This is a genomic window from Lentzea sokolovensis (genome assembly GCF_033949975.1).
GTDB classification, from domain to species: domain Bacteria; phylum Actinomycetota; class Actinomycetes; order Mycobacteriales; family Pseudonocardiaceae; genus Lentzea; species Lentzea sokolovensis.
On the sequence record NZ_JAXAVU010000002.1, the window covers coordinates 55,584 to 111,842 of the forward strand.

57 protein-coding genes and 2 pseudogenes (2 of these 59 running past the window's edge) are annotated in these 56,259 nt (G+C 68.9%); 21 read left to right on the top strand and 38 right to left on the bottom strand.

Annotated elements, in window-relative coordinates; genetic code table 11:
* From SK854_RS04950 to SK854_RS04970, 5 genes are all read right to left on the bottom strand, one after another.
* Positions 1-158: the beginning of a DUF4389 domain-containing protein gene (locus tag SK854_RS04950; RefSeq protein WP_319973777.1), read on the bottom strand. It extends 1,228 nt beyond the left edge of the window; only the first 158 of its 1,386 coding nucleotides appear in the window; the start codon lies at positions 156-158; its stop codon lies off the left edge, out of view.
* A 10-nt stretch (positions 159-168) separates the two neighbouring features.
* The gene (locus SK854_RS04955) at positions 169-666 is read right to left on the bottom strand and encodes a universal stress protein (RefSeq protein ID WP_319973843.1); all 498 of its coding nucleotides are present in this window, start codon (positions 664-666) and stop codon (positions 169-171) included.
* Positions 667-710: 44 nt separating this feature from the next.
* Positions 711-1,145, bottom strand: coding sequence for a universal stress protein (locus SK854_RS04960; RefSeq protein ID WP_319973778.1), 435 nt, complete (start codon positions 1,143-1,145; stop codon positions 711-713).
* A gap of 73 nt (positions 1,146-1,218) precedes the next feature.
* The gene (locus SK854_RS04965) at positions 1,219-1,779 is read right to left on the bottom strand and encodes a CBS domain-containing protein (protein ID WP_319973779.1); all 561 of its coding nucleotides are present in this window, start codon (positions 1,777-1,779) and stop codon (positions 1,219-1,221) included.
* Positions 1,780-1,855: 76 nt separating this feature from the next.
* Positions 1,856-2,761: a universal stress protein gene (locus tag SK854_RS04970; protein ID WP_319973780.1), complete on the bottom strand. Its 906-nt coding sequence runs from the start codon at positions 2,759-2,761 to the stop codon at positions 1,856-1,858.
* A gap of 651 nt (positions 2,762-3,412) precedes the next feature.
* Between SK854_RS04970 and SK854_RS04975 the strand changes: the two genes are divergently transcribed.
* The 9 genes from SK854_RS04975 (at position 3,413) to SK854_RS05015 (ending at position 15,019) form a co-directional block, all read left to right on the top strand.
* A complete protein-coding gene (locus SK854_RS04975) occupies positions 3,413-4,624 on the top strand; it encodes an MFS transporter (protein WP_319973781.1) in 1,212 nt (403 codons plus the stop codon).
* Positions 4,624-8,202 (top strand): nitrate reductase subunit alpha, encoded by a 3,579-nt coding sequence (locus SK854_RS04980; RefSeq protein WP_319973782.1) that lies wholly within the window; start codon positions 4,624-4,626, stop codon positions 8,200-8,202. Before SK854_RS04975 ends, SK854_RS04980 begins: the two co-directional genes overlap by 1 nt.
* Positions 8,202-9,818, top strand: coding sequence for a nitrate reductase subunit beta (gene narH / locus SK854_RS04985; RefSeq protein ID WP_319973783.1), 1,617 nt, complete (start codon positions 8,202-8,204; stop codon positions 9,816-9,818). The genes SK854_RS04980 and narH overlap by 1 nt, the downstream gene beginning before the upstream one ends.
* Positions 9,819-9,850: 32 nt before the next feature.
* Positions 9,851-10,414 (top strand): nitrate reductase molybdenum cofactor assembly chaperone, encoded by a 564-nt coding sequence (gene narJ, locus SK854_RS04990; RefSeq protein ID WP_319973844.1) that lies wholly within the window; start codon positions 9,851-9,853, stop codon positions 10,412-10,414.
* Positions 10,411-11,127, top strand: a complete 717-nt coding sequence (narI, locus tag SK854_RS04995) for a respiratory nitrate reductase subunit gamma (RefSeq protein WP_319973784.1) — start codon at positions 10,411-10,413, stop codon at positions 11,125-11,127. Before narJ ends, narI begins: the two co-directional genes overlap by 4 nt.
* Positions 11,128-11,314: 187 nt before the next feature.
* Positions 11,315-12,478: a globin domain-containing protein gene (locus SK854_RS05000; protein ID WP_319973785.1), complete on the top strand. Its 1,164-nt coding sequence runs from the start codon at positions 11,315-11,317 to the stop codon at positions 12,476-12,478.
* 412 nt (positions 12,479-12,890) lie between these two features.
* Positions 12,891-13,094, top strand: coding sequence for an ABC transporter permease (locus tag SK854_RS05005; protein ID WP_319973786.1), 204 nt, complete (start codon positions 12,891-12,893; stop codon positions 13,092-13,094).
* 81 nt (positions 13,095-13,175) lie between these two features.
* The gene (locus SK854_RS05010) at positions 13,176-13,796 is read left to right on the top strand and encodes an SRPBCC family protein (protein WP_319973787.1); all 621 of its coding nucleotides are present in this window, start codon (positions 13,176-13,178) and stop codon (positions 13,794-13,796) included.
* Positions 13,796-15,019, top strand: a complete 1,224-nt coding sequence (locus SK854_RS05015) for a wax ester/triacylglycerol synthase domain-containing protein (RefSeq protein WP_319973788.1) — start codon at positions 13,796-13,798, stop codon at positions 15,017-15,019. Before SK854_RS05010 ends, SK854_RS05015 begins: the two co-directional genes overlap by 1 nt.
* Before the next feature lie 16 nt (positions 15,020-15,035).
* Here SK854_RS05015 and ctaD read toward each other — a convergent pair.
* Positions 15,036-16,750, bottom strand: a pseudogene (gene ctaD / locus SK854_RS05020) (aa3-type cytochrome oxidase subunit I).
* Positions 16,751-17,191: 441 nt separating this feature from the next.
* On the opposite strand from ctaD, the gene SK854_RS05025 reads away from it, so the two are divergent.
* Positions 17,192-17,470, top strand: coding sequence for a hypothetical protein (locus tag SK854_RS05025; protein WP_319973789.1), 279 nt, complete (start codon positions 17,192-17,194; stop codon positions 17,468-17,470).
* A 150-nt stretch (positions 17,471-17,620) separates the two neighbouring features.
* On the opposite strand, the gene SK854_RS05030 is transcribed toward SK854_RS05025, so the two are convergent.
* Positions 17,621-17,869 carry a hypothetical protein gene (locus tag SK854_RS05030; RefSeq protein WP_319973790.1) on the bottom strand — a complete coding sequence of 83 codons (249 nt, stop codon included), beginning with the start codon at positions 17,867-17,869 and terminating at the stop codon, positions 17,621-17,623.
* Between the two features lie 15 nt (positions 17,870-17,884).
* Here SK854_RS05030 and SK854_RS05035 point away from each other — a divergent pair, with 15 nt between their 5' ends.
* Complete coding sequence (locus SK854_RS05035) at positions 17,885-18,052, top strand: alcohol dehydrogenase catalytic domain-containing protein (RefSeq protein ID WP_406601733.1); 168 nt, start codon at positions 17,885-17,887, stop codon at positions 18,050-18,052.
* Positions 18,053-18,607: 555 nt separating this feature from the next.
* On the opposite strand, the gene SK854_RS05040 is transcribed toward SK854_RS05035, so the two are convergent.
* The 5 genes and pseudogenes from SK854_RS05040 to SK854_RS05060 all read right to left on the bottom strand — a co-directional run bounded on the left by SK854_RS05040 (position 18,608) and on the right by SK854_RS05060 (position 23,744).
* Entirely contained in the window at positions 18,608-19,093 is a 486-nt protein-coding gene (locus SK854_RS05040) for an RICIN domain-containing protein (RefSeq protein WP_319973792.1), read from the bottom strand.
* 93 nt (positions 19,094-19,186) lie between these two features.
* On the bottom strand, positions 19,187-19,702 hold the full coding sequence (locus SK854_RS05045; protein WP_319973793.1) for a DUF3455 domain-containing protein: 516 nt from the start codon (positions 19,700-19,702) through the stop codon (positions 19,187-19,189).
* 111 nt (positions 19,703-19,813) lie between these two features.
* Positions 19,814-22,600 carry an AfsR/SARP family transcriptional regulator gene (locus SK854_RS05050; protein ID WP_319973794.1) on the bottom strand — a complete coding sequence of 929 codons (2,787 nt, stop codon included), beginning with the start codon at positions 22,598-22,600 and terminating at the stop codon, positions 19,814-19,816.
* Between the two features lie 156 nt (positions 22,601-22,756).
* A pseudogene (locus SK854_RS05055) lies at positions 22,757-23,021 on the bottom strand (glutamate decarboxylase); the annotation flags it as partial.
* A 357-nt stretch (positions 23,022-23,378) separates the two neighbouring features.
* Positions 23,379-23,744: an ArsR/SmtB family transcription factor gene (locus SK854_RS05060; protein ID WP_319973795.1), complete on the bottom strand. Its 366-nt coding sequence runs from the start codon at positions 23,742-23,744 to the stop codon at positions 23,379-23,381.
* A gap of 155 nt (positions 23,745-23,899) precedes the next feature.
* Between SK854_RS05060 and SK854_RS05065 the strand changes: the two genes are divergently transcribed.
* Positions 23,900-24,562, top strand: coding sequence for a CBS domain-containing protein (locus SK854_RS05065; protein WP_319973796.1), 663 nt, complete (start codon positions 23,900-23,902; stop codon positions 24,560-24,562).
* A gap of 114 nt (positions 24,563-24,676) precedes the next feature.
* Here the strand turns inward: SK854_RS05065 and SK854_RS05070 are convergent, their stop codons facing one another.
* The 10 genes from SK854_RS05070 to SK854_RS05115 all read right to left on the bottom strand — a co-directional run bounded on the left by SK854_RS05070 (position 24,677) and on the right by SK854_RS05115 (position 35,018).
* On the bottom strand, positions 24,677-26,491 hold the full coding sequence (locus SK854_RS05070; protein WP_319973797.1) for a phosphoenolpyruvate carboxykinase (GTP): 1,815 nt from the start codon (positions 26,489-26,491) through the stop codon (positions 24,677-24,679).
* Complete coding sequence (locus tag SK854_RS05075) at positions 26,488-27,246, bottom strand: hypothetical protein (RefSeq protein ID WP_319973798.1); 759 nt, start codon at positions 27,244-27,246, stop codon at positions 26,488-26,490. Before SK854_RS05075 ends, SK854_RS05070 begins: the two co-directional genes overlap by 4 nt.
* Before the next feature lie 2 nt (positions 27,247-27,248).
* On the bottom strand, positions 27,249-27,455 hold the full coding sequence (locus SK854_RS05080; protein ID WP_319973799.1) for a hypothetical protein: 207 nt from the start codon (positions 27,453-27,455) through the stop codon (positions 27,249-27,251).
* 105 nt (positions 27,456-27,560) lie between these two features.
* A complete protein-coding gene (locus tag SK854_RS05085) occupies positions 27,561-29,030 on the bottom strand; it encodes a hydrogenase large subunit (RefSeq protein WP_319973800.1) in 1,470 nt (489 codons plus the stop codon).
* On the bottom strand, positions 29,027-30,484 hold the full coding sequence (locus tag SK854_RS05090; protein WP_319973801.1) for a proton-conducting transporter transmembrane domain-containing protein: 1,458 nt from the start codon (positions 30,482-30,484) through the stop codon (positions 29,027-29,029). The genes SK854_RS05085 and SK854_RS05090 overlap by 4 nt, the downstream gene beginning before the upstream one ends.
* The gene (locus SK854_RS05095) at positions 30,484-31,146 is read right to left on the bottom strand and encodes a hypothetical protein (protein WP_319973802.1); all 663 of its coding nucleotides are present in this window, start codon (positions 31,144-31,146) and stop codon (positions 30,484-30,486) included. Before SK854_RS05095 ends, SK854_RS05090 begins: the two co-directional genes overlap by 1 nt.
* A 12-nt stretch (positions 31,147-31,158) precedes the next feature.
* Positions 31,159-32,106, bottom strand: coding sequence for a respiratory chain complex I subunit 1 family protein (locus SK854_RS05100; RefSeq protein ID WP_319973803.1), 948 nt, complete (start codon positions 32,104-32,106; stop codon positions 31,159-31,161).
* Positions 32,103-34,100, bottom strand: coding sequence for a proton-conducting transporter transmembrane domain-containing protein (locus tag SK854_RS05105; RefSeq protein WP_319973804.1), 1,998 nt, complete (start codon positions 34,098-34,100; stop codon positions 32,103-32,105). Before SK854_RS05105 ends, SK854_RS05100 begins: the two co-directional genes overlap by 4 nt.
* Positions 34,097-34,582 carry an NADH-quinone oxidoreductase subunit B family protein gene (locus SK854_RS05110; protein WP_319973805.1) on the bottom strand — a complete coding sequence of 162 codons (486 nt, stop codon included), beginning with the start codon at positions 34,580-34,582 and terminating at the stop codon, positions 34,097-34,099. Before SK854_RS05110 ends, SK854_RS05105 begins: the two co-directional genes overlap by 4 nt.
* Before the next feature lie 85 nt (positions 34,583-34,667).
* Entirely contained in the window at positions 34,668-35,018 is a 351-nt protein-coding gene (locus SK854_RS05115; RefSeq protein WP_319973806.1) for an ArsR/SmtB family transcription factor, read from the bottom strand.
* Positions 35,019-35,124: 106 nt separating this feature from the next.
* Between SK854_RS05115 and SK854_RS05120 the strand changes: the two genes are divergently transcribed.
* Positions 35,125-35,517: a response regulator gene (locus SK854_RS05120; protein ID WP_319973807.1), complete on the top strand. Its 393-nt coding sequence runs from the start codon at positions 35,125-35,127 to the stop codon at positions 35,515-35,517.
* A complete protein-coding gene (locus tag SK854_RS05125; RefSeq protein ID WP_319973808.1) occupies positions 35,514-35,909 on the top strand; it encodes a DUF5313 domain-containing protein in 396 nt (131 codons plus the stop codon). Before SK854_RS05120 ends, SK854_RS05125 begins: the two co-directional genes overlap by 4 nt.
* A 19-nt stretch (positions 35,910-35,928) precedes the next feature.
* Here SK854_RS05125 and SK854_RS05130 read toward each other — a convergent pair whose 3' ends face one another.
* From SK854_RS05130 to SK854_RS05140, 3 genes are read right to left on the bottom strand one after another with little or no spacing between them, the layout of a single operon-like run.
* Positions 35,929-36,846 (bottom strand): hypothetical protein, encoded by a 918-nt coding sequence (locus SK854_RS05130; protein WP_319973809.1) that lies wholly within the window; start codon positions 36,844-36,846, stop codon positions 35,929-35,931.
* Entirely contained in the window at positions 36,836-37,084 is a 249-nt protein-coding gene (locus SK854_RS05135) for a hypothetical protein (protein WP_319973810.1), read from the bottom strand. The genes SK854_RS05130 and SK854_RS05135 overlap by 11 nt, the downstream gene beginning before the upstream one ends.
* Complete coding sequence (locus SK854_RS05140) at positions 37,084-38,292, bottom strand: cation:proton antiporter (protein ID WP_319973811.1); 1,209 nt, start codon at positions 38,290-38,292, stop codon at positions 37,084-37,086. Before SK854_RS05140 ends, SK854_RS05135 begins: the two co-directional genes overlap by 1 nt.
* 160 nt (positions 38,293-38,452) lie before the next feature.
* Here SK854_RS05140 and SK854_RS05145 point away from each other — a divergent pair, with 160 nt between their 5' ends.
* The 3 genes from SK854_RS05145 (at position 38,453) to SK854_RS05155 (ending at position 40,037) form a co-directional block, all read left to right on the top strand.
* Positions 38,453-39,061, top strand: coding sequence for a TetR/AcrR family transcriptional regulator (locus SK854_RS05145; RefSeq protein WP_319973812.1), 609 nt, complete (start codon positions 38,453-38,455; stop codon positions 39,059-39,061).
* Entirely contained in the window at positions 39,058-39,192 is a 135-nt protein-coding gene (locus SK854_RS05150) for a glycosyltransferase (RefSeq protein WP_319973813.1), read from the top strand. The genes SK854_RS05145 and SK854_RS05150 overlap by 4 nt, the downstream gene beginning before the upstream one ends.
* Positions 39,193-39,719: 527 nt before the next feature.
* Positions 39,720-40,037, top strand: a complete 318-nt coding sequence (locus SK854_RS05155; RefSeq protein ID WP_319973814.1) for an AbrB/MazE/SpoVT family DNA-binding domain-containing protein — start codon at positions 39,720-39,722, stop codon at positions 40,035-40,037.
* A gap of 40 nt (positions 40,038-40,077) precedes the next feature.
* Here SK854_RS05155 and SK854_RS05160 read toward each other — a convergent pair whose 3' ends face one another.
* On the bottom strand, positions 40,078-41,049 hold the full coding sequence (locus tag SK854_RS05160; protein WP_319973815.1) for an integrase core domain-containing protein: 972 nt from the start codon (positions 41,047-41,049) through the stop codon (positions 40,078-40,080).
* Positions 41,050-41,265: 216 nt separating this feature from the next.
* Here SK854_RS05160 and SK854_RS05165 point away from each other — a divergent pair, with 216 nt between their 5' ends.
* Positions 41,266-41,856, top strand: a complete 591-nt coding sequence (locus SK854_RS05165) for a DUF5753 domain-containing protein (protein ID WP_319973816.1) — start codon at positions 41,266-41,268, stop codon at positions 41,854-41,856.
* 86 nt (positions 41,857-41,942) lie between these two features.
* Here the strand turns inward: SK854_RS05165 and SK854_RS05170 are convergent, their stop codons facing one another.
* From SK854_RS05170 to SK854_RS05185, 4 genes are all read right to left on the bottom strand, one after another.
* Positions 41,943-42,353 carry a hypothetical protein gene (locus SK854_RS05170; RefSeq protein ID WP_319973817.1) on the bottom strand — a complete coding sequence of 137 codons (411 nt, stop codon included), beginning with the start codon at positions 42,351-42,353 and terminating at the stop codon, positions 41,943-41,945.
* Positions 42,354-42,361: 8 nt separating this feature from the next.
* The gene (locus tag SK854_RS05175; protein ID WP_319973818.1) at positions 42,362-43,243 is read right to left on the bottom strand and encodes a hypothetical protein; all 882 of its coding nucleotides are present in this window, start codon (positions 43,241-43,243) and stop codon (positions 42,362-42,364) included.
* 92 nt (positions 43,244-43,335) lie between these two features.
* On the bottom strand, positions 43,336-43,641 hold the full coding sequence (locus tag SK854_RS05180; protein ID WP_319973819.1) for a hypothetical protein: 306 nt from the start codon (positions 43,639-43,641) through the stop codon (positions 43,336-43,338).
* Positions 43,642-43,785: 144 nt separating this feature from the next.
* Positions 43,786-43,923, bottom strand: coding sequence for a hypothetical protein (locus tag SK854_RS05185; RefSeq protein ID WP_319973820.1), 138 nt, complete (start codon positions 43,921-43,923; stop codon positions 43,786-43,788).
* Between the two features lie 233 nt (positions 43,924-44,156).
* Between SK854_RS05185 and SK854_RS05190 the strand changes: the two genes are divergently transcribed.
* Together SK854_RS05190 and SK854_RS05195 are read left to right on the top strand one after the other, a co-directional pair.
* Positions 44,157-45,308 carry a helix-turn-helix domain-containing protein gene (locus SK854_RS05190; protein WP_319973821.1) on the top strand — a complete coding sequence of 384 codons (1,152 nt, stop codon included), beginning with the start codon at positions 44,157-44,159 and terminating at the stop codon, positions 45,306-45,308.
* 181 nt (positions 45,309-45,489) lie between these two features.
* Positions 45,490-45,750: a hypothetical protein gene (locus SK854_RS05195; RefSeq protein ID WP_319973822.1), complete on the top strand. Its 261-nt coding sequence runs from the start codon at positions 45,490-45,492 to the stop codon at positions 45,748-45,750.
* Between the two features lie 73 nt (positions 45,751-45,823).
* On the opposite strand, the gene SK854_RS05200 is transcribed toward SK854_RS05195, so the two are convergent.
* The 5 genes from SK854_RS05200 to SK854_RS05220 all read right to left on the bottom strand — a co-directional run bounded on the left by SK854_RS05200 (position 45,824) and on the right by SK854_RS05220 (position 50,246).
* The gene (locus SK854_RS05200) at positions 45,824-47,086 is read right to left on the bottom strand and encodes a glutamate synthase-related protein (RefSeq protein WP_319973823.1); all 1,263 of its coding nucleotides are present in this window, start codon (positions 47,084-47,086) and stop codon (positions 45,824-45,826) included.
* Complete coding sequence (locus SK854_RS05205) at positions 47,083-48,075, bottom strand: asparagine synthetase A (RefSeq protein ID WP_319973824.1); 993 nt, start codon at positions 48,073-48,075, stop codon at positions 47,083-47,085. The genes SK854_RS05200 and SK854_RS05205 overlap by 4 nt, the downstream gene beginning before the upstream one ends.
* Positions 48,076-48,108: 33 nt before the next feature.
* The gene (locus tag SK854_RS05210) at positions 48,109-49,344 is read right to left on the bottom strand and encodes a methylaspartate mutase (protein WP_319973825.1); all 1,236 of its coding nucleotides are present in this window, start codon (positions 49,342-49,344) and stop codon (positions 48,109-48,111) included.
* Complete coding sequence (locus tag SK854_RS05215; RefSeq protein WP_319973826.1) at positions 49,341-49,778, bottom strand: cobalamin B12-binding domain-containing protein; 438 nt, start codon at positions 49,776-49,778, stop codon at positions 49,341-49,343. Before SK854_RS05215 ends, SK854_RS05210 begins: the two co-directional genes overlap by 4 nt.
* Positions 49,779-49,880: 102 nt before the next feature.
* On the bottom strand, positions 49,881-50,246 hold the full coding sequence (locus tag SK854_RS05220; RefSeq protein ID WP_319973827.1) for a nuclear transport factor 2 family protein: 366 nt from the start codon (positions 50,244-50,246) through the stop codon (positions 49,881-49,883).
* Positions 50,247-50,384: 138 nt separating this feature from the next.
* On the opposite strand from SK854_RS05220, the gene SK854_RS05225 reads away from it, so the two are divergent.
* Entirely contained in the window at positions 50,385-53,231 is a 2,847-nt protein-coding gene (locus SK854_RS05225; RefSeq protein WP_319973828.1) for an AfsR/SARP family transcriptional regulator, read from the top strand.
* Positions 53,232-53,275: 44 nt separating this feature from the next.
* On the opposite strand, the gene SK854_RS05230 is transcribed toward SK854_RS05225, so the two are convergent.
* The 3 genes in view from SK854_RS05230 to SK854_RS05240 are tightly spaced (at most 8 nt apart) and all read right to left on the bottom strand, a layout consistent with a single transcriptional unit that may run on beyond the window.
* On the bottom strand, positions 53,276-54,040 hold the full coding sequence (locus SK854_RS05230; protein WP_319973829.1) for a thioesterase II family protein: 765 nt from the start codon (positions 54,038-54,040) through the stop codon (positions 53,276-53,278).
* A gap of 8 nt (positions 54,041-54,048) precedes the next feature.
* Complete coding sequence (locus SK854_RS05235; protein ID WP_319973830.1) at positions 54,049-55,719, bottom strand: non-ribosomal peptide synthetase; 1,671 nt, start codon at positions 55,717-55,719, stop codon at positions 54,049-54,051.
* Positions 55,716-56,259, bottom strand: partial view of a TauD/TfdA family dioxygenase gene (locus tag SK854_RS05240; RefSeq protein ID WP_319973831.1) — the 3' portion only. 497 nt of this gene lie beyond the right edge of the window; 544 of the gene's 1,041 nt are visible here — the last part of the coding sequence; its start codon lies beyond the right edge, outside the window; the stop codon is at positions 55,716-55,718. Before SK854_RS05240 ends, SK854_RS05235 begins: the two co-directional genes overlap by 4 nt.

Genomic DNA, 56,259 nt, shown 5'->3' on the forward strand with positions numbered 1-56,259 from the left:
GCCACCAGGCTGAACACCCCGAACCCGAGCCACAGGAACGCCAGCACCAGGTAGTGCGGTATAGCAAGGAACCACTTCACGATCCACAACCACCGGCTCAGTCCAGGGTCGAGCCGCGCATGCACGTGCACCGGATAGCCGGTGGCGGCAGTAGTCATCGTTGCCTCCCTACGTCTCGTTGCTCGCCGAGTGCTCGTTCACCGGGATCACGACCACCGGCACCGACGAGTGCCGCACGCAGTGCATGCTGGTCGAGCCCAACACGACCTGGCGCAGTCGATGTCCGGTGGGCGAGGCGACCACCAGCAGTGCCGCGTCCTTGGACGCCTCCTCCAGTACCTCGGCCGCGTCACCGCGCAGGCTGCGCGGCTCGATCTCCGGCGGCTGCACCCGGCCGATCAGCGCGGCCCGCACCGCAGCGTCCACCAGCGTTTCCGACAGGCTCAGCTCGTTCCGCGCGCTTGTCTCGTTCCAGTCGACCAGCGGTTCGGAGATCCACGCGTGCCCCACGTGCAGCCGGCAGTTCCGGAGGGTCGCCTCGTCCATCGCCCAGCGCAGGGCCTCGTCGGAGGCGGGCGTTCCGTTCACGCCGACGACGATCGGTGCGTTCCCGATGGTCGTGGTGGCTCCTCGTCTGCACAGATCTCGATCTCCAGTGGTTGCCAGAGCGTGTCCTCGAGTCGGGAACGGGTCGGCCGCGACAACGTCCGTTAGGACGCCTTGACCACCACGACGGGACAGCTCGCGTGATGCACGCAGTAGGCGCTCACCGAGCCCAGAAACAGCTCGGCCATCGCGCCGTGGCCGCGGTTGCCCACCACCAGCATCCGTGCGTCCTGGGACATCTCGACGAGCAGCTTCTTCACATCGCCCTCGATGAGAATCCGGCGCAGGTTCACATCACCGACGTCCGCCGTGGCCGCGTCGAGCACGGACCGGTTGGCTGCCTCGATGCTCGCTGCGTCCAGTCCGACAGCGGTCGCCTCAGGCGCCATCATCAGGCTGTAGTCCATGTGCCACACGGAGATGGCGTCGACAGGACAGTCGTGTTGACGCGCCTCCGTGACGGCCCATCGAAGTGCTGCCGCACCAGCCGCGGACCCGTCGACGCCGACCACGATCGGACGAGGTTCGTTGTCGCTCATGTACTTCAGCGTCACGGGATGAGCACGTAGTGGTCAGTGGCCGGAGGCCTGACCGCCTCAGGACCTTCGTCCTTCAGCAGACCACCTGAGTCCCTCTGACTCCGGGCACTGTGCGCACGAGGGCTTCGACCACCTTGCGTTCCGCCTGGTCGGAGAACGGTCCTGACACGCTCACTTCCCCGTCCAGCACCGAAACCGTCCAGCGCGGGCGGCCGCTGTACGCCCGCAGGGCCGTTTCCACCCGCGCCGCCAGCACAGCGTCCGCCGGCGTGAGAATGCGCAACAGATCGCTGCGGCTCACCACACCGACGAGCACCTGCCCGTCCGTCACGATCGGCAGGCATCGCAGCCGCTGCGACAACATGGTCGCGGTCAACTCCGCGGGCGAAGCTGTGACGGGTGCGCTGATCACGGATCTGCGCATCACTCGCGCGACCGGCGAATTGGCGGTCTCCGGTGACATTCCGGCCAGCAACAGGTCGGCACCGGAGACGACGCCCACCAGCCTGCCCTCGTCGTCCACCACCGGCAGAGCGGCAAACCCGTGGTCGCCCAGCACCGCGCCCGCCGCGCGGACCGTGGTGACCGGGTTCACCGACACCGCCGGACTGGACATCACATCTGCTGCGTTCATAGTGCTGAGCGTCTGCCTCGCGGTGGTGCTTCGGCAGTGCGGTAGGCCACGCCTGCGAAGTGACGTTGGTCCTGAGTCACTTCGGTGTGCGGACGATCGCCAGCGGGCACGGGGCGTGGTGCACGAGAGCCTGACTGGTCGAACCGATCAGCATGCCCGCGAAGCCGCCGTGTCCGTGACTGCCCACGACCAGCAACTGCGCCTCGGCTCCGTAGCGCATCAGGACCCGCGCCGGCCGATCACGCAGCACCACCCGGCGCACCTCGATGTCGGGGAGCTTCTCCTGCCACCCGGCGAGCCGTTGCGCGAGCAGCCTGCGTTCGTCCTCCTCGACCTGGCCCCAGTCGATCGCGATGCGCGAGACGTTGTAGGCGCTGTCGACGGTGAAGTCCTGCGAGGTCATGAGCGCGATCAGAACCGCGCCGCGCACCGAGGCCGCTTCGAACGCGAACGCCAGCGCGGCCTCGCTCGTCGGTGAACCGTCCACGCCCACCACGACGGGGCCGCCGGGTACCGCCGTGCCACGCACCACGACCACCGGACTGTGGCCGTGGGCAGCGAGCGCGACCGCCGTCGAGCCGACGAGCAGGCCGGTGACCGTGCCGAGCCCGCGCGAGCCGACCACGACGAGCCGCGCCTTCTTCGACTCCTCGATGAGCAGACCCGCCGCGCCGCAACACAACACCTCGGTCGAGATCTCCACGTCCGGCGCCGTCGCACGGGCGGCCGCGGCTGCCTCGGTCAGCCGGCCGCGGGCCTGCTGCTCGATCGCGTGGCGTGCCTCGGTACCGGTGATCAGCATCTCCGAATACCCACTCATGGGCAGCATGAAGCCGTGCACCAGCCGCAGCGCCAGGTGGTGCCGCGCGCATTCGGCTGCGGCCCAGCTGACCGCAGCAAGTGCGGAATCCGAGCCGTCGACGCCTACCACGATGGGGGCGGACGGTGGTTTCGTGGCGTCGCTGCCCGAAGTTCCTCGCATGCCGTCCACGATTCGCTCTGCGGCAGGGGCTGAGCAGAGCGGACGTGCCCGCCCCGTCCAAGCCTTTGGACCCTTGTCTGCACGACGGCCAAAGCTTCTCGCAGCAGTCCTTGGCTGTCCTGGTGTCCCGTTGCATGTCCTTCAGCACAGGTTCTACAGAGGACTGGAAGACGTGATCGCGGATAAAGCTCGTGTGGGGAACTTATAGATCCTCAGCACGACGAGGAACACCTTCACGGTTTCCAGGCGCCTTCGGTGCTCTCCAGCCGGAAGTCGGCATGCCACTCGCACACGATTCGCACGCCGCGCCTGGACCATTGCCAAGCAGTGCGCGGCAGCGACTGGCAGTGAAACCGGTAGCGAACCTGGGTATCCGGCTCTGGGACTTCGGCTGGAGCGACACAGTCCCGAGAGTCGATCGCAGGCGGCATCTCGGTGTCGGACGTCCTGCCACCCACACGCTGCGTTAGCCGTCCACCCGTTCTACCTCTCGCTCCGTCGGATCGTGTTCCGCCACTCGGGTGTTGGCGATCAGGGACTTTGGTCCCTCCGCTCGGCAGCCCTTGATCCCTGTGACGTGGCATGGCCCGCGTCGGAGTCTGAACGTGCCGGTGAGGGACACCGAGTGCCAGTGACGAGTCGGGACCGACGATGACCACGACGATGCGGGCAGAAGGACCAGCGGCGACCAAACAGCGCCTGGTGATGCTGGCGATGGCCACCGCCGGATTCGCGGTGAATTTCTGGGCGTGGGCTCTGCTCAGCCCGCTCGGTCCGATGTTCAAGGACGAGTTGGGGCTGAGCTCGTTCCAGCAGGCGCTGCTGGTGGCGGTGCCGGTGGTCGTCGGGTCGCTGGGCCGCATTCCGGTGGGCGCGCTGACGGACCGGTTCGGCGGTCGCGTGATGTTCCCGCTCGTTTCTGCGATCACGATCATCCCGGTGCTGTTCCTCGGACTGGCCGGGCACTCGTCTCTGGCCGCGCTCCTGATCGGCGGCTTCTTCCTGGGACTCGGCGGCACCGCGTTCGCGGTCGGGGTGCCGTTCGTGAACGCGTGGTTCCCGCCGGAGCGTCGTGGGCTGGCGATCGGCGTGTTCGGCGCCGGCATGGGCGGCACCGCGATCAGCGCGCTCACCACAGTGCCTCTGGTGAGGTCAGGAGGCGTCGCAACGCCGTTCATCGTGACCGCCGTCGTGCTCGCGGTGTACGCCGCCGCTGCGGCTTTGATCCTGCGCGATGCTCCGCAGCGGCCGGTGCCGGTGGAGTCGGTCGGGCGCAGGCTCGCCGCGACGCTCCGGTTACCGGTGACCTGGCAGGCGTCCGCGCTGTACGCCGTCGCGTTCGGTGGGTACGTCGCCTTCTCGGTGTACCTGCCCGCTTACCTCAAGACCGGCTACGGGCTGGTGCAGGACGACGCGTCCAACCGCATGGCGGGGTTCGTGCTCGTGGCCGTCCTGATGCGACCCATCGGCGGTTGGCTGTCCGATCGGGTGGGCCCGGTGCGAGTGTTGACCGTCGCTCTCGCCGTCGTGGCACTCGGCGCGCTCACTCAGGCGTTCACTCCCTCGCTGATGCCTATCGGCACGGCCGCGTTCTTGTCGATGGCCGCTGCTCTCGGAGCGGGCAGCGGTGCGGTGTTCGCGTTGGTCGCGTTGCTGACCCCCGCTGCGAAGGTTGGTTCGGTCACCGGTGTGGTCGGTGCGGCCGGAGGTTTGGGCGGATTCGTTCCGCCGCTGGTCATGGGCGCGTTGTACGGCGCGTTCTCGTCTTACGCGGTGGGCCTTGCGGCTCTGGCGCTCGTCGCCACCGCGGCAGCAGTCTTCACGCTGACCGTGGTTCGCCGTGCGGAGAAGGGCGACAGGTAGTGGACAACGAACTGATCGACGCGCTGGTGCGCACCCGCCGGTTCTTCACCCGTGCCGAGGTCTCCGACGACCTCCGCACGCTGCACCAGATCGGCGGGAGACAGGCCGACGAGTTCTACCGGGACCGGTGGAGCCACGACAAAGTCGTGCGTTCGACGCACGGCGTCAACTGCACCGGCTCCTGCTCGTGGAAGGTCTACGTCAAGGACGGGATCATCACCTGGGAGGCCCAGCAGACCGACTACCCGTCCGTCGGCCCCGATCGACCGGAGTACGAGCCTCGCGGCTGTCCGCGCGGCGCGGCGTTCTCCTGGTACACCTACTCGCCCACACGGATCCGCTACCCGTACGTCCGCGGTCTGCTTCTGGAGATGTACCGCGAAGCCAAGGCCCGCACTGGCGACCCGGTACTGGCCTGGGGTGAGATCGTGGAAGACCCGGAGCGGGCTCGGCGCTACAAGGCCGCGCGCGGCAAGGGCGGACTGGTGCGTGCGTCGTGGGACGAGGCTACCGAGATGATCGCCGCAGCCCACGTCCACACGATCAAGAAGTACGGGCCGGACCGCGTCGCCGGGTTCTCTCCCATCCCGGCGATGTCGATGGTCTCGCACGCCTCGGGCGCGCGGTTCGTGTCGCTGCTCGGTGGGTCGATGTTGTCGTTCTACGACTGGTACGCCGACCTGCCCGTGGCTTCCCCGCAGGTGTTCGGCGACCAGACCGACGTACCGGAGTCCGGGGACTGGTGGGACGCCGGGTACCTGATCATGTGGGGCTCGAACGTCCCGGTGACCCGCACGCCGGACGCGCACTGGATGGCGGAGGCGCGCTACCGCGGCCAGAAGGTCGTCGCGGTGTCGCCGGACTACGCCGACAACGTGAAGTTCGCCGACGAGTGGCTGGCCGCGAAGCCCGGCACCGATGGTGCGCTGGCGATGTCGATGGGTCATGTGATCCTGCGTGAGTTCTTCGTCGACCGGCAAGTGCCGTACTTCACCGACTACGTCAAGAAGTACACCGACCTGCCGTTTCTGGTGAGGCTGGAGCATCGAGGCGACGCCTACGTGCCGGGGAAGTTCCTGACCGGCGAGGACCTCTACGGAGCGCTCGCCGGTGAGAACGCGGCATTCAAGACCGTGGTGATGGACTCGGTCACCGGCACGCCCGTGATTCCGAACGGCTCGCTCGGCTTCCGCTTCGGCGAGCAGGGTGCTGGACACTGGAACCTCGACCTCGGTGTCACGGATCCGTTGCTGTCGATGGAAGGCGGTGACTCCGCGGTCGTCGAGCTCCCGCGTTTCGACGAACCTGGCGCGATGCGCCGGGGCGTGCCCGTGCAGCGCGTCAACGGCCAGCTCGTCACCACGGTGTTCGACCTGATGCTCGCGCAGTACGGCGTGTACCGGTCCGGACTGCCTGGCGTGTGGCCCAGCGGTTACGACGACGCGGATGAGCCATACACGCCCGCGTGGCAGGAGAACATCACCGGTGTGCCGGCGCAGGCCGCGGCCAGGATCGGCCGGGAGTTCGCGCGCAACGCCGAGGAGTCCCGCGGCCGCTCGATGATCATCATGGGGGCTGGGACGAACCACTGGTTCCACTCCGACACCATCTACCGCGCCTTCCTCGCGCTCACCACGCTCACCGGCTGCCAGGGCGTCAACGGCGGCGGCTGGGCGCACTACGTCGGCCAGGAGAAATGCCGCCCCATCACCGGGTGGTCACAGCTCGCGTTCGGCCTCGACTGGTCGCGGCCACCGCGGCAAATGATCCAGACCGCGTACTGGTACCTGCACACCGACCAGTTCCGCTATGACAAGTTCGCCTCGCTGGGCGGCAAGAGCACTCATGAGCTGATCACGCAGTCAGCGCGAATGGGCTGGATGCCCTCCTACCCCACGTTCGACCGCAACCCGCTCGACCTCGCCGACGACGCGACGTCGTCCGGCAAGCCCGCGGCGGACTACGTCGTGGACGAACTCAAGGCGGGCCGGCTGAACTTCGCGTGCGAAGAACCGGACACGCCCGAAAACTTCCCGCGGATCCTCAGCGTCTGGCGCGCCAACCTGCTGGGCTCGTCTGCCAAGGGCAACGAGTACTTCCTCAAGCACCTGCTGGGCACTGACTCGTCGCTGCGCGAGGAAGATGTCGGCGCCCCGACCGGCAAGCTGGACCTGTTGCTGTCACTGGACTTCCGGATGACCAGCACCACGATCTTCTCGGACGTCGTGCTGCCCGCCGCGACCTGGTACGAGAAGCACGACCTCAACACCACAGACATGCATCCGTTCGTGCACTCGTTCAACCCGGCGATCGCGCCGCCGTGGCAAACGCGGACCGACTGGGCCGCGTTCCAGGCCATAGCGGAGGTGTTCAGCAGGCTCGCCGAAAAGCATCTTGGCGTGCGCAAGGATGTCGTCGCAACTCCCCTGCTGCACGACACGCCGGACGAGCTCGCCACGCCGCACGGCCGCGTCCTGGACTGGAAGGCCGGCGAGTGCGAGCCGATCCCCGGCGTCACCATGCCTCGTCTGACGGTAGTCGAACGTGACTACACCGCGATCGCGGCGAAGATGGGGGCGCTCGGCCCGCTCGCCGATGAGCTCGGCGCGACGACCAAGGGCATCACCTACCGGGTCGAGCGCGAAGTCGAGTACCTCAAGCACAAGAACGGCACGGTGCGCGGCGGTCCGGCTGACGGCCGGCCATCTCTGGTCCGCGACGTCCATGCCTGCGAGGCGATCCTCGCGTTGTCCGGGACCACGAACGGCCATCTTGCGACACAGGGGTTCCGGACGTTGGAGAAACGCACCGGCACACAGCTCGCGGATCTGGCCGCCGAGCACGAGGGCAAGCAGATCACCTTCGCCGACACCCAGGCGGCTCCGGTTCCGGTGATCACGTCGCCGGAGTGGTCCGGTTCGGAGACCGGTGGGCGCAGGTACTCGCCGTTCACCATCAACGTCGAGCGCCTCAAGCCCTGGCACACGCTCACCGGACGGCAGCACTTCTTCCTGGACCACGACTGGATGAGCGAGATGGGCGAATGCCTGCCGGTCTACCGGCCTCCGTTGAACATGACCGCGTTGTTCGACGAGCCGGCGATCGGTGAGCAGGGCGAGCTGGGCATCACCGTGCGGTACCTGACGCCGCACTCGAAGTGGTCCATCCACTCCGAGTACCAGGACAACCTGCTCATGCTCAGCCTGTCCCGCGGCGGCCAGACCATCTGGATGTCCAAAGAGGACGCGGCGAAGATCGGTGTCGCGGACAACGACTGGATCGAGGCGGTCAACCGCAACGGCGTCGTGGTCGCGCGGGCGATCGTGTCGCACCGGATGCCCGAAGGCACCGTGTACATGCACCACGCCCAGGATCGGCTGATCGACGTGCCGCGCAGCGAGACCTCCGGCAAGCGCGGAGGCATCCACAACTCGCTGACCCGGCTTCTGATCAAACCCAGCCACCTCATCGGCGGCTACGCCCAGCTGTCGTTCGCCTTCAACTACCTCGGCCCGACCGGCAACCAGCGCGACGAGGTCACCATGATCCGCCGCCGCAGCCAGGAGGTGACCTACTGATGCGCGTCATGGCACAGATGGCGATGGTGATGAACCTCGACAAGTGCATCGGCTGCCACACGTGTTCGGTCACCTGCAAGCAGGCGTGGACCAACCGATCCGGCGTCGAGTACGTCTGGTTCAACAACGTGGAAACCCGCCCGGGACAAGGGTATCCGCGCACCTATGAGGACCAGGAGAAATGGCTCGGTGGCTGGGTCCGCAACCGGCGGGGCCGGCTGGTGCTCAAAGGCGGCGGGCGGTTGCGCAAGCTGCTCACCATCTTCAGCAACCCCAAGCTGCCCAGCATCGACGACTACTACGAACCCTGGACCTACGACTACGAGATCCTCACCAACGCCCCGCTGCAGGAGCACACGCCGGTCGCACGGCCCCGATCACTGATCAGCGGAAAGCACACGAAGATCAAGTGGTCGGCCAACTGGGACGACAACCTCGCGGGCGCCCCGGAACTCGCGACGAAGGACCCGTTGATCAAGGGCATCGAGGACAAGGTCCGCTTCGAGTTCGAACAGACCTTCATGTTCTACCTGCCCCGCATCTGCGAACACTGCCTCAACCCGTCGTGCGCGGCCTCCTGCCCGTCCGGTGCGATCTACAAGCGAGCCGAGGACGGCATCGTGCTGGTCGACCAGGACCGCTGCCGCGGCTGGCGCATGTGCGTGTCCGGCTGCCCCTACAAGAAGGTCTACTTCAACCACCGCACCGGCAAGGCCGAGAAATGCACCTTCTGCTTCCCACGCGTGGAAGTCGGTCTACCCACGGTGTGCGCGGAAACCTGCGTCGGCCGCCTGCGCTACATCGGTCTCGTCCTGTACGACGCCGACCGCGTCCTGGAGGCCGCGTCCGTCGAGGACGAACACGAGCTCCTCGAAGCACAGCGGCAGGTGTTCCTCGACCCGCACGACCCACAAGTCGTGCGGGCGGCCGAACAGGCCGGGATCCCCCACGACTGGGTCGAAGCCGCCCAGCGCTCCCCCGTACACGCGTTGATCAGCACCTACCGGGTCGCGCTGCCGCTGCATCCGGAATACCGCACCATGCCGATGGTCTGGTACATCCCGCCCCTCTCACCGGTCGTCGACGTCGTACGCGACACCGGGTACGACGCCGAGGACCACGGCAACCTGTTCGCCGCCATCGACGCGTTGCGGATCCCGGTCGAGTACCTCGCCCGCCTGTTCACCGCAGGCGACCCCGAACCGGTCAACGACGCACTGCACAAGCTGGCCGCCATGCGGTCCTACATGCGCGACATAAACCTCGGCCGCGAGCCACAGGAGGCGATCCCGGCCAAGGTCGGCATGACCGGCGAGCAGATCTACGACATGTACCGGCTCCTCGCGCTGGCCAAGTACGAGGACCGCTACGTCATCCCGCCCGCGCACGCCGAACAGGCACACGGGCTGGAAGAACTCGCCACCGAGTGCAGTCTCGACTACGACGGCGGCCCCGGTATGGGCGGATCCGGCCCGTTCGGCGAGAGCTCAGGAGGCGCCTCCCCGATCGCTGTGGAGAACTTCCGCATGCTCGAAGCCCGCCAACGCGAGGGAAAAGTCAACCTGCTCAACTGGGACGGCCGCGGCAACCCGGTGCCGCCGAGGAGGCAGCCGTGAACGCCATCGCGTGGCAGGCGCAGTCCCTGCTGATGAGCTACCCGGACGAGCAACTCCTCGATCGTCGGCCGCTGTTGCGCAACGCCGCGGACGCGCTGCCCGAACGAGTCGGCGCTCCCCTGCACGCGTTCCTCGACCACCTGGACGCGACGCCGTTGATCGAACTCACGGCGGACTACGTCACAACATTCGATCACCGCAAGAAGTTCAGTCCATACCTCACCTACTTCGCCTACGGCGACACCCGCAAACGCGGGATGGCACTGCTGCGATTCAAACACGCCTATCGCCGAGCCGGACTGTTGATCGGCGACGACGAACTCCCCGACCACCTTTCCGTCGTACTCGAGTTCGCCGCCACGGGCGACCCCGAAGCCGGCAAACGGCTCATGATCGAACACCGTGCGGGGCTCGAACTGATCCGGCTCGGGCTGCGCGAAGCCAAGTCACCCTGGGCCTACGTGCTCGAGTCCGTCTCCGCGACCCTGCCCCCGCTGGTAGGTCGTGACGAGGACGCCGTAGCCCGCCTCGCAGCCGTTGGCCCGCCCGAGGAAGAGGTCGGCCTCGCCCCGTTCCTGCCCGGAGGTGCCCGATGACCACTCTGTTCTGGGTCGTCGTCCCGTACGTGTCGATCGCAGTCTTCGTCGTCGGCCACTTCTGGCGCTACCGCTACGACAAGTTCGGCTGGACCACCCGTTCCTCCCAGCTCTACGAGAACAGGTTGCTGCGCCTGGGAAGCCCGCTGTTCCACTTCGGCATCCTGCTGGTGGCGCTGGGACACGTCGGCGGCGTCCTCATCCCCAAGTCCTGGACCGAAGCTGTGGGAGTCAGCGAGACCGTCTACCACGCGCTCGCCGTCGTACTTGGAGTTCTCGCCGGCGCGATGACGCTCGCGGGCGCGGCGATCCTGGTCTACCGGCGCCGCACCGTCGGCCCGGTGTTCTCCGCCACCACCCGCAACGACAAGATCATGTACGTGCTGCTGATCGGCACCATCGTGCTCGGCCTCGGCACCACCGTGCTCGGCAACCTCACCGAGCACCCGCACGACTACCGCGAGACCGTCTCACCGTGGTTCCGGTCGATCTTCTACTTCCAGCCGAAGCCGGAGTTGATGGAGGTGGCGCCGCTCGGGTTCCAGCTGCACGCGCTCTCTGCTTGGACGCTCGTGGCGTTCTGGCCGTTCAGCCGGCTGGTGCACGTCTTCTCAGCACCACTCGGCTACCTCACGAGGCCCTACATCGTCTACCGCAGCCGTGACACCGAACTCGGCAGCCGCGCACCTCGCCGTGGCTGGGAACGAAGCTGACCGCTTCTCTCTGGAGCCTTCAGACCGCGACTCCCGGGACGAAGGTCCTGACCGGGAAGCGACGTTCCTAACTGCATTCAACTGATGCTGATCGCGCAAGCTCGAGATGTGATCGGAACGCGAACAGTCAGGCGCTCCCGCCTCGCTGCCCGCCCTCCCGCGTAAGTCCATCATCGAGGAGACCCCTGTGCTTTCAGCTGCTTCGGCTGCCGTGGTCCGCGCGACCTTGCCCGTGGTCCGCGACCATGCCGCCGAGATCACCGCCGAGTTCTACCCGTCGATGTTCGCCGCGCACCCGGAACTGCTGAACCTGTTCAACCGCGGCAACCAGGCCAGCGGCAAGCAACAGATCGCGCTGGCCGCCGCGGTGGTCGCCTACGCCCAGCACCTGCTCGACGGCACGCCGTTCGGCCCGATCGCGGAACGCATCGCCCACAAGCACGTCTCGCTCGGCGTGCGATCCGACCAGTACCCGATCGTCGGCAAGCACCTGATCGGCGCCGTGGCCACCGTGCTCGGCGACGCCGTCACCCCCGAGGTCGCGGCTGCCTGGGACGAGGTCTACTGGCTGTTCGCCGTCACGCTGATCGCCGCCGAAGCGGGCCTGTACCAGCAGGCGGGAGTCAGCCCTGCCACGGTGTGGCGTCCCTGGCGCATCGCGAAGCGCGACGAGGAAGCAGTCGACACGGTGTCCTTCACCTTGCTGCCCGACGACGGCGGACCGGTTCCGGCGTTCGAGCCGGGGCAGTACGTGTCGATCGCCGTCGACCTGCCGGACGGGCACCGACAGCCTCGCCAGTACTCCCTGTCACAGTCATCCGGCCGCGGCGAGCTCCGCATCACCGTGCGACGAGTCCGCGGCGCGGACGGCGCCCCGGACGGCGCGGTGTCGAACTTCCTGCACGACAACGTGCACGCCGACGACACCGTGCTCGTCGGGCCACCGGCAGGTGAGGTCACGCTCGAGCCTGGCGACCGGCCCGTGGTGCTGATCAGCGCGGGCATCGGGATCACCCCGATGTTGTCGATGCTCGACCAGCTCGCCGCCACGCAGCCGGCCCGCCCGGTCGTCGCCGTGCACGCCGAGACCTCGCCCGACCGGCACGCACATCGCGCCGAGTACGCCCGCCTCGCCGGCTTCCAGCAGCTCACCTGGTACGAGAACGGTGGCGACGGCGGACAGCCGGGTCTCGTCGACGTGAACACGATCCCCTTGCCGCCCAACGCCATCGCATACCTGTGCGGACCGATCACGTTCATGCGCGACATGCGCGCGGGACTTCTCCGGCGAGGCGTGCACGCCGACGACATCCGATACGAGGTGTTCGGCCCCGGCATGCTCGACAACTGATCCGAAGAAGTCGGCCCCTGCCGGTGCGGGACGTAAGGCCCTGTATCGCAGGCGATCACGCGAGCGCGCTCGGCGGGAATCATCCGAGGAGAAGGTGACGGGAGCCCTCGCAGCCGCCGCGGGTGATGTACACGTGGCCGGGCAGCCGATGTCGACACGTGCCATCGCCGCCAAACGACTCGTCGAATACGTCCCGCAGAAACTGTCGTGGTGTGGTCCGTCGAGGTGACCGAGCCCGATTTGGAGACGGTTTTCCGGCACCTCACCGGGAAAACGCTGCGGAAGTGATCCCGCGCTACGCACTGCTGATCGCCGCATGAGACCTGCGTTCACGGGCGCGAGACCGGGCGACGTACGTGCTCGTTTTCGTCATTCCGCTGGGTCTCGCCGGCACCTTCTTCGCGGCTGCATCGTGCCGATCGAGTCCTTCAGCCCAGCGCTGCGGACGGTCGCGTTCGCCACCCCGCATGGCTGGGCCAACGACGCGTTCTCAGCATTGACCCGGCGCGGCGGCGACCTCCTCACGGTGCTGCCGCACTTGGGTGTGCGGCTGGGATTCGCGGTCGCTCTGTTCGCGTTGGGCACGTGGCGGCTGCGCCGCGCCGTGACGACGTGAAGTTCGACCCCAGCGAGGGCCTTGCCAGGTCGGGTCCTACGACCCTGAGCAAGCCGCACAGGCTGAAGCACCGTAGGACTCATGAGGACGACCAGAATCGTTGGATTGGCAGCGGGCGTCACCGCAGCGGCGGTGGCGTCGTACCCGCTGTTGTGGCGCGAGTGGTGCCAGACCTGGGGCGCGACCGACGAGGAGGCACAGGCCACGTTGCCCGGTGACGACCTGCTGCTCCGGCCCGACCTGCTGACCACCCGCGCGATCACCGTCGAAACACCTCCCAGCCGCATCTGGCCATGGCTGGTGCAGATGGGCAGCGGGCGCGGCGGCGCCTACACCTACGACTGGCTCGAGAACCTGTTCGGCTTGAACATGCACAGCGCGGACGAGATCCTCCCGCAGTTCCAGGACCTGCACATCGGTGACGTCCTGCCGGTCGGCGACGGCGGCCCGAAGCTGCTGGTGGAGGTTCTCGAACCCGATCACGCGCTCGTGCTGCGTTCCGACGACGGCCGGTGGGTCTGGGCGTTCGTGCTGCAGGAGATCCCCGGCGCCACCAGGCTGATCAGCCGCAACCGCATCGCCGTCCCCGACGCTTCACCGTTCGTCCGGTGGTTCAACCAGCTCGTGATGGAGCCGGGAAGCCTGGTGATGGAGCAGAAGATGTTGCGCGGCATCAAAGAGCGGGCCGAATGGTACCTCTGATGATCGACCGGACGAGCTCCGACGACCTGGTGTCGCTGGCCTCTGGCATGCAGGTCGGCGCCGTGGTGGTGCTGGAACGGGACCCCGGCGGTGTCGAGGCCGTGCTCGCGGACCGCGTCCGGACCGTTCCGCGGCTGCGCCGGCGTCTGGTCCGGGCGCCCTTCGGCTGTGGTCGCCCGGTCTGGGTCGACGATGCCGGGTTCGACATCTCCCGGCACGTGCATCGGGTGGTCTGCCCGGCTCCCGGCGACGATGCGGCGCTGCTGGGCATCGCCTCCTCGTTGGTGACTCGTCCGTTGCCCCAGTCATCGCCACTCTGGTCGGCGACGCTGGTCATCGGGCTGGCAGAGGACAAGGCAGCACTGGTCCTGGTGTTCCACCACGTGTTGTCCGACGGCATCGGTGGCTTGGCCGTGCTGGCGAACCTGGTCGACGGCGCACCGCAGGCCGAGATCGTGCCCTTTCCCGCTCCCGCGCCTTCGCGCCGGGAACTCGCGAAAGACGCCTGGACCACCCGGCTGAGGCTGCCTGGCCGCAACTCGTTCGCCGGGCTGGGGTGGCCGTCACTCGGCTCGCGCTGCTCCCTGAACCACCCCACCGGATCACGGCGGCGGCAGACCATGACACGGACCAGCGTCTCCAGGCTGCACGCTGCCGCGCACCGCTGCGGCGGAACGGTCAACGATGCTCTGCTCACCGTCGTCACAGGCGCGTTGGGCACGGTGCTGAACGGTCGCGGTGACCACCTCGACGAACTGGTCGTCTCGATTCCCGTGTCGACGCGCCGCTCGACCACCGCCACTCACCTCGGCAACAGCACCGGTGTCATGCCCGTCGCCCTGCCGACCGGCGGCGACCCCTGTTCCCGTCTGACGCGAATCGCCGCCATCACCCGGTCACACAAGAGGTCAGTCACGTCAGTCGCGCCCATTTTCCGGACGTTGAAAGTCCTCGGGATGGCGGACTGGTTCATGAACCACCAACGCATGGTGCACACCGTCGTGACCAACGTGCACGGCCCCGATCACCCGATGCGTCTGGGCGGCGCGCAGGTCGTCGCCCTCATCCCGCTGTCGGCCACCACCGGCAACGTGACGGTGGCGTTCGCGGCCCTGTCCTATGCGGACGCGTTCACCATCATGGTGGTCGCCGATCCAGATCGTGTGCCCGACCTGCTCGTGCTCACCGAGGCCCTGCAGAACGAGCTCGACCTGCTCGCCTGAACGCCCCGGCCACCGCTCAGCCGATGTTGTGATCACCGGGCAGTTCCCTGCCGGTGAAGCCGACGTGCGCCTCGCGCCGGCTGCGTTCGACCATGTGGGGATGGTGCAGGTCGAAGGCGGGCCTGTTCGAGCGGATGCGGGGCAGTTCGGTGAAGTTGTGCCGCGGAGGCGGGCACGAAGTGGCCCATTCGAGCGAGTTGCCGAAACCCCACGGATCGTCGACGGTGACGGCCTCGCCGTACCGGTAGCTGCGGACGACGTTCCAGATGAACGGCAGCGTCGAGGCGCCCAAGACGTAGGCGCCGATGGTGGACAGCGTGTTGAGAGTGGTGAAGCCGTCCGTCTGCAGGTAGTCGGCGTAGCGGCGGGGCATGCCCTGGTTGCCGAGCCAGTGCTGCACCAGGAACGTGGTGTGGAATCCGACGAACGTCGTCCAGAAGTGCAGCTTCGCCAGGCCTTCGTCCATCATCCTGCCGGTGATCTTCGGGAACCAGAAGTAGATGCCGGCGAACGTCGCGAACACGATCGTCCCGTAGAGGACGTAGTGGAAGTGGGCCACCACGAAGTACGTGTCCGAGACGTGGAAGTCCAGTGGTGGCGCGGCGAGCAGGACACCGCTCAACCCTCCGAAGAGGAAGGTCACCAGGAAGCCCACGGAGAACAGCATGGGTGACTCGAAGGTGAGTTGTCGCTTCCACATCGTGCCGATCCAGTTGAAGAACTTGATGCCGGTCGGGATGGCGACGAGGAACGTCAGCAACTCGAAGAACGGCAGCAGCACGGCCCCGGTGGCGTACATGTGGTGCGCCCACACCGCGAGCGACAGCGCGGCGATCGACAGCGTCGCCCAGACCAGTCCTTTGTAGCCGAAGACGGGCTTGCGGGAGAACACCGGGATGATCTCGGAGACGACCCCGAAGAACGGCAACGCCAGGATGTACACCTCGGGATGGCCGAAGAACCAGAACATGTGCTGCCACAACACGACGCCGCCGTTGGCCGGGTCGAACACGTGCGCCGCCAGCAGGCGGTCCGCCAGCAACCCGAATCCGGCCGCCGTCAGGATCGGAAAGACGATGAGCACCAGGATGCTCTTCACCAGGACGTTCCAGGTGAAGATCGGCATCCGCCACATCGTCATGCCGGGACCGCGCAGGCAGACCACGGTCGTGACCATGTTGACCGCGCCTAGGATCGTGCCCAGGCCGCCCACGGCGACACCGACGATCCACAGGTTGGCGCCGGCACCGGGTGAATGCTCCACGCCCGACAGGGGCACGTAGGCGAACCAGCCGAAGTCAGCGGCACCACCGGGCGTGACGAACCCACCCAGCATCAGCAGGCCGCCGAAGACGAACAGCCAGAACGACACCGCGTTCAGCCTGGGGAAGGCGACGTCGGGCGAGCCGATCTGCAGCGGCAGGACGAAGTTGGCGAACCCGAACACGCTCGGGGTCGCGTAGAGCAGCAGCATGACCGTGCCGTGCATCGTGAACAGCTGGTTGTACTGCTCGGCGGACAGGAACTGCAGTCCCGGTCGCGCCAGCTCGCCCCGGATCAGCATCGCCATGGCTCCCCGACCATGAAGAACGCGAACGTGGCGACCAGGTACATGACGCCGATCTGCTTGTGGTCCGTGGTGCGGAACAACGCCAGCAGCAACGAGCCTTTCGGCCGAGCAGGCGAGGCGCCGGCATGAACCTCGACCGGGGTGGGGACCAGTACCGTCACGAATCTCTCCTGAGTCGTCCGGAAGAAGCTCGTCCAACCTCGTTCGCGCGGCAGCGGACCTTCAGAGCCCGAAGTCCTGCCAGACGGGAACCTTCGCTGGTGACGATTCGTGGACTGATGGTCTCCGGCCGCCAGGGCGCTACGGCACAACGTTGTTCGGAAAGGAGGAAGAACGCCCTGTTGATTTCGACGAGTCGCGGCCCCGTCTGCCGCCCGTGGTCGCCAGGCCGCTGGCCGAGACAGAGCCACACGGTCGGACCGCCGACCGAGCACGAGACCCTCCACAGTGCTGCGATCCCGCAGGATCACTCGGCGACCGCATCCGGATCCGAGCGGTCAGGTCGTCCGGAGATCCCTGCAACATCGGGACTTTGTGCCCTGGGACGGCTGCTCCAAGCGACGCAAGGTCTGTGGGTTCCCACGGCCCACAGGAGGCTCGCGGTGCACCAGACCCGCGATAGACACACGCCCGTTGCACTCGCCCGGTACTTCGACAACGTCGTGGCCGCCCTTGCCCGCGAAGGCATCGACGTCGCCCAGGTAGTGCTGGAACTCACCCCGACACGTCCGATGCGCGGCCAGGTCGTCACCGGACGCGGTCCTGTGCTGCGCTGGCGTGAGGACCTGGGGTGGAGCAACGGGATCAGGACCACGAGCCCGGCCGCACACCCCGGTGAGGTCGCCGCGCTGCTCGAACAGACGCCGCCAGGACGAGGGTGAGCCGCACCGCGCTGATCCTTCCGTCTCGCCGTCGTGCAGGCCTTCGTCGACGGCCATAGCGTTGAGTGCGCAATGACGTCGATCGGGGAATTCGCCTTCCGAATCGGACGGACCTCACTCGGCGAACAGACCTTCGGACTGGCGATCCGGTCATGCCGACTCAGGGTTGTGCCCCACGGCGAACGGAAACGCGTCCGCGAGCTGCGAGGCATAGGGCACCGAGCAACTTCGCGACCACCTGCGGGTCGAGCGCGGAGCCACCGCGGCCACCCGGTCCGCAGCGGCGAGGAAGTCCGCCACGTCCAGCACGCGGTCCTTCAGATCCTGCAGCGTGCAGTTCATTTCCACGAGTTCGGCGACCCGCACGTCCTCACCGTCGAGAACGCCCCGGATCCGCACGCCGGACCTGGAGAGATCCGGATCAAAGTCCAGGCCACGAGCATGAACCCGATCGACTGGAAGATCCAGGCCGGCTACATGTCCGAGATCATGCCGACGACGTTCCCCTCCATCACCGGGAGCGACGCGACCGGTGTCGTCGACGAGATCGGCGAGGGGCGTCACCGGTGTCAAGTCCGGTGACCAGGTGTTCGGTCTGGGGCAGGGCGCCGCCGCCGTGCAGATCGCCGCCGCCCGTGGCGCCACGGTGATCGGCACCGCGAGCAAGGCCAACCACGACTTCCTCCGCGAACTCGGCGCGAGACCCGTCACCTACGGCGAAGGCCTGGCCGAGCGGGTCACCGCAGCAGCCCCGGAGGCGTCGACGCCGCGCTGGACACCGCCGGCTCCGGCTCGCTCGCCGACATCGTCGCCCTCGTCGGCGACGCCTCGCGCGTCGCGACCGTGGCCGCCTTCGGCTCCCCGCCCTCGGCGTTACCCCAAGATCGATGGGTGTGGTCGCAATGTGGTCGAGGTAGACCGGCCCACTAGGAGTCCACTGGGGACGGCCACACGCTGAGTTTCCTGTTCGAGTGCGTTTCGTACATGCGTACGGCCACAACAAGTCCGGACACGACGGTCGGTGAGTGCAGAGTTCTGTCAACCCACAGGCGCGAGGGATAGCCCAGGCGTCAGGGCGGCGGGATGCGCTGGTGCCACGAGGTCACCAGCGCATCCCGCGATTGGTTCAGGCCCGCACTACTCGGAGTGCCAGATCTGCGACGAGGTGGTCGCGCAGTCGGCGATTCCGATCCTGGTGCCGTTCCTGTGGGAGAACGGCAGCAGGGCCAGGCACGCGCTGCCTCCGGCGGGAGGAGTCACCAGCACGAGGTTGCCGAACACGTCCGCGGGCGCCCACTGCCACCACTGGCGCTGGTCGGTCGCGTTGCAGGACTGCTGGTCGACGACCAGCGTGCCCCACACGAGGCTCAGGCACTTGCCGCTGTTCTTGTTGACGAACTGGACGAAGCCGTTGCCGAGGTCGATCGACGCCCACAGCTGACTGGGGTCCCGCTCGCAGTCCCACTGGTGAACGCGCGCGCCGGTCTCCTTGGAGCCCTTGACGACGTCGACGCACTTGTCGGTGGCCGTGTTGACGAACTCGTGGAAGTCGTCCGCCGCGATGGACACCGCCGGCGGCTGGCCGGAACCGGCGTGGGCGACGCCGGGCCCGCTCACAGCCATGGCCATGAGCGTCGCGGCAAGGCCGAGCAAACTGTGGATTCTCAAGTCCTCGTTGCCTTTCTGGGAATCGGGATGGTGGCGCGTGCCCTCTGACTAGGGTGTGGCGACCCAGAACGCGTAGTCGGCGGTGTACGGGATCGACGCGGTCGACCCCTCCTTGCAGGCACCGGTCGGCGAGAGGCCGCCGGTGGTGTTCAGCCGCTGGACGAACGTGACCGCACCGAGCAGGCCAGGGCCGCGGTTGCTGGTGGCCCTCAGCAGCAACTGGGGGACGGCGAGCGGCACCGGCGAGCTGGCGACCGTCGTGGCGGTCACCGAGCTGCCGTCCTCGACCGACGTCCACACAGGACCCCTGCTGTGGAGCACCACTGCCCTGCCGTAGCTCTCCAGGATCGCGTCGGGCTGCAGGAAGCCCCACGCACCGTTGGTGCACTGGTAGGTCTGGACGCCGTGCGCGTGCAGGAAAGCGATCTGTCTGTTGCTGGCGGGCACCTTGATCCCGTCAGGTACCTGCCCCGGTGCTCCCGCTGACGCGGTGACGGCTCCGAGGCCGACGACCGTCATCGCCGCGACGGCGAGCCCGGCCGCGATTCGGATGATGCGCTTCATGTCCTTGTTCCCCCTTCAACTCGATCTGTCACCTGCACCGTGACATCGAGTGCTGCAACGGGGCTGACGTGACGGGGTCAGCGCCGTTGCAGCGCGGGTGGGGAGGATTGCTCAGGCCCGCGACCCGTCGGCGCGGAGCTTCGCGCGCAGCCGGTCGGCATCGGGGTGATCGAGGTCGTCGAGGATCGACAGTGCTTCCCGCCACGCCTCGCGCGCCCTGGCCTCGTCACCCGCGGAGTGCCTGCTGTCGCCGAGGTTCGCGAGGGTCGCGGCGACCTCGAAGCGGTCGCCGAGGTCGCGGTACAGGTCGAGCGCGTGCTGATAGCCGTCGATGGCGGCGGCGTGGTCGCCCAGGTGGTGGTAGGCGTAACCAAGGCTGTCCCAGGCGCCGGCTTCACCGTCGAGGTTGTCGGCTTCCTGGTGCAGGGCAAGGGATTCGCGGCAGCACTCGAGTCCGCGCTCGTAGTCGCCGAGCTCAACTGACGCCATGCCCATGTTGTTGAGCGCGAGCGCCAGCCCGTCGGGGTGGTCGGCCTCCTTGTACAGGTCGAGCGCGTGGCGGGCGTGATGCATGGCATCGGCGAACCGGCCCTCGATCGCGAGTCCCCTGCCCAGGTCCAGGTGGACGTCGGCCTGGCCGACGGGGTCGCCTGCCTCGGCCCACAGCTCGAGGGCGTGCAGCAGATGGACCCTGGCGTGCTCGTGGCGGCTCAGCTTGTCGTAGGCCCAGCTGAGGCCGCGGTGGGCGTGGGCACGGGCGAGTGGGTCCGCCAGTCTCGTGGCCGCGTCCACCCCGACCTGCCACACGACGGCCCAGTCGTGCCAGCGTCCGCGACGGTTGAAGTAGGTGTGCATCGACCACGCCAGCGCCCAGGCGTGGTGATCGAGGCCGTGCCGCAAGGCCTGACGCAGTGCGGCAATCAGGACGGCGTGTTCGGTGCTGAACCACTCGATGGCCACGTGGTGATCGGTGAAGGCTTCAGGGGTCGTGGCGTGGTCCGGTGCGGGCAACTTGATCGGGTCGCGGTGCGGGTTCAGCACCACGGCCGCGCGGTACGCCGTGTGCAGGTAGTGGTCCAGCACGCGGCGGATCGCCGCGTCGCGCTGCTCGGCGGAGTCCGTGTGCTCCGCGAGTTCGGCGGCGTAGGCACGCAGAAGGTCGTGGAACGCGTACCGGTCGGGCAGGTGCTCGACGATCAGGTGCGCACGAGCAAGCTCCCTCAGCAGGTGCCGCGCCTCGCGCACCGCGAGCCCGGCGAGACTCGCCGCCGCGGCGGCCGAGACGTCCGGTCCCCGGTGCAGGCCGAGCAACCGGAACATCCGCGCCGCCTTGGGGGTGAGCGTGCGGTAGGACCACGAGAACACCGCTCGCACATCCGCGACCAGGTCACCCCCGGCGAGTGCGTCGAGCCGTTCGCGGCTGTCGCCGAGTTCTTCCGCCAGCGCCCGCAGGCTGAACAGCGGGTGCGTGGCGGCGCGGGCGGCCACGACGACGAGCGCGAGCGGCAGCCGTGCGCACCGGGCGCTGATCTCGTCCGCCGCGCGTGGTTCGGCCGCGATCCGATCGGCGCCGAGGCGAAACGCCAGCAGCTGCCGCGACTCGTCGTTCGTGAGCAGGCCGAGGGTGATCGGGTGCGCGCCCTCGATGCCGACCAGGCCGGCCAGCTCATCGCGGCTGGTAACCACGACCAGGCAGCCGGGCGCGCCGGGCAGCAGTGGCCGGATCTGCCCGGCGTCGCGGGCGTTGTCCAGCACGACCAGCATCCGCCGTCCGGCGAGCAGGCTCCGGAACTGGGCAGCCTGCGCGTCCGCGCCGACCGGTATCCGATGCGGCGGCACGCCGAGCGCCTCCAGGAACCCCCGAACGGCGTCGGCGGAGCTCGTCACCAAGCCACTCGGGTCGTAGCCGCGCAGGTTCACGTACAGCTGCCCGTCCGGAAACTCACTCGCCACGCGACGCGCCCAGTGCACGGCGAGCGCTGTCTTCCCCACCCCGGCGGATCCGGACAGCACAACGACGAGCACGGTCGGCCCGTTCGCCTGGGCCAGCAGCGCGTCGAGACCCGCGAGCTCGGGCTCGCGACCGGCGAACCCTCTCACCTCCAACGGCAGCTGCGCCGGGACCGGCAGCGGTGGCCGGCTCACCGTCACCGGCGCGGGCGGCGGGCTGAGGCCGGGATCGTGCCGCAGCATCTGGGCCTCGAGCTCGCGCAGCGCCAGGGTCGGGTCGACGCCGAGGTTGCCGACGAGAGCACTCCGCAGGCGGCGGAAGACGGCCAGAGCGTCCGCCTGCCTGCCGCTGCGGTACAGCGCGAGCATGAGCTGGCCGTGGATCTGCTCGTCGAGCGGGTGCTCCACCGCCAGCAACTCCAGGTCACGCACCAGCTCCGCGTGCTCTCCGAGGTCCAGCCGGACCTCGAGCAGGGCCCGGACCGCCTGCGCCCGCAACTGGTTCAGGCGCTCGGCCTGCCCTTCCAGCCAGGCCAGTCCGGCGACGTCCTCCAGTGCCGAGCCGCGCCACAACGCCAACGCGCCGCGCAACTGCCCTGCGGCCACGGCACTGTCGTCCGACCGCGTTCCTTGCCGGATCAGGCGTTCGGCTTCCTCGACGTCGGTGTCGCCAGAGCCGACGTCGAGCAGGTAGCCGGGCGGTCGCGCCACGATCGACGTCCGGCTCCCCAGCACCTGACGCAGGTGCGACACGTGGCTCTGCAACGTGTTCGCGACCGGTGGATGCCCGTTGTCACTCCACACGCTGTCGACGAGCCGTGCAACGCTGACGATGTGTCCGTGTTGCAGCGCAAGCACAGCGAGCACCGCCTTGCGGCGCAACCCGCGCACCGCACGAGGGGTCCCGTCCACCACGACGTCGATCGGTCCGAGCAGCCGAATCCTCACGTGGTGCGCTCCCCTCACCACTGACGTGCGACCAGGCCGGTCCGGCATGCTCCCCGTGCCGTCACGGCCCTTAGCGCGAGGGTAGCCGCCCATCCGGCGCGACCGGATGCTTTGCCTGAAACATAGGCGGCGCAAGCATTCTCTTGACTCGACAGGTCAGTGGTGGAATACGGTGGCGTCGCCCCCGGTGTGCAGCGGTCCTGGCTGAGCCTGCAGCTCGGCCAGCAGCCTGCCCAGGTCGGCGAGTAGCAGTTCAGCGAGGTCATGGGCGAAGCCGTTGCGCACCACGATCCTCAGCACAGCGAGATCGGTGCGGTTGGCGGGAAAGGTGTACGCGGGCACCTGCCAACCCAGCTAGCGCAGGCGCCCGGGAGACGTCGAAGACGGTGAAAGCGAACACCGGCAGCTCGTCGCCGCGGCTGGTGCATTGGCACTCCGCGAGGACGACTGTTGATCCTCCCTGGCGCCTGCTTCGCCTGCGAGCGAAAACCAACACCATCCACTGGCAACCCGCCAGCCCACCCTGCCTGCTTACGACACCACTCGCGACAGCCGCGTCCCGCGTTCGGCGGCTGCGTTCTGCGAGTGGAGGAGCATGCGGACATGTCGCAAGATGTACTGGAAGACGTCCAACTGGCCGTGACCGAACTGCTCAGCAAGGCTTGCGACCACGGCGGCATCCTCGTCGGCTTCGCCTCTGGCGCGTCGAGGATTTCCGTGGTCTCCGCATCGAAGTCGGGGACGTCTCGCCGGACTGCTCTGCAACAGCGGGGCAGGTTCAGCTCTGCTTGCGGGCTCGACTGCGGGGCGAGGCGGCGGCCGGCGTGCGAAGGTCTTCGAGGAGCTCCATCTGGCCGGTGATGACTCCGGTGAGGATGCGCCTGGCGACGGCGAGCAACTCCGCGACATGAGGGCTGGTCAGCGAGTAGAAGACGTTGGAGCCTTCTTTGCGAGTGGTCACGAGTCCGGCGCGGCGCAGCACCGCCAGCTGCTGGGAGAGGTTGGCGGCTTCGATACCGACCTCAGGCAACATCTCCGCGACGGAGTGCTCGCGCTCGCTGAGCAGTTCGAGCACCCGGATGCGTGCCGGGTGGCCGAGTGTCTTGAAGAACTCCGCCTTGACTTGATAGAGGGGCCTGCTCATCGAAGCCCCTTCCGGCCGACCGTCGTCATGGTGCTGATCCTCCCTGGTGGATCCCTGTCGCTGCGACTCGGGATGCATTTCAACGGGATTCAGCAGTTGCTAATCTTACCAAGTAGGCAACCCTGGTCACCTCGCACGGCTGTGGGAGGGCGCGCATGAGTGAGCCGAAGACGGCGGACGTGATGTGCCGGAGAGTCGTCACCGCCGCACTGGACAGCCCGTTCAAGGAACTCGTCGGCCTGATGATCGTCCACGAGGTGACGGCAATCCCGGTGGTGGACTCGGCCGGACACCCGGTCGGCGTGGTGTCCGAGGAGGACCTGGCGGCCAAGCTGGAGTTCCGCGGCGGTGCGGAGAATCCGCCGGTGCTGGCGGGCGCCCACAGGCGGGTGCGGTGGCACAAGTCGTCCGCGACGGTCGCGGCTGACCTGATGACCACTCCGGTGGCGACCGTAACGGAGGGCTTGAGTCTGTGTGCTGCGCTACGGCTGCTCGCGGGTGAACACGCGAGCTTGCTGTGCGTGGTGAACGGTGCGGGCACGCTCGTGGGAGTGCTCACCGGTCGTGACGCGCTGCGGCTGTTCCTGCGTGGCGATGACGAGATTCGCGCGGACCTGGAACGACACCTGCCCGCCTCGACGAGGGTGCACGGGGTCACGGTGCACGTGTCAGGTGGGGTGGTGACGCTCGACGGGACGCTCAGTCTGCACAGCGCGACCGAGCGGGCCGAGTGGATCGCGCGCGGCGTTCCGGGTGTGATCACGGTACGCAACAGGCTGAGCTTCGACGTCGACGACCTGATGATCACTGGCCTGTGAGCACCGCTTCCTGACGCCACGAGATGCTGCCGAACGGTCACGCCGGCGAGTGGGTGGGTGTCGCCGGCCGATGGCGAGGTCGCGGAGTGAGGTTGCCATCGGCCGGCGACGGCATCAACCAAGGCGGTGCTTGAGCGCCTGGAGTTCGTCCTGCAACGCGGTGGGGAGCTTGTCCCCGATGGTGGCGAACCACTGCTCGATCAGTGGGAGTTCGGCGCGCCACTCGTCGTCGTCGACGTTCAGCGCCTGCTTGATGTCCTCGCGCGGCACGTCTAGGCCGTCGAGCTCGAGAGCCCTCGGGCCGGGAACCCAGCCGATCGGGGTCTGGAACCCGGTGGCGCGACCTTCGACGCGGTCGACAGCCCATTTGAGGATGCGGGCGTTCTCGCTGAATCCCGGCCAGAGGAACCGGCCGTCGTCGCCGCGGCGGAACCAGTTGACGTAGAAGATCTTCGGGAGCTTGGTGGTGTCGGCGTTCTTGCCTGTGTTGATCCAGTGCTGGAAGTAGTCGCCGGCGTGATAGCCAATGAACGGCAGCATCGCCATGGGGTCGCGGCGCACCACGCCGACCTGGCCGGTGGCGGCGGCGGTGGTCTCCGAGGAGAGCGTGGCGCCCATGAAAACGCCGTGCTGCCAGTCGAACGACTCGACGACCAGGGGGACGGTGGTGGCGCGGCGGCCGCCGAAGAAGATCGCCGAGATCGGCACGCCGTCAGGGTCGTCCCACTCGGGGGCGGCGATCGGGCACTGGGCGATCGGTGTGCAGTAGCGGGAGTTGGGGTGTGAGGACGGGTCGGTGGACTCGGGCGTCCAGTCTTCTCGCCGCCACGAGGTGAGGTAGTCCGGCGAGGTGTCGGAGCAGCCCTCCCACCAGACGTCGCCGTCGTCGGTGAGCGCAACGTTGGTGTAGATGGAGTTGCCTTGGGCCAGCGTGAGCATGGCGTTGGGGTTGGTGTTCCAGCCGGTGCCCGGCGCGACGCCGAAGAAGCCGTTCTCGGGGTTGACCGCGTAGAGGCGGCCGTCGTCCCCGAACCGCATCCAGGCGATGTCGTCACCGAGGGTTTCGACTTCCCAGCCCGGAAGTGCGGGATCCAGCATGGCGAGGTTGGTCTTGCCGCACGCCGAAGGGAACGCGGCGGCGATGAAGTGGACCTTGCCCTGTGGTGAGGTGAGTTTGAGGATCAGCATGTGCTCGGCGAGCCAGCCCTCGTCGCGCGCCATCACGCTGGCGATGCGCAGCGAGTAGCACTTCTTGCCGAGCAGGGCGTTGCCCCCGTAGCCGGAGCCGTAGCTCCAGATCATCCGTTCCTCGGGGAACTGGGTGATGTACTTCGTGCGGTCACACGGCCACGGCACGTCGGCCTGGCCGGGCTTGAGGGGTGCGCCAACGGAATGCAGGCAACGAACGAACTCCGCGTCGTCGCCGAACAGTGCAAGGGCGGCGCTGCCCATGCGGGTCATGATGTGCATCGAGATGACCACGTACTCGGAGTCGGTGATCTCCGCGCCCAGCATGGGATTGTCAGCGGACAACGGGCCCATGCAGAACGGGATGACGTACATGGTGCGGCCGGCCATGCTGCCCCGGTAGTGCTCGGTCATGATGACCTTCATGTCGACCGGGTCCATCCAGTTGTTGGTGGGACCCGAGTCGGCTTCGTCAGCCGAGCAGATGTAGGTGCGGTCCTCCACCCTGGCCACATCGGTGGGATCCGAGGCGCACCAGAACGAGTTGGGCTTGCGGTCCAGCCGAACGAGGGTTCCCGCCTCGACCAGCTTGTCGGTCAGCCGCTGCCATTCCTGCGGTGAGCCGTCGCACCACACCACCTCGTCGGGAGTGGTCAGCGCCGCGACCTCGGACACCCACGCCAGCAACCGCTGGTGTGTGGTCGGCGCCGGGTTCAGGCCGGGAACGGTGGGGGCGGTCATCGTGCGGCTCCTCGGTGCAGTGCGTCTGTCGCGAATTCGGCGATCTGGCGGGTGAGGGTCTCGTCGGCACGCCGGGGCACCTGTTCGCCGGGCGGGGTGGCTGCGGACAGCGCGATCGCACAGGCGCGCTGGACGTCCGGGGTCAGGCGTGCGCGCGGACGCCGGCTGAGCGCGCGCAGCAGCCCCGGAAGGGCCAGCAACGGGTCGCGCGCCGGGTCCGGCACGATCACCGCGGGTGCGGCGTGCCGTGGCCAGGCGAAGCGGCCGCCCCCGCCGACCAGGTTGATCACCGCATCGGCGTCGGCGGCGATGCGGCGCAACGGGAACGCGAGCGCGTCGACGGGGTTCCAGGTGGTGATGTCACGGATTCCGGCGGCCAGCAGGACCGGGTTGAGCAGCGGCATGGTGCCGGCACCCGCGATGACGACCCGGCTGGTCTCCGGCGCTTTGCCGGCGCGCGTCAGCGTGGTGAGCAACGCGGCGGTCAGGGCGATCGCGATGGTGTCCTGGTCGGTGAGGACCGGGACACCGACGAGGGAGTCGCGGGCCCTCTGCTCGCGCTCGGGTGTGGCCCGGACCAGCAGCACGGCGCCCGTGTCAGGCGGCAGGTCGTGCAGTCCGTAGTCGGAGGCGATGACTCGGGTCGGCAGTCCCGCCTCGTCTTCGACGACCGCGGCGTAGCGACGGAGCACCGTCGTGGTCGCGGCGATTCCGCCGACCACTGCGACCACGCAGTCGCTCGATGGCGCGCTCATGGTCAGTGCCCGAGCCCGGAGTTCTCCAGCAGCGCCGAGTCGATCCAGTCGTGGGTGTCGACGCCGTGCTGGGCAGCTCGGTCGAGCAGGTCGCGGATCCGGGCGCTGTGCAGGTGGATTTCGTAGTCGTGGCCGGCCTGCCGGGCTTCCCGCAGGGTCTCCCCAGCTTCGGCGACCTTGGTCCGCAGCGCCGCTTCGAACTCGCTCATCGTCCTCAACATCTCTCCTCGACCGAAGAACTCAATGATCTGCGCACTTAAACAAGTTTGCAAGTGTTGGAGCGTGCGAGTCCGCACACACCCGATCGGGTGGCCCTACAGGTCGTTGCCGGCGTAGGAGAGGTTGAAGCTCTTGTTGGTCAACGGGAAGTCGGGAACGATCGTGTCGGCCAGCGCGACCGGGAGCGCGGGCCAGTTGAAGAAGCTGGGGTCCACGACCTTCACCCGACTCAGCCTCCCGTCGCCGGCGAACTCGACGCGATGCACGATCGTGCCGCGCCATCCCTCGACGATGCCGACACCGGACCGGCCAGTCCTCCTGGCAGTCCGTGCGGTCGCGGCGGTTCGACCGCCCAGCATGTCGATGAGGCTGGTGATCCTGGCGATCGAGGCGACGACTTCCTCCGCCCGCACCAGAAACCGGGACAGGACGTCACCGTTCGTATGAGTGTGGACCGCGCGGGGGAACTCCGAGGACAGGAACGGGTGATCATGTCGGGCGTCGATGGCCAGGCCGCTGGCGCGGGCCACGACGCCCAGCGCGCCGAGGTCAGCGGCCTGGGTCTGACTCAGCAGGGCGGTGCCGGTGAACCGGTCGGCCACGACGGTGTTGGACAGTGCCAGCGCGACGATCTCACCGACGTCGACGCCGATCGCGGCCAGCTCACGCGGGTCAGGAAGTGCGGTGATCGTGGCACCGCCGACGTGGATGGCCCCGCGCAGCAGCCGGTGACCGGTGACGGCGTCGTTGATGCGCAGCAGGCGTTCGCGAACGCGCTGGGCATGGGCGTTGAGCACGCTGTAGGCGACGTCGTTGCACAACGCGCCGATGTCGGTGATGTGGTTGTAGAGCCGTTCGAGCTCGAGCAGGATCGCGCGGATGCGTTGCGCGTCCTCGGGCACGGGCAGACGGTGGGCGTCCTCAACGGCGAGGCAGAAGGCGAGCGTGTGGCCGACGCTGGTGTCACCGCTCACCCGTTCCGCCAGTTCGATCCCGTCCTCCGGGATGCGACCGTGGAACAGCTTTTCGAGTCCTCTGTGGACGAACCAGAGCCGCGCCTTGAGGTTGAGGATCGTCTCGCCGACCACGGAGAACCGGAAGTGGCCCGGTCCGATCATGCCGGCGTGCACCGGCCCGACCGGGATCTCGTAGACGCCTGGTCCCTCCACGGTCCGGAACGGGTAGGGGCCGTCGAGGTCTCCGAACTCCGGCGGGTCGCCCGCGTCGGTGAGCATCGGGTACCAGCCCTGAGGCCAGTGGAAGTGGCGCACCAGCCGTCGCGGTAGCGGGTGGTCGGCAGGCACGATGCCGAACAGGTCGTGCATCTCGCGTTCGAACCGTCCGGCAGCGAACGACAGCCGTGCCAGGCTCGGCACCTCAGGCGCGTCAGGATCCAGCGGGACGTGCAGTTCGAGCCGCCGATCCGGCGCGGCGGCGGTGAACAGGTACACCGCGCGCAGGCGATCTATGTCGTCATGGCCGGCGACCAGCGCGAGCCGGTATCCCTGTGCCAACAGGGAACTGGCGTGCTCGGGCAATTCCGCAGGGGCGAGGGTCGTGATCATCGAGTCACCACCAGGGTGTCAGTGGCCAGGTCCAGCAGTACCGGCAGCGGTCCCGCGGCGACACCGAGCACGGCACACGCGAGCAACCCGCCCGCCAGCGCGATCGGGATCGGCGAGGCCGCCGCGGTGTCCGGAGTGAACAGAGGCGGTCCGAGGAGCATTCGGCTGGTACGGACGATCAGGGCGGCGGCGACCACCAGCACCAGCAGCAGCGCGGCAGCGGTCGGCAAGCCGAGACCGGCGGTGAAGCCGGCGCGGACAATGCCGAGTTCGCTGGCGAACAAGCTGAACGGAGGCAGGCCGATCAGCGCGAACACGCCGAGACCGAACGTCACCGCTAGCGCCGGGTGGCGTGCCAGCAAGCCGCGCACTCCGTCGACCTGGCTGGTGCCGGTGATCTGCAGGACGCGGCCGGCGCCGAGGAACAGCACCGACTTGACCAGCCCGTGGCCGAGGACGTGCAGCAGTGCGGCGGCCAGCGCGAGCGGACTGCCGATCGCGGCGCCGAACGCGACCAGGCCGAGGTGCTCGATGCTGGAGTAGGCCAGCATTCGCTTGTAGTCCCGCTGGGCGATGAGCAGCGACGCGGCCAGCAGCAGTGACGCCAGCGCCATCACGGCGAGCAGCGTGCGGGCGAACCCGGTGCCCAGCGCACCATCGCTGATCACCTTGACGCGCAGGATCGCGTAGAACGCCACTGACAGCAGCACCCCGGACATCAGTGCCGACACCGGCGCCGGTGCTTGGGAGTGCGCGTCCGGCAGCCACGCGTGCAGCGGGGCCAGGCCGGCCTTGGTGCCGAACCCGAGCACCAGCAACATGATCGCGATGCGGGTGACACCGGGATCGAGGCCTGGTGCGTAGGTGGCGAGCGCGGTGAGATCCAGCCCGGCGGTGCCGGGAGCGTGGGCGGCGGCGAAGTTGAGCACGATGGTGCCCAGCAACGCGAGCGCGATACCGGCCGAGCAGATCACCACGTACTTCCACGCCGCTTCCACGGAGGCGCGGGTGCGGCGCTGCCCGACCAGGAACGCGGTGACGATCGTGGTGGCCTCGACCGCCACCCACACCACGCCGAGATTCGCGGCGAGTACCGCCAGCGCCATGGTGGCGAGGAACAGCTGCACGAGCATGCTGTGTCGTGCGGCGGTACGGCCGGTGGCTCGTTCTGCTGTGATCTCCTCCCGCAGATACGACGGGGTCGCGGCGGTGGCGATCAGCCCGACCGAGCCGATCACCAGCAGCATGAACGCCGACAGCGCGTCCACTCGCAACAGCCCGCCCAACGCGGTCAGCGGCCCGGATCGGGTCACCGCGACCGCCAGGAGGATCGCGGCGGTCAGCACAACGCTCGCGCTCAGCGCGCTGATCCACGCGGTGGCGCGTCGCCAGCCGAACAAGAGGTAGGTGAGTGCGCCGAGCACGGGCACTCCCACGGGAACTAGCACAGTCATCAGTCGCGCAACTCCCGCAGTTCGTCGAGGTCGGTGTCGCCGAAGGTCTCCCGCATCCGGGCGGTGAGAATCTGCAGGACCAGCACCGCCAGCAGCACGTCCAGCGACACCCCGAGCTCCACCACGAGGCCCACCCCGGTGGTGGTGAGGAACCCGACCGCGGTGATCCCGTTGTCCATCAACAGAAAGCCGACCAGCTGCGACAGTGCGCGACGCCGGGTCACCAGCACGAAGAACCCGATCAGCACCACGGTCAGCCCGACCGGGATCGCCTGTGTCGCCGCCGAGGACGCCAACGCCACCAACGGCTGCGACACCGCGTAGGCCAGCAGCGTCAGCGCAGCGGCTGCCAACAGCGACGACGCCACGTTCACCAGTGGGCTCGTCTCCCGCTGCGACTCCCCCGCACCTGCCAGGGCCCGGCGCAACAGGTAAGGCAGCAGTCCCGCGCGCAGCACCAGCACTCCCACCGCCACGGCCCACAGCTCCACGGAGTTCTCGTGGGCTGCCAACACACCCACGAGGACGGCAAGTGCGGCACCCTGCAACGCGAACACCCGGATGATCACCGCGAGCTCGCGGAGCCACAGCACCAGCACGGCCGTCAACAACAAGGCACCGCACGCCAGATCCAGCAGCGACACGTACAGGCTCTCGCTCATCGGCATTCTCCTTCAGGCCAGGAAGAACGAGGCCGCGACGGCCAGCAGCGCCAGCACGAACGACCCGGCCAGCAGCTCGGGCACCCGGAACAGCCGCAACTTCGCGACGAACACCTCGCCGGCCGCGAGCAGGACGCCGAGCACACCGACCTTGACGACCAGGGCCAGCACGCCGATCAACAGCGCCGGCGGAGTGGCCGTGGTGGCGATTCCCCACGGTGCGAACAGGTTCGCCAGCAACCCAAGGAACACCGACAGCCGCATCGCCGATGCCAGTTCCACCAGTGCGAGGTCAGGGCCCGCGTACTCCAGCACCATCGCCTCGTGCACCATCGTGAGTTCGAGGTGTGTCGACGGGTTGTCCACCGGCAACCTGCCGGTCTCCGCGATGATCACCACGATCAGGGCGACCGCGGCCAGCAGGCTCACCGGGGAGATCACCCGCGCCGGTTCGTGCAGGGTCGAGGACACGATCGCCGCGAGGTTGGTCGACCCGACCCGCACCGACAACGCGAAGATCGCCACCAGCAGAGTCGGCTCCACCAGCGCGAGAATGGTCATCTCCCGGCTGGCGCCCATCCCGCCGAACGCCGTGCCGGTGTCCAGTCCCGCCAGCGCGAGCGCCACCGCGCCCAGCGCCAGCAACGCCACCACCGCGAACAGATCCGCCGCCGGATCCAGCGCTGAGTCGGTCGTCACGAACGGCGCCACGATCGCGACCACCACAGTCGTGGCCACCAGCACCAGCGGGGCGAGACGGAACACCTCACTCGTGCCGCGCGGAGTGATCGATTCCTTGCGCAGCAGCTTGCGCAGATCACGCCACGGCTGCCAGACCCCGGCGCCCGCCCGGCCCTCCATCCTGGCCCGTACCTGCCGCATCAGCCCGACCAGCAGCGGCGATCCAGCCACGATCAGCACCGGCTGCACGACCCCGCCGACCACCCCGAGCGCGCTCATCGGCTCGTCGCCAAGAGGATCAGCACGCCGCAGACCGTGTAGAAGCCGTAGCCGAGGTAGCGATGCACGCTGCCCGATGCCAGCCCGCGTCCGGCCCGGCCCCACAAGGCGATCAGGCCCAGCACCGGCTGATAGAGGCGCCGCTCGATCCGGTCCGGCACCGTCCTGCGGTATTCCACCGCTCGCACCAGGTACCGGGACTCCTCGTGGTGAGTCACGTCCACGTCCAGCTCCGGCTGCACCACGTCGTCGAACACCCGCTGCAACGGCTCGGCGAACGACGTCGCCGTGTACTCCATCCGCGCTGACATGGGACCCCCGCCGCAGTCCCACAGCCGGGCTTCCCGGCGTGCCCTCCGCACTGCCACCACCCGCACCGCGCCGGCCACCGCGATCATCGCTGCGACGAGCCCGAGCGCGAGCAGCAGCGGCGACAACGCGCCGGTAACGCCGGTCAGCCGCAGCGTCACCTCGCCAGACACCGCGTCCCTGCCTGCCGCGGCCTGCACGGCAGGCAGGATCCCTGCAGGCCAGATGGCGACCATCAGACAAGCGAGCGCCGCAATGCCCATCCCGGCGAGCATGGTGGCCGGGCTCTCGTGCGCGTTCGCCGCGGCCTCGCTGCGCGGTTTCGCCAGGAATCCCACCCCGAACGCCTTCACGAAGGTGGCCACCGCCAACCCGGCGGTCAGCGCCACGGCCGCCACCGCGACCGGCACGGCGATCGCCGCCGCCACCCCGCCTGCGGGCAACCCGTGTACCAACGACTGCAGCAACAGCCACTCCGACACGAACGCCGTCCCCGGCGGCAACGCCGACGCCGCCAGCGCCCCCAGCCCGAACGCGGCCGTGGTCACCGGCATCGTCGGCCGCAACCCGCCCAGCGCATCGAGATCCCGGCTGCCGGTGGCGTGCAGAACCGACCCCGCCGCCAGGAACAACAACGTCTTGAACGCCGCGTGGCCGACCACGTGCACCAGTGCGGCGGTCAGGGCGAGCCCGGCCAGAACACGATCCCCGGAGGAGGCGAACAACCCGGCCGCGCCGACTCCGACCAGCACCAGGCCCATGTTCTCCGTCGTCGACTGCCCCAGCAGCCGCTTCAGGTCCGAGCTCATCGCTGCGTGCAGGATCCCGTACACGGCCGACACCGTGCCCAGTGCGAGCACGAGCAGCCACCACCACGCCACACCACCGCCGAGCAGGTCCACCCCGACCCGCACCAGCCCGTACACCCCGAGGTTCACCATCGCCGCCGACATCAACGCCGACACGTGGCTCGGCGCTTCCGGATGTGCGCGCGGCAGCCAGGCATGCAGCGGCACGATCCCCGCCTTGGACGCGAATCCCGCCAGCGTCGCCACGAACACGACCGCCGCCACGGCGGGAGAGAGGCGCGGACCTGCTTCGCGCAGCGCGGTGAACGAGTCGTCGCCGGTGTGCGCGACGAACACCATCAGTCCAATCAGGACGGACATGAAGCCCAGATGCGTCATCACCGCGTACCACCGGCCCGCCGAGGCCACCTGCGGGCCACGCCGGTGCTCGGCGACCACCAGCACCAGCGACGCCAGCGCCATCAGTTCCCAGCACACCAGCAACGTGCCCACGTTCGCCGCGGCGGGCACCAGCACCATCACCACCACGAACAGCGGCAGCGCCATCTGCACACCACGTGCCCGCAGATCCGCAGTGTCCGCATAGGACATCCCATAGATCCCGGCGGCCACCGCGACACCACCGGTCACCGCCACGAACAACCCACCCAGCGGATCCAGCGCCAGCGACACTCCGGACAGCGGCAACAACCCAGGCAGCACAACAGAAAACGACTCCCCGGCCAGCGCCGCGGCTCCCGCGACCGTCGCCACCACACCCGTCAACGCCGTTCCCGCGCCCAACACGACCGTCCGCGCCGGGACGACGAATCCAGCCAATGCGGTCAACAGCCCGATGGCCACCACCGCGGCCACACCTGTCGCGGCGAGGTTCATCGGCCGGTCAGCTTCCGAAGTCCCTCGATGATCGCCTCCGGCCGCGGCGGACACCCGGCGATCTCCAGGTCGACCGGCACCACGTCGCGCACCGCACCGGCCACCCCGTAGGCACCGGCGAACACTCCGCAGTTGCGTGCACAGTCCCCCACCGCCACCACCAGCTTCGGCGCTGGGACCGCGTCGAACGTACGCCGCAGCGGCTCGGCCATGTTCCGCGTCACCACACCGGTCACCAGCAACGCGTCCGCGTGCCGAGGCGAAGCGACCAGCCGCGCCCCATAGCGCTCACCGTCGTAGACCGGCCCGAACGCCGATCCGATCTCGACCTCGCAGCCGTTGCACGATCCCGCGTCGACGTGCCGGATCTGCACCGACCCGCCCAGCACCGCCGCCTGCGCCGGTCGGTCGCCCACGGGCAGCGGCGGCGCAGGTTCGGCCACTCGCCCGGTCCGGCGGATCTTGCGCCACAAACTCAGCACGCTGTTTGCTCCCGCGGTGGAGTCGGTAGTTCGTAGGAGGGTGTGGCCACCCCGCCTCCGGTGAGGGGCACGGGGTGACCACGGCTCAACCGCCGCGCGGCACCGGCAGGCTGGCGGTGCGGAGGTCCTCGAGCAGTTCGACCTTCCCGGACAGCACGGCCGAGAGGATCCGCCGTGCCACGACCAGCAGCTCGGCCACGTGCGGGCTGGTCAGCGAGTAGTAGACGGTCGCGCCCTCTTTGCGGGTGGTGACCAGGCCGGCCCGGCGCAGCACCGCCAGCTGCTGGGAGAGGTTCGCGGGCTCGACACCCACCTGCGGCACCATCTCCGCGACCGCGTGCTCACGCCTGCCGAGCAGCTCCAGCACCCGGATCCGTGCCGGATGCCCCAGTGTCTTGAAGAACTCCGCCTTGAGCTGGTACAGCGGCTTGCTCATCCGCTCACCCTCCTTGCTCATGCGAAGCCCGACAGCTGGTCGCATGCTTCAACACTTGCTAACCTTAGCAAGTGTTGAAGGCCGCACAACCCGACAGGACCACACCGTGACCGGAACTCCCGACCAGCTGAGAGTTCTCGTCGCCGACGCCTCCCCGTTCTTCCGGGACACGCTGCGGGACGTTCTCCAGGGCGCCGACGACATCGATGTCGTCGCGGTCGCGGGAACAGCGGACGACGCGATCCGGCTGGCGGAACAGCACCTGCCGGACGTCGCCGTGGTGGACGTACACCTGTCCGGCGACGGCTTGCACGCCATCCGCCGCATTCATCAACGGGTGCCGGCCATCAGGCTCGTCGCGTTGTGCGGCTTCATCGACGCCCCGTCCGAGTCCGAACTCGCAGAACTCGGCGTGGTCGAGTACGTCATCAAGGGCGTGCCGAACCGCAGGATCATCGCGGCCATCCACCGAGCGGCCGAGGAGAACGCGGACCGATGACACTGCGTGGAACCAGACCCAATCCGGCCCAGTGGCTGTGGTACGCGGTCGGCGGACGACTGCCACAACGATGCAACCCGTGGGTGCTGCACGACGTCACCTGCCGCACGTGGGCGGTACGGCACTTCGTTCGCGGCTTCGTCCAGATGTCGCCGATCCTGCTGCTGCTCCTGCTACCCGGACCGCTCTACATCCGAATCCTGTCGATCCTGCTCGGCATGTTCGTCGGCTACTTCTACTCGATGACCTACATGTGGCACACCACCGAGCAACGCCTCGTCAAACAAGGCTTTCCGCGCGGCCTCGGCGAGCAGACCCGCCGAGCCAAACATGCTGAGACTGACGCGCGCGCCAAAGCCGCCTACGAACGGCTTTACCGCGGCAACTCCTGAACCAACAGGTGAAGTACCTCTACTGCTTGGGCGACGCTGCGCCGTCCGCGCGTGACGGCTGTTGCTGGCCACCCCGGCTGAACACCGTCACGAGGCTGAGTCGCGGACCCAGGTACGACATGTCGTTCGAGTCCAGGTCAGGCTGGATGAAGTGCTTGCGGACGAACTCGTCCATGAGTTCCTCAGCGATCTTCCGATCGCCGACGCGGCCGGCGTCACGCCGCTGCTTGGCGAACGCTTCGATCGCGGACACCCTGAGCGAACTCCGCCGACGGTCGAACTCGTCGGGAACCACGGGCGGGGTCACCGGTGTGACCTGCAGGAGTTCCCGGAACGGAACCGACACATCGATCCGGGGACTGTCGCTGCGGCGCACGTGCAGCCGAACTGTCCACTCGACACGGTCGCGCTCGACGACGATCCGTGCCGAGACGAGTTCGGGTCCGGTGGCCGCGGCGCGCACTGGGAGTGTCAGACGCAGGTCTGCCGATCCCAGCTCGGCCACAAGGGGTGTGAGTAGTGCGCGGCTGGCTCGGTGAGCGGACACGCATGTCGCGACCGCGACCGCCCAGCTGAGGAAGAACAGGATGGCCGGTCCTGTCAGTGCGTCGGAGGTCCGGCTCGTGGCGATGTCGTAGGCGGGAACCGCGACGAACAGCAGTTGCACTCCCACCGCGAGGAACGCCGCGGGCCGCCACAGCTGAGGATCAAGAGGTGCCTGGTGCCGGAGCCACAGGCGCAGCACCACCGCTGCGATGGCCACGGGCGCCAACGAAATCACCGTCGGCCAGATGCTTCCGTCTCCGGCCGTCACAACGATCATCGTGCACAGCAACAACTGCAGCGCCGGCAGGACGACGGAGAACACGGTGATGTGCCGCTGACTGCGTGACCAGCGTTCGCGCAGAGCCGCTTCTGCGGCTTCGTCAAGACTCACTGCGATCTCGCTGCTTGGTGTCCTTAGGTGGTTTGACGAACCACAGCCACAACATGCTGACGCCGGTCACGGCAAGTCCGAGCGAGTCCGTCCAATGGCCGGTGAACTCGCCGTCGAACCACACCAGCACCCAACCGAGGGCCGCAGGCAGCTGCACGTACCAGTAGCGGCGCGGGATCGCTGCGAAGGACAGCAGCACGAGCGCTGCCCAGATCAGTGTCGGGTTCAGCGACTCCATCACGGTTGCTCCCGAACAGGCCTCTCAGGCTGCCCTGTGGGTAGTCCGTCCGGTGGCTCGACGCTCAACGCCTTCGCCACGGGCACGTCCGTCGACGAGTGCAGGACGATCGACAATGCGATGGTGATCGCGACCAGGTCGAACACGTGCTCGCCGGCGGGTATCCCTGCTTGCAGCACGAGGAGCCCGTAGACCACGGACGCGAAACCCTTGGGGCCGAACCACGCGGCCACGGACCGTTCGCGTGCGGGCAGCGGCGTGCGCAGCAGCGACAGCATCATCGCCGCCGGACGTACGAGCAGGATCGCGATGATCGCGACCGCCCAGTCCCCCACGCTCAGGTGCGAGATGCGCTCGGGCGTGATCAGTGCGCCGAAGACGAGCAGGGCGGCGAACTTGGTGATCTCGGAGAGCAGGTCGCCGAAGTGCTCGAAGTGTTCTGCCGCGACACGGTCCAGCGTCGCAATGGTCGATCCAGCGGCGAACGCGGCGAGGTAGGGGTTGGCGTGGGTGAGGTGGCAGGTCGCGTACAGCATCACCGCGATCGCCAAAGGGCCGAGCGCCTGCAGCCGCGGTTCGGCGGTGAAGATCCGCAACCGCCACGCCAGCACCACGATCGCGGGGATCACGACGCCCAGTGCGAGTCCTGCGGCCAGTTCGATGCCGATGGTGAGGAAGTCGGTGTCCCTATTAGCCGCGGTGGCCAGGAAGATCAGCACGAACGGCAGGGCCAGACCGTCGTTGAGCCCGGACTCGACGTTGAGCAGGCGCCGCAACCGCATCGGCACGTCGGTGCGGCCGACGATGGCGGAGGCGAACACCGGGTCGGTCGGCGAGAGGATCGCGCCGATCAGGAACGAGGTCGTCCAGTCCAGGCCGGTGAGGAAGTGCGTCGGCACGGCGATGCCGACCATGGTCAGCGGCATGGCCAGGCCCAGCGCCCTGCCCGAGAGCCGCCACCCCTGTTTCAGGTCGGGCAGGCCCGCTCGCTGGCCGTCGGTGAACAGAACCGTGAACAGTGCGAGATCAGCCAGAACGGTGACGAACGCGCTGTTGGACGGAATGTCGACGAGCCCGAGACCACCCTGCCCGATCAACGCTCCGGCGACTAGAAACATCAACGCGGTCGACAGGATCGTGCGAGCGGCGAGACCGGACAGCGAGACGCTGATCAGCAGGACCAGACCGAATGCGAGCACCAGCGCCATCGACGAACCCCGTCCACGTCAGCCACACCCACCACGGTCTCGTGATGGGCATTGCCGACCAGACTTCCCGGCGCACCGCGCGCAAAGATGCCGCAAAGGTCTGCTCAAAGCAAACCGAAAGGTCTCGACAAGAACTGAACATGTGTTTAGTGTTTTGAACATGCGTTCAGCCTCTGATCTGACTGCGCGGGCTCGCATCCGCGACGCGGCGCTGGCCCGGTTCGGCACCGACGGCATTGCCGGCACCTCGGTCCGCGCGGTGGCTGCGGACGCCGGGGTCTCACCGGCGCTGGTCGTGCATCACTTCGGTTCCAAGGAAGGACTGCGGCAGGCGTGCGACGACTACGTCCTCGACTCGATCCGCAGCGGCGGCGAGGCGTCTGTCGAGGCCTTGGACGAGATTCTGCAGGCGGCAACACCGGTTCGGCGTTACTTGGCGAGGGCGTTGCTCGACGACACGCCCGCGGCCGGTGCTCTGTTCGCCGAGATCGTCGAACGCACCGAGGCGTGGCTCGCGACCGGCGAAGAGGAAGGCTGGGTGCGTGCTTCAGCAGACGCCAGGGCACGGGCGGTCACCTACGTGTCGTGGTTGCTGGCACCCCTGGTGCTCGGCGACCAGGTGGGTCGTCTGCTGGGCGGCGACCCCGCCGAGACCGCCACGGCGGTGCGCGGAGCCCGTGCCGGTCTGGAGATGTTGACTCACGGCCTGTTCGCCGATGACCGCTGGCTGAAGGCGTTCACCGACATCAATGAGAGGACGCGGCCGTGAAGGTCTTACTGGTCGCCCATGGCACACGCGGAGACGTACAGCCGCTGCTCGCGTTGGCGGTGGCGCTCAAGAAGGCGGGTCACAAGGCTGTGGGTGCCGAAAATTACGTCCACGCAGGTCAAGGAGCATGACGATACTTGTGGTGCCGCACCAGCGAGTGATCGTCATGTGCCGCACTCGTTGTAGTGCCGCTCGTACTCGCGTAGCGCTTGCCGCAGATGGGCCTGACTCCGATATCAGCGAGCGATCCAACACGTCGCCGCGAAATTTCCTGACCCAGTTGATAGAATTCGGCGGCGAAAGATTGAATTGCATCGACTGGCCCTCTATACTGGGTTCGAGCTATCCAATAGCGCATGAACACACGAACTGCGCAAGCTTGCTACGTATGGGAACTCAAGTCCCCCCTCGGACACGAAAATGTCGCAAATTTGCGACGTCTACGTGGCAGGTGCTCAAGTCCACTTGAGCACCTGTTTTGCGTTTCCGTGCCACGTGAAGGTGGCGTTCGATGACGATTTCCTACATCCGCCCGATCGTCCCGGACACCACCTCCGAAAAGACACCGGGCACATCCACGCGCGCGGCTGGCCAGCCTCTCCCCCTTATCGCTGTCCCCGTATCGCGACCACTCCGGCTGACCAACGTCTTGTACCGGATGGCCGCCGTCGACCAGCGCGGCCGAGTCGCAGACCGCCACGTCACGGCCGCGCTGGAGTGGAACGCGGGCACGCGGCTAAGCATCCGCGAACACGACGGCCTCCTGGTCGTGGCCGCCGACCCACACGGCCTGTTCCAGCCGACCAAGCAGGGCTACCTCCGTCTCCCGGCTGATGCCCGCCGCAGGGCGGGCATCAGCTCCGGCGACCGCGTCCTCCTGGCGGCCCACCTCGACCGCCGGACCGTGACAGTGTTTCCGCCCGTCGCCTTGGACAACCTGGTGCTGCCAGTCCTGCCCGGCGGTGAGGACGTATGACCGGCGCACCGTGTACCGCCCGGAAAGTCATCGCTTCAGCTCAAGCCGCATATCGGTACTCGTTGATCACCCCGCCGAGGATCCGCGTGCGGACGGGGCGACGGCCAGAGACGTCAAGATCGTGCACCGTTCCGGTGTGTTCGTGAACGTCTGGCGGTAGCTGGTCGCGGGCCTGGTGGGGCCGGTGCTCGTTGTAGTGCTTTTGGTAGGCAGCAAGTACATGACGCGCGTGACCTTCTCCCATGATGAGGACGTGGTCGAGAATCTCACGGCGGATGCTGCCGATGATCCGTTCGCAATGCGCGTTCATCCGCGGGGCTCGCGGTGCAGTCGCAATCACACGCAGTTCCTCTGCCTCAAATACGGCGTCGAACGCGTCGCCATACTTACCGTCGCAGTCACGCAGCAAGAAGCGGAGAGACTCCATGCGCGCTCCGAGCTCGCCGGCCAAGTTCCTCGCCTGCTGCACCGTCCACTCTCGCGTCGGATGCGCGGTGACGCCGGTGATGTGCAGGCGCCTGGTGCCGTGTTCGAGAAACGCCAGCGCGTACAGGCGTGCTCCGAGCACGGTGTCAATGTAGAAGAAGTCCGCCGCGATGATCCCCTCGGCCTGCGCGGTCAGAAACTCCCGCCACGTCAGGCCGCCTCGCCGCGGCGCCGGATCGATGCCCGCGCGGTTCAGGATCTCCCAGACCGTCGAGGCACCCAGGCGATGACCAAGCCGAACCAGCTCGCCATGGATCCGCCGATGACCCCACCGCGGATTCTCTCTAGCGAGTCGGAGCACGAGCGTCTTGATCGCTGCTGCGGTTGAGGGACGCCCGGTTCGCCGGCGCGTGGTGTGATCCCACTTCCGGGCGATGAACCTGCGGTGCCAGGCGAGCAACGTCCCAGGGGTAACCGGGAAGACCTCCTGCCAGCGCGAGCGATGCACCAGTCTTGACAGCACCGCGAACCAGAACCGGTCCGCAGGCTCGTAACGAACCGGCCCCGCCAACTGCCGACGAAGCACAACGTTCTCGTGCCGCAGAACAAGAAGCTCCGCATCCTTAGCGCCTCACCTCGAAGCAGCACCGCCGGAACAGCCACCAACTTGCAGACCACCCGATACAACAGCGAACCGACCACCCAGACATGCTCTCAGCTGGGAATACCGCACCGCTCAGAGCACCGATGACTTTCCGGGCTGCACAAGTTCGTGATGTCGCAGGCGAAACACGCTGTGCAGGTGAGGACGCTCCAGCGGCCACAAAGGGCCATCTTCGACCCGGCTGAGGACTTCCCTCTTCTGATGGCCGACGCGACACAACTGCGAACGTTCGCCGTGGACACGGTGCTGGCCATCTTCCAACTCGTCGAATACATGACGGCAACGATGCAGCGCGACGGCCCGACCAAAGCCGCGCAGCTCTCGCGCGTCAGAGAGACGTGGGCAACGCGATCGAACAGCGACGATCCCGTTGCCGTAGAGGCAGTGTTCCCGGAAGCGGTGTTGTGCCAGGTTGTGGGTGGCGGGCGTGTGTTGAAGGCACAACTGTTGCGCCTCATGGAAGTGAGCGAGCTGCCAGAAGTGAGCGTTCGAGTCGTGCCTCACTCGGCCGCTGTCTACCCTTCGATGAGCTGCCCGTTCACGTGGCTGAGTTTCCCGCACCGACAGCACAACGATGTCGCATACGCACAAATGTTCCTGCGCTCCGAGTACGTGGAAACTCAAGCCGAGATCGAGCTGGTGGCGGAGCGGTTCTCAGCGTTGCGTGCGCTGTCGCTCGACGAAGGCGCGTCGTTGGAACTCATCGCCGAGGCAGTTACGCGCGTCTAGCTCATCCGACCTGGCAGCAACCCTCCGCCCAGGGTCGCCGCAACGGATGAACGGGCCTCCCTCAGGAACCCCGTTCAGCTCAGGGCCTACTCGGCAGCGCGCTTTGTGGCCTCGAGGCCGGCTGGTTCGGTCGGCCCCGTGCCGGCACTCTCGACGGAAGGGTGGCGCCGCCGTTGGAGCTCATCGCGTTCGGCGTCCGGGATCGTCATCGACTCGGCGAGCACGGCGGCGAGCGCGGCCACTTGGGTGTTGTCGACGTCGGCGTGGAAGAGCCAGCGGATGTTCTCGTCGCGTGTGATGAGGTCGATCGCCGAGCGTGAACTGCTGTCCGGTGCGGTTGGGGCGCGGACGTAGCGCACCTGGTCTGTCGGGATGTCCTGGTGGATCTCGGCCTGCTCTAGCAACGTGTTCGTCGTGGCCAGGATGATGCGGCGATCCGTGACGGCGACCAGTGTCCTGTCCGTGGTCTTGTCCATCGCTGCCGCGAAGATCCCCATCGCTCCGCCTACGATCGCGGAGATGGGGCCGTCGTCGTCCAGCTGTTCGGGGAAGCCGAGGGCGCGGAGGGCCTCGCCATCTTCGAAGAGCCAGCGCAGGACGCGAAGGTACGGCTCTGGTCCAGTGATTTGGGTCCGCAGATGACGTCGGGGGCGTCGAGCGGTGGGATCGGCGGGTGGAGAGCGTCGGCTAGAGGCTCGATGACTTCCAGGAGCCGGGCAGAGGTTTCGCGGGCTGCCTTCACGTCCTTGCGCTTGCCCGACAGCGGCCATGCGTCGGGGTGGCGGAGCTCGACTGTGAGCCGGAGTTCGCGGACCAGCGCGTCTACGAGGCTTGTCATCTCGGCGAGGGTCGAGTCGAACTCCACGCGGGTGTCGCGGGCGATGACCTCGGCGTACTGCGCCTCGGCGGCGTCTTCGCGTCCGGCGGTTCTCGCCCTTGCGGCGCGGAGCGCGTGATACCCCGTCCACGCGTTGAGGGAGGACAGCAGGGCGCGAACGTCGAAGGCGATGACCTCGGCGTTGGTCTGCAGGTACTCGCGGTGGGCGCGTGCGTCGGTCCGGCCGATCTGCTTGACGTGAGCGCGGACGTTTCCCTGGTAGAGCTCGAGTTGCTTCTGCAGCAGCGCTCCGCTGCCCGCAATGTTGTCCCACAACGACGCTGGGACCGACTCGATCTCTCTGGCCTGGTCGACCGCGCGATCGACGACGGCGACGAGTCCCGTCAGTTCGGCCCACTGATCCTTGCGGACGGTGGTGAGGACCTGGTTCGTCACCGCGAGGTTGGTCCTGACGAGGCCCGAGACCTCGTTCAGCATCATCTGCAACGCGACCATGGCCAGTGCCGGACCGACCGAGGCCGCGATCGACGCCTTGCTCGCCGCAGTCACTGGGACCAAGCGTGCCTGGTGCACGATGCGGCCTGAACACATTACAGTTCCGAGGTTCGCGCCGTCCTTGACGGCGAGCGTCGCGCCGCTCCTCAGCCGGGCCTGTGTCGTGTGCCGAGCCTGTAGAGCCCCTGGACGCTGGCGAACGCGTTTCCGAGGTTGCCGGCCACGGTCGCCGTGTTCCCGATCGAGGCGAGGATCGCTGAGATCTGTTTGCGGTCGGCGGCCGGCACGATCCCGAAGTCGATCAGGTCGGGCTTCAGGTCCGACGGGACCTCACCGGCGACAACAGCCACCCCTGGGAGCACCTCCACCAGGAGCGTCGACGTCGAGTCATCCGCAACGGGCGAGTCTGCGGTATCTGTCCGACCACTCTCCTCGGGCTCGGCGATCTCCATCGAGCCCCAAGGGTCCTGCATGCGATCGTCTCCCCACCGGCGCGCAACGGCCGGGCCTCGTCGGCGCTGACCGCAGGAGTCCACGGCTCCATGCCTTGGGGACAGCCCGAGTCCACCGGGATTGAGCAACCGGTGGTGGCGAGCTCACTCCCAGGGGTTGCTGCCGGCCACCGTGGTGGGGGTCGTGTCGGTGACGGCGTGGGCGGTCGTGGCGCCGAGGGTGGTCAGGGCCGCGAGGACGAGGGTGGCGGCGGCGATTTTGGCGATGACGGTGCGGGTCATTTGGGGCTCTCCTAAGTTGTTTTCTCCGGCGACGAGGCAAACGTTATGAGACTCGATAATCTCGGAGCTATCACGTGGTTTATCCCAGCACTATCACCGCGACAATGGCGCCATCAGACAGGCTCTGAACTGGGAAGATGCGGGATTGTGCCGGTGTTTTGTGGTCGGGATATACGCGGGGATGTCAGCGTGATAGCGAGGGTGCAGACGATTGGCACGACAAAATCGCCCCCGTGAAAGAGGATGCCGAGATGGCCATTCCGCCCGCCTTGGACCCCGGACTTCCGCCCTTCGCCCGGCTGTTGCGCAGGCACCGCAGCCGGGTCGGGTTGACGCAGCGGGAGCTGGCCGATCTGTCGACGGTGAGCGTGCGGGCCATCCGGGATCTGGAGCAGGGGCGGGCGTTGCGGCCTCGGCCGGACACCGTGCGGTTGATCGCCGAAGGGTTGCGGCTGGGCAGCCGGGCTCGGCACGACCTGGAGGTGGCCGCTGACCCTGACCGGCGCCCTGAGGTCGACTCAGCCGCTGCGGTGCCGCCCACCTCGTTGGCCGCGCAGGTGGGGCGTGACCTCGAGACCGGTGTGCTGGCGGCTGAGCTGGCCGACGGGTGTCGGCTCGCTACCGTCGTGGGGTTGCCCGGTGTGGGGAAGACGCGGTTCGCTGCGGCGGTGGCCGGGGTGATGCACGCCAGGATGCCGGTGCTGTGGGCAGGGCCGGATGGCACGCCGTTGCGGGACCCGCGCCTGGCCGAGTTGGTGACGGCGTGGTCTACGGCCGTGCGCACGGGTGGACGGGTGGACGACGACCTCGCCGAGGTGGTCGGCGCTCGGTCCGCGCTGGTGGTTCTCGACGGGGTCGACGGGCCGGTCTGCGGGGACAGCGTGCTGCGCCTGCTCGCCGACTGCCCCGGGGTGCGGGTGCTGATCACCGCGCCGGCGCCGCTCGGGCTCGCCGGGGAACGGGTGTTCCTCCTCTCGGGCCTGGAGCCCGCCGACAGTGCCCGGCTGTTGCTCGCCGACCACGGTGGCGCGGCGGACCCGGTGGACGTCGATCGCCTGTGCCGTGCCCTCGACGGACTGCCCGCGGCGCTCGCCGCCGTCGGTTCGTGGCTGTCGGTCTACCCGTTGCCGGAACTGGCCGCGACCGACCCGACCTGCCTGCTCGACGACACCCTGTTGCGCGCCCTGGCCGGCGCCGCCGAGCCCTACCGCCGGATCCTGGAGAACCTTCCGCCGCGCTTCGGCCCGTCGGCCGACACCGGCCGCCTGCTGCGCGACCTCCTCCAACGCGGCCTGGTGCGGCCCGTCGAGACCGATACCGGCCGCAGCTTCACCGTCTCCCCTCTGATCCGCTCGGTGCTGGCGGCCACGCCGCCGACGCCCTGACACGCCCCCGGTCTGCCTCCGCGACTGCCGAGGACGCCGCCTTCCTCGTGGTGGACTGGTCTTCGGCGCCGAGCACGGGAGCGTGACCATGGCCCACATGACCGACAACGGTCCGATAGGCGTCGCAACGGCATCCCCTGTGCACGCCTTTTTCGTTCCCTCCGGCCCGGAGGTCCTCAGCGTGTGGCCACCCACCCCGCACGCCCGCCGGGCGGCGGCGTGGGCCCTGCGGACGCTGGGGTACAACCACCTGGGCGGCCTGGTCTGCCTGATCGCCCCCACCTCCGACGCCCGCGCGGAGTGCCTGGCCACCGCACTGGCCGTCGCCGACGCGGCAGCCGGCGGGCACCGACCACCGGGACCACTCCCGGACCTGGCCGTCCGCCTGCGCGCCGACCCGGTCCACCTGTGCGGCCTTCGTGCCGCCGCGGGGCTCGACTGAGCCAGGAACACCACGTGCCCGCACCGGACATCGGTGCGGGCACGTGGTGTTCCCAGGACACAGAGGACGTCAGCTATCCCTGCGCCACCAACGGTCTGCCGGCGGGGACCGACCAGCCGTCCGGGGACCACAGGTCCTCAGTGGACAAAGCAGCCGGGTCGTACTTGCCCAGTGCGCTGATGAGGAGACGCAGTTCCAGGATCATCGCCTCCACCAGGCGGGTCAGGCCCGAAGCGGGGTTCTCGTCGACCGCCAGCAGGGCCGCCCGACCGAGGCCCGTGGCGGTGGCCCCGGCCGCCAGGCACTTCACGGCGCGCAGCCCCTCCCAGACCCGGCCCGACACCAGGAGACAGCCACGCGGGGAACCGATGCGGCGCAGGCATTCCGCGAGTGGGAGGCCGACGCCCGCCAGCGACGCCGTGGGGGCCCAACCGCTGCCACCCTCGGCACCGTCCACGGTGACCGCGTCCGCGCCCGCCTGCCACGCCACGTCCGCCGCCGCGGCGACGTCGCGTCCCGGCGGAAGCTTCACCCACACCCGCGCACGCGGATAGTTGTTGCGCATCAGGCGGACCTGCTGCCGGAGGATCTCCTCGGTGAACGTCCCAGGGCTGGCGCAGCGCAGCACCCGGTCCCCCGCGGGGTCGATCAGCGTTTCCAGGGCGAACTGGTCGGCCAGCCGGTCCGCCTGGGCGCGATCGACGACGGTCAGGCCGCCGATCCCGGGTTTCGCGCCCTGACCGACCTTGAGCTCGAAGCCCAGCCGTCCCGACTCCAGCAGGGAACGCGTCGCCGGGTCGCTGTAGACGCGGTTCCAGACCTCGGCGTCGGCGTCCTCCGTGCTCTGCTGCACCACGACGCCGCCCACCCCGTCCGGGACGTGGCCGGCGTAAGCGGAGATCCTGGCCAGCAGGGACCGTTCGCCGGTGTAGCCGTCGACCGGGACGACGTTCTCGCCGACGACCATCGGTATGCCGAGGGCACCCGCCTGGGCGGCGGCGGCACGGCCCAGGTCGGTGCCCACGGCACGGGTCGACCCGAAGGCGGACAGGTACAGCGGTAGCCGTGCGGCGAAACCGCCGACGGTGGTCTCCAGATCGACGTCGCCGTGCAACGGTTCGCGGGCCAGGTCGATGAGCTTCTCCAGGCGCCGCGGCATGAACACCGGCGGCACCAGGCGAACGGCGTCGAGGGCGTCGCCCGGCGAAGAGCCCTCCGGCTCGCCCAGCAGGGCGCGGCCGTAGTCGGTCAGCGGGGGGAACGCCGCCGCCGCACCGGTGCGGGCCCGCTCCCGGACGGCCTGTTCCGGGAAGGTGTCCGCGCGCAGCGCGGTCACGGGGACACCACGCCGGGGATCTTCGGGAAGGCGCTCGCCTGCCAGACCGCGTCCAGCCCGCACAGGTAGCGGACCAGCCGCTCCAGGCCGATGCCGAAGCCCGCGCTGGACGGGACGCCCTCGCGCACCATCTTCAGGTACCAGGCGTACTTGGCCGGGTTCTCGCCGGTTTCGCGCATCCTGGCGATGATGGCGGCGTACTCGTGTTCGCGTTCGCTGCCGCTGCACAGCTCGCCGAAGCCCTCGGGGGCCAGCAGGTCGAAGTTGAGCAGGTGGCCGGGGTCGGCCGGGTTCTCGCGGTCGTAGAAGCCGCGGGAGCCCTTGGGGTAGTCGGTGAGGAAGAACGGCCTGCTGGCCTTGGACGACAGGACCGCCTCCCCGACCCAGTCGATCTCGGCGTCGGGGTTCTGGGCGTGCCCCGTGTCGTGCAGGTCGGCGACCGCGGCGGCGTGGGTGCGTCGCTCGAAGGCGCGGCCGGACAGCAGATCCGCGAAGGCGTCCGGGTCGCGGCCCAGGACTTCCAGCTCGGCGGCGCAGCGCTCGACGACCCGGCGCACGACGTGCACGACGAGGTTCTCGGCCACCCGCGTGGCGTCGTCGCGAGAGGCGCCGGCGACCTCGACGTCGATCTGGTGGAACTCGGCGAGGTGCCTGCTGGTCGAGCTGGTCTCGAGCGGCTCCAGACGCACGTTGGGGGCGATGCAGAAGATGCGGTCGAAGGCAGTCAGCGACGCCTGCTTGTAGAGGATCGCGCTGGTCATCAGTTTGTAGCGGTGGCCGTAGTAGTCGACGTCGACCTGCTTGGCCCCGCGCGCGCCGGGGTCGGTGACCGGGCCGATGACCGGGGGAAGCATCTCGGTGAAACCCTGCCCGCCCAGGTGCTCGCGCACGGCGTCGAGCACGCGGTGCTGCACGCGCAGCACCGCGCGGGTGGCCGGTGAGGTCAGATGGGCGCGCGGGTCCGCCGGCGCCGGGGTGGTGGTGTCCATCGTGGTCACTCCTTGGGGACGGGGGCGGGGATTTCAGCCTCGGTCGAAGGTGCGCTCGACGTGGGTGAGCGAGCGCAGCAGTTCGTCAGCGGTGGGTGTGGCGGCGGGGACGGCACGGTCCGCGGGCAACGGCAGGGCACCGAGGCGCGACCACTGCAGCCGCCCGTCGCCGTCGACGAACGCCCGCGTGCGGCCGGCGTTGTCCTGGTGCAGGCAGTAGGGCACGTCGAGGTAGCCGCGCTCGACCGCGCGGACCAGGGCGATGCCGACGTCGGGCGCGAGATCCAGCACGGCCTCCACGAGCACGCGGGCCTCGGCGAGCACGCCGGTGTCCTCGACCACGCCACCCGGCTCGGCACGCGCCGCCGCTGCCCCGGCGGCCACCAGCGCCGCGACGTTCTCGGCGACGGTGGGGATGCGGTGCGCCTCCGCCGTCGTCTTGACGATCAGCCTCTCCGCGCCGGTGCGCACGGCCAGCTCCGCAGAACGTTCCAACAGGGCGGTCGCGCCGCGCGGGGTGCGCGGGAACACGCCCATGTACGTGTAGAGCACGACATGCCAGTCCACATCGGACAGATGTTCGGCGGCGAGGGCGCGCAGTGCCGCCACGGCCTCGGCGTCCTGGTCCTGGTCGGTCTGCTGGGCGTAGCTCAACGACATGCTGTCCACGCCGTGCTGGCGGAAGAACAGTCCCTCCAGCACGCTGATCGCCACCAGCAGGCTCGGCGGGCACAGCTGGCCCATCATGCAGCCGCCGAAGGACTCGAGGTGTGGCCGGGCGCCGCGCTCGCGGGCGTCGGACAGCAGCAGGCAGGACTCGGCCCACGCGCGCACCGACTCGGCGACCGGGACCCTGCTGTAGGGCAGGCAGTACGACAGCGGCCCGCCCTCCGTCGCATCCAGACCGGCGGCCAGTAGAGCCGCGACGATCTTCTGCGGGCACGCCGAGCCGTGGCGCACCTGCACCGGGAAGTCCGGTCCGTGCAGGCCGTTCAGCACGGACCGGGTCATCTCGGGCGAGTGGGTGGCGATGGGATAGCCGTTGAGGTCGGCGCCGACGGCCAACGCCTTGCGTACGGCGACGTGGTCCCCCACGCGCGTGAAGCTGTCCACGGTGATCGTGCCCGCTGCCCGCACCCCGGCCCCGTGCACCGCGGCGAGACCTGCCCGCATCTCCGCCGGGCCGGGCACGCCCATCCTGGGCTGCACGACCAGTTCGCCCGCGGCGGCGGCACGGGCGACGAAGTCGCCGAACGAGCCACCGGTCACGACCGCACTCCCACGGCGAGCCGGTCGACGTAGCCGCGGAACGACGTGATCGCGTCGGCGTCCTCGAACACCGCGTCGAACCCGGCGGCCAGCAGCTCCTGCGCGTGGCCGCCGCTGCCGTCGACGCCGAGCTTGCCTCCGATGACGACCGGGGTGCTCGCCAACCGTGCGCGCAGCGGTCCGATGACGCGCCTGGCGTCCTGGAACCCATGTCCGTTCACGCTGCTGAGCACGACGAGGTCCGGTGCCACCTGTCCGCACCGGGACGTGAGCAGTCCGTCGGGGACGCACGCACCCAGGTTGGTCACGCGGTGGCCCATCTCCTCCAGCACCAGCTGCAGGTAGACGAGGTTCCAGGTGTGCGCGTCGGAGGCGAGCCCGGAGACCACGATGTCGAGGCGGGCTGCGTCCGGCCGGGCGGCGTCCAACTCCATGGGGCGAGCTCCCTGTGTCGCGGGGTGGTTCCCTGCCCCGAAACTAGAAGCCCCGCCCCGCGCCGCCAGGCAGCGGCGACGGCAGCCGTCCGGCAGTTGGCGCTATAGGGACGGCGGATCGAAGTAGTAGAAGCGCCGGCTGCACAGCAGCAGTCCCTCGTCCGACAGGGTCACGACGTCGGCGAACTCGGACGGAGTGCCGCTCTCCGCCTCCGGAGGCGGGGTGTAGCGGCCCACGACGACCACGGTGTCCTTGCAGGCCACGACTTTGTGGATGTGGTGCCGCCCCCGCAGGGCGGGAATGGCGTTCAGCAGCCGGACGGTGTCCTCCCGGCCGTGTCCCGGTGGCGCGTCGTGGCGTTTGAGCTGCATGTCCGGGTGCAGAAGCGAGGCGTAGCCGTCCAGGTCCCCCATGTCGAGGTAGTCGTAGGAGAGGCGGACGTGGTCGGCGCCTGCGGCGGAGCTCATGGCGGTTCTCCTCACGCGATGAACGACAACCGTCCCGCCGCCGGGCAACCTGCCGATATCTCCACGCTATCGCCGGGTTGTACTTCTTCGTGACCGTCTGATTACCTCGGGGTGTCTCAGACCTCGAAGGGTGGCCGCATGTCTCCAGGGAGGTTCCGGGTTCTCGGCCCGGTGGAGGTCGACGGTCCCGGAAGCGCGGCGCGGATCCCGCCCGGCAGGCAGCAGATGATCCTCGGGCTGCTGCTCGTGGAGGCCAACCGGATGGTGAGCACCGAGACGCTGGTCGACGCCCTGTGGGAGGAGAACCCTCCGGACACCGCCCGCACGCAGGTGCAGATCTGCGTCTCGCGGCTGCGCCGCACCTTGGCAGGGGCGGGCATGTCCGCGGTCATCGACACCCGTCCGCCGGGCTACGAGCTGCGGCTCAACGGGGACACGCTGGACCTCGCCGACTTCCTCGCCCGCACCACCGAGGCCCGCGTGCTGGTCAAGGAGGGCCGCACCGCCGAGGCGGCCGCGCTGCTGCGGGAGGCCTCGGCGTTGTGGAGCGGGCCGTGCCTGGGCGGGGCCCCCAACCGGTCGCTGCGCACCCGTGCGCTGCGGCTGGACGAGGAACGGCTCACCTGCGTCGAGGACCACCTGGAACTGGAGCTGGAACTGGGCCAGCACCACCAGCTCGTCGGGGAGGTCACGCGCCTGGTCCACGAGCACCCGTTGCGGGAGCGTCCGCGCGCCCTGCTGATGGTGGCGCTGCACCGCTCCGGCAGGCAGGCCGAGGCCCTCGACGTCTACCGCACCGGTCGTACCCTGCTGATCGACGAGCTGGGTCTGGAGCCGGGGGAACGGTTGCGCGGCCTGGAAGCGGCGATCCTCTCCGGCGAGATCCCGGCCCAGCCCCGTGCCGGCACCGCGGCGCCCGCACCGCAGAGCACCGACACCACACGACCGGTTCGGCCACGGCAGCTGCCCGCCGACACCGCCGACTTCGTCGCCGACGAGGAGATGTTGCGCGGCGCGGAGTCCGTGCTCGTCGGGAGCACCGCGCGCACGGCCGTGGGGGTCGTGGTGATCACGGGGCGGCCCGGCGTCGGCAAGAGCACGGTGGCCGCCCACCTCGCGCACCGGGTGGCGCAGGAGCACTTCCCCGACGGGCAGCTCTACTGCGACCTGCACGGCACCGACCAACCGTCCGCTGTGGACGATGTGCTGGGCCGTTTCCTGCTGGCACTGGGAATTCCAGGGCATGTGATCCCCGACGGCCTCGACGCCAGGCTGGAGATGTACCGGACGCTGCTGGCCGACCGGCGGGTGCTGGTCGTGCTGGACGACGCGGCCTCGGAGGGACAGGTCCTGCCGCTGCTGCCGGGCAGCAGCACGTGTGCGGTGGTGGTGACCAGCCGGTCGCGGCTGACCGGTCTCCCCGGTGCCCGCCAGGTCGAGCTGGACGTCCTCGACGCCGGGCAGTCGCTGCGGTTGCTCGGCCTGGTCGTCGGAGAGGATCGGGTGGCTCGCGAGCCCGAGGCCGCCGCGGCGCTGGTGCGCACCGTCGGCGGACTGCCGCTGGCGCTGCGGATCATCGCCGCCCGCCTGGCCGCCCGGCCGCACTGGACGCTCGCGTCGATGGTGCAACGGCTCGCCAGCGAGCGGCACCGGCTCGACGAGCTCGCCCACGGCGAGCTGACCATCCGCGCCAGCCTCTCGCTCACCCACGACGGCCTCGACCGCCGGTCCCGGTTGCTGTTCGGGCTGCTGAGCCTGGCCGAAGGGCCCGCGGTGCCCGGCTGGGTCGCGGGCGCGGTCCTCGACGACGACCGGCCTTTCCCGTCGGACCTGCTCGAACCACTGGTGGACGTGCAGGTGCTCGACGTGGTCTCGGTCGAGCCGACCGGCGAGTTCCGCTACCGCTACCAGGACGTCCTGCGCCTGTTCGCCAGGGAGAAGGCCGCGCAGGAGATCCCCGCCGACGATCGCGCCGCCGCGGTGTCCCGTCTGCTCGGCGGGTGGCTCGCGCTGGCCGAGCAGGCGCATCGGGACATCTACGGCGGTGACTACACCGTGCTGCACGGAACCGCGCCGCGCTGGCGGCCCCCGTCCGTCCTCGCCGACCCCCTGGAGTGGATGGACGGTGAGCTCGCGAACCTGTGCGCGGCCGTCCAGCAGGCGGCCGCCGCCGGCCTGGACGAGCTGTGCTGGGACCTCGCGGTCACCTCCGTCACCCTGTTCGAGTCGCGCGGCTACCTCGACGACTGGGAACGAACCCACGCCGTGGCACTGAAAGCCGTGCGCGCGGCGGGCAACACCCGCGGCATCGCGGCGGTGCTGAGCTCGCTGGGCACCCTGCACATCAACCGCGGCCACCTCGACGCGTCCCGTGCCGTGCTGCTCCCGGCCGCGGAGCTGTTCGAGGACCTGGGCGACACCCACGGCCTGGCCCTGTGCCACCGCGACCTGGCCCTGATCGCCCGCAACACCGGCGACGACACCACCGCGCTCGGCCTGTACGACCGCTCCCTCTCGGGCTTCACCGAGGTCGGCGACATCGTGGGCCGCGCGATCGTCCTCACCCAGCGCGCCTTCATCCTGGCCAGGAACGGCGGGGCCGACCAGGCCCGCACCGACCTCGCCGAGGCGATGGCGGTGCACGAGTCCGTCGGCTACACCGGAGGCGCCGCCCGCACGCTCAGCCGCATCGGCCAGGTCCAGGCCATGGCGGGCGAACACACCGCCGCCACCACGACCATGCGCCGCGTCCTCGACATGGTCCGCGAAGCCCGCGACGTCATCGGCGAAGGCCAGCTCCTGCGCAACCTGGGCCAGGTGAGCACCGCCGCCGGTCGCTACGCCGAAGCCCGCGGCTACTTCGAGCAGGCCCTCTCCATCCGCGAACGAATACTCGACCACACCGCCGCGACGTCGATTCGCGCCGAACTGGCCGTCCTGGCCGCACGGGAGACCGAGCCCCACTCCCTGGTCCCGACGGGCTGACCGGCCGGAGGGAGGTCGGCAGGACGGCGACCTCCCCCACCCGATCACACCCCGGCGGGAACGGACTCCAACGCCGGGATGAACTGAGGCAGCGACCGCCACACCTCCTCGGTGTAGAAGTGCCCGCCCGGCAACTCGACGTGCCGGTACTCGCCGCCCGCCAGCGCCCGCCACTGCGCCGCCGTGTCCGCGACGATCACGTCGTCGTCGGCCCCCGTCAGGACCTGCAGCGGCACGCCGACCCTGGTCCCGTCCGCGTAGGTGAACGTGTCGCGGACGCGGATGTCGGCCCGCATCAGCTCCAGCGCCATCTCCCGCAGCTCCTCGTTGCCGAGGACGTAGTCCGCGAGCAGGCCGTTGACCGTCATCCACGACAGCAGCCCCGCGTCGGTGTCGCTCTGCGCGGGGAACATGTCGCGCGGTGTCAGTCCCCGGCTCGGCGCGTTGGCCGACGACACCACCAGGGCGTCCGGGCGGCGGCCGCCGGCCTGCTCGATCCGGGCGGCGACGTCGAACGCCATCCACCCGCCCATGCTGTGTCCGAAGAGGACGTACGGCCGGGTCGCCGCCGCGAGCACCGCCTGCGTGGCGTCGGCCGCGAGTGCCTGCCAGTCCTCGGCGTGGTCCTCGAGGAACCGCCCGTCCCGTCCCGGGTAACAGATCGCGGCGAGCTCCACGTCGGCCGGCAGGACGTCAGCCCACGGCAGGTACGGTCCCGCGCCGCCGCCGCAGAACCCGAGGCACACCAACGCCCTCGTGGCCTCCGGTTTGCGGCGGGGGCGGACCACCACGTTGTCGATGTTGTCCACTGTTCCTCCTAGACGCGCAGGGACTCGACGTGCCGGGCCAGGTCGGTCAGGCGGGGGTGGCGGTAGACGTCCTTCGTGGACATCTTGAGGCCGAAGGTCTTCTTCACCTTCGACACCACCCGCAGCGCGACCAGGGAGTGGCCGCCGAGGGCGAAGAAGTCGTCGTCGGCGTTCACCGAGTCACGGCCGAGGACCTCTGCCCACACGTGAGCGATGAACTGCTCGAACTCACCCTCCGGAGCGGTACCGGCCGCGGCGGGCGGCGCGGGCAGGGCGGCGGTGTCGAGCTTGCCGCCGGGGGTCAGCGGCAGCGCGGCGACCTCGACGAACGCGGCCGGGACCATGACCTCCGGCAGGGACGCAGCGGCGTGCTCGCGCAGCTGCTCCGCGCCTGCCAGGCCCGAGGGCACGTAGTAGGCGACGGGCTGGCCGGCCAGGTCGTCGCGGACGACGACGGCGGCCGCGGCGACGGCGGGAGAGGACCGCACGACGGTCTCGATCTCCCCCAACTCCACCCGGTGGCCGCGGATCTTCACCTGGCGGTCGGCGCGGCCGTGGAACTCCAGCAGGCCGTCCGCGGTGCGGCGCACCAGATCGCCGGTGCGGTACATGCGCGCGCCCGGTTCACCGGAGGGGTCCGGCAGGAAACGGGCGCCGGTCAGGCCGGAGCGGCCGAGGTAGCCGTGGGTGACACGAGGGCCGGCGACGTACAGCTCGCCGATCTCACCGTCGAGGACCTCGCGCAGCGCGGTGTCGAGAACCAGGAGTCTGTTGCCGGGCAACGGGTTGCCGATGCTCGGGTGGTCGCCCTCGACGACGGCGACCGTCGCGTCGACGGTGCACTCGGTCGGGCCGTAGAGGTTGAACGCCTCCACGGTGCCGGCGGCGGCCAGCTCCCGCCACACCGGCACGCTGATCGGCTCGCCACCGATGAACAGGCGCAGTCGCCTGCCGTCGGGGCGTCCGGGCAGCAGGTGCTCGCGCAGCATCTCCCAGTGCGTGGGCGTCATGTCCACATCGGACACACCGCACTCGTCGAGCCACGCGGCCAGCTTGGCGGGTTCGGTGCGGTGCGCGTCCTCCAGGACGACGATCGTGTCGCCGCGGCAGACGCGGGCCCACTGCTGCACGGACGCGTCGAAGGACGCGCTGGCGTTCCAGGCCACGACACGGGGCTCGGCCGCGTACACGGCCATCTCCTCCAGTCCGTCCACAAGGGACACGACGCCACCGCGGGTGGCCTGCACTCCCTTGGGCAGACCGGTGGAGCCGGACGTGTAGATCACGTAGGCGGCGTCGTCGGCCGACACGGCGACGTCGGTGTGCGCGCCGTCGTGAGCCCCGGCCAGGTCGTCCGGCGTCACGGTCGTGCGCACGGCGGCGTCGGTGGTCATGTGGTCCAAGCGGTCGGCGGGGTAGGCCGGGTCGAGCGGCACGTACGCCGCGCCGGCCCGCCACACCGCGAGCAGCGCGACGAGAAGTCCGCTGCCACGCGGCACGCTCACGCCCACGCGGTCGCCGCGGACCACTCCGCGCTCGGCGAGCACGGCGGCCAGCGCGGCCGTGCGGGCTTCCAGTTCGGCGAAGGTCAGCGCGCCCTCGGTGTCGCGCACGGCGACCCGTTCGGGCGCGGCCCGCACGACGTCGTGGAAGCGGGACACCAGGTCCTGGCCCGTCATCGGTCCTCTCCGCTCATCGGGGTCGCCGACGGGGCGACGGTGGGCGCGCAGTCCAGCACGGAGACCGGCTCGCCCATGGCGACGACGATCTTGCGGTCGCCGCGGAACGGGTCCCGGCCGTGCGTGGACAGGATGTTGTCGACGAGGAGCAGGCCACCGCTCTCCCAGCGGCGGCGGGTGGTGGCGGCCTCGTAGGCGGCCTGGATGGTGGCGAGCTCCTCGCGGCTGAGCGCGGTGCCGTCGCCGAACGCGGTGTTGAACGGCAGGTCCTCGACGCCGAACTCGTCGACCAGCGCGTCGCGCAGCTCCTCGTCCAGCGCCCACTCGTTCCAGAACGCCATGTGGTTGAACCACACCTCGGCGCCGGTCACCGGGTGCGTGATGATCCCGGGACGCAGCTGGGTGGTGCGCAGGTGGCCATCGGACTGCCACTGGCAGGACACCAGGTTCTCCGCGCCGTACTCCTCGACCTCGTCCTTTGTGGACGCGGCGAACGCGGTCTGCCACGACGTGGAGATGTGCTCGGAATAGCTGCGGTTG

Coding starts and splice junctions, on each gene's coding strand:
- narJ (WP_319973844.1), top strand. CDS start 9,851: ATGAGCTACCCGGACGAGCAACTCCTCGATCGTCGGCCGCTGTTGCGC.
- SK854_RS05220 (WP_319973827.1), bottom strand. CDS start 50,246: ATGAGCTCCGCCGCAGGCGCCGACCACGTCCGCCTCTCCTACGACTAC.
- SK854_RS05140 (WP_319973811.1), bottom strand. CDS start 38,292: ATGGCGCTGGTGCTCGCATTCGGTCTGGTCCTGCTGATCAGCGTCTCG.
- SK854_RS05170 (WP_319973817.1), bottom strand. CDS start 42,353: ATGGGGATCTTCGCGGCAGCGATGGACAAGACCACGGACAGGACACTG.
- SK854_RS05045 (WP_319973793.1), bottom strand. CDS start 19,702: ATGAAGCGCATCATCCGAATCGCGGCCGGGCTCGCCGTCGCGGCGATG.
- SK854_RS04975 (WP_319973781.1), top strand. CDS start 3,413: ATGACCACGACGATGCGGGCAGAAGGACCAGCGGCGACCAAACAGCGC.
- SK854_RS05185 (WP_319973820.1), bottom strand. CDS start 43,923: ATGACCCGCACCGTCATCGCCAAAATCGCCGCCGCCACCCTCGTCCTC.
- SK854_RS05180 (WP_319973819.1), bottom strand. CDS start 43,641: ATGGAGATCGCCGAGCCCGAGGAGAGTGGTCGGACAGATACCGCAGAC.
- SK854_RS05215 (WP_319973826.1), bottom strand. CDS start 49,778: ATGGAGTTGGACGCCGCCCGGCCGGACGCAGCCCGCCTCGACATCGTG.
- SK854_RS05125 (WP_319973808.1), top strand. CDS start 35,514: ATGACACTGCGTGGAACCAGACCCAATCCGGCCCAGTGGCTGTGGTAC.
- SK854_RS05145 (WP_319973812.1), top strand. CDS start 38,453: ATGCGTTCAGCCTCTGATCTGACTGCGCGGGCTCGCATCCGCGACGCG.
- SK854_RS05135 (WP_319973810.1), bottom strand. CDS start 37,084: ATGGAGTCGCTGAACCCGACACTGATCTGGGCAGCGCTCGTGCTGCTG.
- SK854_RS04965 (WP_319973779.1), bottom strand. CDS start 1,779: ATGAACGCAGCAGATGTGATGTCCAGTCCGGCGGTGTCGGTGAACCCG.
- SK854_RS05235 (WP_319973830.1), bottom strand. CDS start 55,719: ATGACGGGCCAGGACCTGGTGTCCCGCTTCCACGACGTCGTGCGGGCC.
- SK854_RS04960 (WP_319973778.1), bottom strand. CDS start 1,145: ATGAGCGACAACGAACCTCGTCCGATCGTGGTCGGCGTCGACGGGTCC.
- SK854_RS04970 (WP_319973780.1), bottom strand. CDS start 2,761: ATGCGAGGAACTTCGGGCAGCGACGCCACGAAACCACCGTCCGCCCCC.
- SK854_RS05100 (WP_319973803.1), bottom strand. CDS start 32,106: ATGAGCGCGCTCGGGGTGGTCGGCGGGGTCGTGCAGCCGGTGCTGATC.
- SK854_RS05095 (WP_319973802.1), bottom strand. CDS start 31,146: ATGAGCGAGAGCCTGTACGTGTCGCTGCTGGATCTGGCGTGCGGTGCC.
- SK854_RS05080 (WP_319973799.1), bottom strand. CDS start 27,455: ATGAGCGAGTTCGAAGCGGCGCTGCGGACCAAGGTCGCCGAAGCTGGG.
- SK854_RS05085 (WP_319973800.1), bottom strand. CDS start 29,030: ATGATCACGACCCTCGCCCCTGCGGAATTGCCCGAGCACGCCAGTTCC.
- narI (WP_319973784.1), top strand. CDS start 10,411: ATGACCACTCTGTTCTGGGTCGTCGTCCCGTACGTGTCGATCGCAGTC.
- SK854_RS05010 (WP_319973787.1), top strand. CDS start 13,176: ATGAGGACGACCAGAATCGTTGGATTGGCAGCGGGCGTCACCGCAGCG.
- SK854_RS05205 (WP_319973824.1), bottom strand. CDS start 48,075: ATGGACACCACCACCCCGGCGCCGGCGGACCCGCGCGCCCATCTGACC.
- SK854_RS05040 (WP_319973792.1), bottom strand. CDS start 19,093: ATGGCTGTGAGCGGGCCCGGCGTCGCCCACGCCGGTTCCGGCCAGCCG.
- SK854_RS05115 (WP_319973806.1), bottom strand. CDS start 35,018: ATGAGCAAGCCGCTGTACCAGCTCAAGGCGGAGTTCTTCAAGACACTG.
- SK854_RS05070 (WP_319973797.1), bottom strand. CDS start 26,491: ATGACCGCCCCCACCGTTCCCGGCCTGAACCCGGCGCCGACCACACAC.
- SK854_RS05075 (WP_319973798.1), bottom strand. CDS start 27,246: ATGAGCGCGCCATCGAGCGACTGCGTGGTCGCAGTGGTCGGCGGAATC.
- SK854_RS05065 (WP_319973796.1), top strand. CDS start 23,900: ATGAGTGAGCCGAAGACGGCGGACGTGATGTGCCGGAGAGTCGTCACC.
- SK854_RS05225 (WP_319973828.1), top strand. CDS start 50,385: ATGTCTCCAGGGAGGTTCCGGGTTCTCGGCCCGGTGGAGGTCGACGGT.
- SK854_RS05155 (WP_319973814.1), top strand. CDS start 39,720: ATGGCCGCCGTCGACCAGCGCGGCCGAGTCGCAGACCGCCACGTCACG.
- SK854_RS05015 (WP_319973788.1), top strand. CDS start 13,796: ATGATCGACCGGACGAGCTCCGACGACCTGGTGTCGCTGGCCTCTGGC.
- SK854_RS05105 (WP_319973804.1), bottom strand. CDS start 34,100: ATGAACCTCGCCGCGACAGGTGTGGCCGCGGTGGTGGCCATCGGGCTG.
- SK854_RS05090 (WP_319973801.1), bottom strand. CDS start 30,484: ATGACTGTGCTAGTTCCCGTGGGAGTGCCCGTGCTCGGCGCACTCACC.
- narH (WP_319973783.1), top strand. CDS start 8,202: ATGCGCGTCATGGCACAGATGGCGATGGTGATGAACCTCGACAAGTGC.
- SK854_RS05060 (WP_319973795.1), bottom strand. CDS start 23,744: ATGAGCAGGCCCCTCTATCAAGTCAAGGCGGAGTTCTTCAAGACACTC.